Source organism: Nocardia sp. NPDC056100, from assembly GCF_042266325.1.
Taxonomy (GTDB): Bacteria; Actinomycetota; Actinomycetes; order Mycobacteriales; family Mycobacteriaceae; genus Nocardia.
Genome location: NZ_JBHJVY010000002.1, coordinates 1,696,037 through 1,750,582, shown reverse-complemented (window position 1 = coordinate 1,750,582; position 54,546 = coordinate 1,696,037). Strand labels below are relative to the sequence as shown.

The 54,546-nt window shown below is 65.6% G+C and carries 62 protein-coding genes (2 of these 62 only partly in view); 34 read left to right on the top strand and 28 right to left on the bottom strand.

Features of this window, described 5'->3' with window-relative positions:
• Both ACFC0O_RS20485 and ACFC0O_RS20480 read left to right on the top strand, forming a co-directional pair.
• Nucleotides 1-219 carry the end of a PP2C family protein-serine/threonine phosphatase gene (locus ACFC0O_RS20485; RefSeq protein ID WP_375960042.1) on the top strand. 1,047 nt of this gene lie to the left of the window's left edge, so the window shows 219 of its 1,266 coding nt (coding positions 1,048-1,266); the start codon falls outside the window, past its left edge; it ends in the stop codon at nt 217-219.
• On the top strand, nt 216-575 hold the full coding sequence (locus ACFC0O_RS20480; protein ID WP_375960040.1) for an STAS domain-containing protein: 360 nt from the start codon (nt 216-218) through the stop codon (nt 573-575). The genes ACFC0O_RS20485 and ACFC0O_RS20480 overlap by 4 nt, the downstream gene beginning before the upstream one ends.
• Before the next feature lies 1 nt (nt 576).
• Here ACFC0O_RS20480 and ACFC0O_RS20475 read toward each other — a convergent pair whose 3' ends face one another.
• Entirely contained in the window at nt 577-1,083 is a 507-nt protein-coding gene (locus ACFC0O_RS20475; protein WP_375960038.1) for a MarR family winged helix-turn-helix transcriptional regulator, read from the bottom strand.
• Between the two features lie 97 nt (nt 1,084-1,180).
• Between ACFC0O_RS20475 and ACFC0O_RS20470 the strand changes: the two genes are divergently transcribed.
• A complete protein-coding gene (locus ACFC0O_RS20470; RefSeq protein ID WP_375960036.1) occupies nt 1,181-2,818 on the top strand; it encodes a DHA2 family efflux MFS transporter permease subunit in 1,638 nt (545 codons plus the stop codon).
• A gap of 78 nt (nt 2,819-2,896) precedes the next feature.
• On the opposite strand, the gene ACFC0O_RS20465 is transcribed toward ACFC0O_RS20470, so the two are convergent.
• Nucleotides 2,897-3,325: an SRPBCC domain-containing protein gene (locus tag ACFC0O_RS20465; RefSeq protein WP_375960034.1), complete on the bottom strand. Its 429-nt coding sequence runs from the start codon at nt 3,323-3,325 to the stop codon at nt 2,897-2,899.
• Nucleotides 3,326-3,488: 163 nt separating this feature from the next.
• On the opposite strand from ACFC0O_RS20465, the gene ACFC0O_RS20460 reads away from it, so the two are divergent.
• Complete coding sequence (locus ACFC0O_RS20460) at nt 3,489-4,292, top strand: aminotransferase class IV family protein (RefSeq protein ID WP_375960032.1); 804 nt, start codon at nt 3,489-3,491, stop codon at nt 4,290-4,292.
• A gap of 41 nt (nt 4,293-4,333) precedes the next feature.
• Here ACFC0O_RS20460 and ACFC0O_RS20455 read toward each other — a convergent pair whose 3' ends face one another.
• Genes ACFC0O_RS20455 through ACFC0O_RS20445 form a run of 3 tightly spaced genes read right to left on the bottom strand, consistent with a single transcriptional unit; the run spans nt 4,334 to nt 5,321 of the window.
• Complete coding sequence (locus ACFC0O_RS20455; protein ID WP_375960030.1) at nt 4,334-4,660, bottom strand: DUF1048 domain-containing protein; 327 nt, start codon at nt 4,658-4,660, stop codon at nt 4,334-4,336.
• A gap of 2 nt (nt 4,661-4,662) precedes the next feature.
• Nucleotides 4,663-5,019, bottom strand: a complete 357-nt coding sequence (locus ACFC0O_RS20450; RefSeq protein WP_375960028.1) for a DUF1048 domain-containing protein — start codon at nt 5,017-5,019, stop codon at nt 4,663-4,665.
• The gene (locus ACFC0O_RS20445) at nt 5,016-5,321 is read right to left on the bottom strand and encodes a PadR family transcriptional regulator (RefSeq protein ID WP_375960774.1); all 306 of its coding nucleotides are present in this window, start codon (nt 5,319-5,321) and stop codon (nt 5,016-5,018) included. Before ACFC0O_RS20445 ends, ACFC0O_RS20450 begins: the two co-directional genes overlap by 4 nt.
• Nucleotides 5,322-5,548: 227 nt before the next feature.
• Between ACFC0O_RS20445 and ACFC0O_RS20440 the strand changes: the two genes are divergently transcribed.
• Entirely contained in the window at nt 5,549-5,755 is a 207-nt protein-coding gene (locus tag ACFC0O_RS20440) for a hypothetical protein (RefSeq protein WP_375960026.1), read from the top strand.
• Here ACFC0O_RS20440 and ACFC0O_RS20435 read toward each other — a convergent pair.
• Complete coding sequence (locus ACFC0O_RS20435; RefSeq protein WP_375960025.1) at nt 5,703-6,191, bottom strand: DUF4383 domain-containing protein; 489 nt, start codon at nt 6,189-6,191, stop codon at nt 5,703-5,705. The two genes, ACFC0O_RS20440 and ACFC0O_RS20435, sit on opposite strands and share 53 nt — an antisense overlap.
• A gap of 101 nt (nt 6,192-6,292) precedes the next feature.
• Here ACFC0O_RS20435 and ACFC0O_RS20430 point away from each other — a divergent pair, with 101 nt between their 5' ends.
• Nucleotides 6,293-6,853: a TetR/AcrR family transcriptional regulator gene (locus tag ACFC0O_RS20430; RefSeq protein ID WP_375960023.1), complete on the top strand. Its 561-nt coding sequence runs from the start codon at nt 6,293-6,295 to the stop codon at nt 6,851-6,853.
• Between the two features lie 95 nt (nt 6,854-6,948).
• The gene (locus tag ACFC0O_RS20425) at nt 6,949-7,416 is read left to right on the top strand and encodes a hypothetical protein (protein WP_375960021.1); all 468 of its coding nucleotides are present in this window, start codon (nt 6,949-6,951) and stop codon (nt 7,414-7,416) included.
• A gap of 23 nt (nt 7,417-7,439) precedes the next feature.
• On the opposite strand, the gene ACFC0O_RS20420 is transcribed toward ACFC0O_RS20425, so the two are convergent.
• The gene (locus ACFC0O_RS20420; RefSeq protein WP_375960019.1) at nt 7,440-7,892 is read right to left on the bottom strand and encodes a MarR family winged helix-turn-helix transcriptional regulator; all 453 of its coding nucleotides are present in this window, start codon (nt 7,890-7,892) and stop codon (nt 7,440-7,442) included.
• Nucleotides 7,893-7,936: 44 nt separating this feature from the next.
• Here ACFC0O_RS20420 and ACFC0O_RS20415 point away from each other — a divergent pair, with 44 nt between their 5' ends.
• Both ACFC0O_RS20415 and ACFC0O_RS20410 read left to right on the top strand, forming a co-directional pair.
• Nucleotides 7,937-9,469 carry an FAD-dependent monooxygenase gene (locus tag ACFC0O_RS20415; RefSeq protein WP_375960017.1) on the top strand — a complete coding sequence of 511 codons (1,533 nt, stop codon included), beginning with the start codon at nt 7,937-7,939 and terminating at the stop codon, nt 9,467-9,469.
• Between the two features lie 13 nt (nt 9,470-9,482).
• Nucleotides 9,483-10,025: a GNAT family N-acetyltransferase gene (locus tag ACFC0O_RS20410; protein WP_375960015.1), complete on the top strand. Its 543-nt coding sequence runs from the start codon at nt 9,483-9,485 to the stop codon at nt 10,023-10,025.
• 21 nt (nt 10,026-10,046) lie between these two features.
• Here ACFC0O_RS20410 and ACFC0O_RS20405 read toward each other — a convergent pair whose 3' ends face one another.
• Nucleotides 10,047-10,691: a TetR/AcrR family transcriptional regulator gene (locus ACFC0O_RS20405; RefSeq protein ID WP_375960013.1), complete on the bottom strand. Its 645-nt coding sequence runs from the start codon at nt 10,689-10,691 to the stop codon at nt 10,047-10,049.
• Between the two features lie 154 nt (nt 10,692-10,845).
• Here ACFC0O_RS20405 and ACFC0O_RS20400 point away from each other — a divergent pair, with 154 nt between their 5' ends.
• The 4 genes from ACFC0O_RS20400 (at nt 10,846) to ACFC0O_RS20385 (ending at nt 14,793) form a co-directional block, all read left to right on the top strand.
• Nucleotides 10,846-11,676 (top strand): SDR family oxidoreductase, encoded by an 831-nt coding sequence (locus tag ACFC0O_RS20400; RefSeq protein WP_375960011.1) that lies wholly within the window; start codon nt 10,846-10,848, stop codon nt 11,674-11,676.
• A gap of 1 nt (nt 11,677) precedes the next feature.
• Nucleotides 11,678-12,358 carry a TetR/AcrR family transcriptional regulator gene (locus tag ACFC0O_RS20395; RefSeq protein WP_375960009.1) on the top strand — a complete coding sequence of 227 codons (681 nt, stop codon included), beginning with the start codon at nt 11,678-11,680 and terminating at the stop codon, nt 12,356-12,358.
• A gap of 137 nt (nt 12,359-12,495) precedes the next feature.
• Complete coding sequence (locus ACFC0O_RS20390; RefSeq protein WP_375960007.1) at nt 12,496-13,497, top strand: zinc-binding alcohol dehydrogenase family protein; 1,002 nt, start codon at nt 12,496-12,498, stop codon at nt 13,495-13,497.
• Nucleotides 13,498-13,866: 369 nt separating this feature from the next.
• Nucleotides 13,867-14,793: a LysR family transcriptional regulator gene (locus ACFC0O_RS20385; protein ID WP_375960005.1), complete on the top strand. Its 927-nt coding sequence runs from the start codon at nt 13,867-13,869 to the stop codon at nt 14,791-14,793.
• A gap of 11 nt (nt 14,794-14,804) precedes the next feature.
• Here the strand turns inward: ACFC0O_RS20385 and ACFC0O_RS20380 are convergent, their stop codons facing one another.
• From ACFC0O_RS20380 to ACFC0O_RS20365, 4 genes are all read right to left on the bottom strand, one after another.
• Entirely contained in the window at nt 14,805-15,485 is a 681-nt protein-coding gene (locus ACFC0O_RS20380; RefSeq protein WP_375960003.1) for a hypothetical protein, read from the bottom strand.
• A 111-nt stretch (nt 15,486-15,596) separates the two neighbouring features.
• The gene (locus tag ACFC0O_RS20375) at nt 15,597-16,385 is read right to left on the bottom strand and encodes an oxygenase MpaB family protein (protein ID WP_375960772.1); all 789 of its coding nucleotides are present in this window, start codon (nt 16,383-16,385) and stop codon (nt 15,597-15,599) included.
• Nucleotides 16,386-16,477: 92 nt separating this feature from the next.
• The gene (locus tag ACFC0O_RS20370) at nt 16,478-18,391 is read right to left on the bottom strand and encodes a 1-deoxy-D-xylulose-5-phosphate synthase (protein ID WP_375960001.1); all 1,914 of its coding nucleotides are present in this window, start codon (nt 18,389-18,391) and stop codon (nt 16,478-16,480) included.
• Between the two features lie 4 nt (nt 18,392-18,395).
• Nucleotides 18,396-19,454 carry a polyprenyl synthetase family protein gene (locus tag ACFC0O_RS20365; RefSeq protein ID WP_375959999.1) on the bottom strand — a complete coding sequence of 353 codons (1,059 nt, stop codon included), beginning with the start codon at nt 19,452-19,454 and terminating at the stop codon, nt 18,396-18,398.
• Nucleotides 19,455-19,774: 320 nt separating this feature from the next.
• Between ACFC0O_RS20365 and crtI the strand changes: the two genes are divergently transcribed.
• Genes crtI through ACFC0O_RS20335 form a run of 6 tightly spaced genes read left to right on the top strand, consistent with a single transcriptional unit; the run spans nt 19,775 to nt 27,128 of the window.
• Nucleotides 19,775-21,295, top strand: coding sequence for a phytoene desaturase family protein (gene crtI, locus ACFC0O_RS20360; RefSeq protein ID WP_375959997.1), 1,521 nt, complete (start codon nt 19,775-19,777; stop codon nt 21,293-21,295).
• Nucleotides 21,292-22,230, top strand: a complete 939-nt coding sequence (locus tag ACFC0O_RS20355) for a phytoene/squalene synthase family protein (RefSeq protein ID WP_375959995.1) — start codon at nt 21,292-21,294, stop codon at nt 22,228-22,230. Before crtI ends, ACFC0O_RS20355 begins: the two co-directional genes overlap by 4 nt.
• Nucleotides 22,227-22,997, top strand: coding sequence for a lycopene cyclase domain-containing protein (locus ACFC0O_RS20350; protein ID WP_375959993.1), 771 nt, complete (start codon nt 22,227-22,229; stop codon nt 22,995-22,997). Before ACFC0O_RS20355 ends, ACFC0O_RS20350 begins: the two co-directional genes overlap by 4 nt.
• Nucleotides 22,994-24,367, top strand: a complete 1,374-nt coding sequence (locus ACFC0O_RS20345; RefSeq protein WP_375959991.1) for a carotenoid oxygenase family protein — start codon at nt 22,994-22,996, stop codon at nt 24,365-24,367. Before ACFC0O_RS20350 ends, ACFC0O_RS20345 begins: the two co-directional genes overlap by 4 nt.
• Nucleotides 24,364-26,310, top strand: coding sequence for a nitroreductase/quinone reductase family protein (locus ACFC0O_RS20340; RefSeq protein ID WP_375959989.1), 1,947 nt, complete (start codon nt 24,364-24,366; stop codon nt 26,308-26,310). The genes ACFC0O_RS20345 and ACFC0O_RS20340 overlap by 4 nt, the downstream gene beginning before the upstream one ends.
• A 14-nt stretch (nt 26,311-26,324) precedes the next feature.
• Nucleotides 26,325-27,128, top strand: a complete 804-nt coding sequence (locus tag ACFC0O_RS20335; RefSeq protein WP_375959987.1) for an alpha/beta fold hydrolase — start codon at nt 26,325-26,327, stop codon at nt 27,126-27,128.
• A 79-nt stretch (nt 27,129-27,207) separates the two neighbouring features.
• Here the strand turns inward: ACFC0O_RS20335 and ACFC0O_RS20330 are convergent, their stop codons facing one another.
• Nucleotides 27,208-27,648 (bottom strand): YdeI/OmpD-associated family protein, encoded by a 441-nt coding sequence (locus ACFC0O_RS20330; RefSeq protein WP_375959985.1) that lies wholly within the window; start codon nt 27,646-27,648, stop codon nt 27,208-27,210.
• A gap of 140 nt (nt 27,649-27,788) precedes the next feature.
• On the opposite strand from ACFC0O_RS20330, the gene ACFC0O_RS20325 reads away from it, so the two are divergent.
• The 4 genes from ACFC0O_RS20325 to ACFC0O_RS20310 all read left to right on the top strand — a co-directional run bounded on the left by ACFC0O_RS20325 (nt 27,789) and on the right by ACFC0O_RS20310 (nt 33,116).
• Nucleotides 27,789-28,811, top strand: a complete 1,023-nt coding sequence (locus ACFC0O_RS20325) for an AraC family transcriptional regulator (protein ID WP_375959983.1) — start codon at nt 27,789-27,791, stop codon at nt 28,809-28,811.
• 162 nt (nt 28,812-28,973) lie between these two features.
• Nucleotides 28,974-30,371, top strand: coding sequence for a lipase family protein (locus ACFC0O_RS20320; RefSeq protein WP_375959981.1), 1,398 nt, complete (start codon nt 28,974-28,976; stop codon nt 30,369-30,371).
• 63 nt (nt 30,372-30,434) lie between these two features.
• Nucleotides 30,435-32,453, top strand: a complete 2,019-nt coding sequence (locus ACFC0O_RS20315; protein ID WP_375960770.1) for a CocE/NonD family hydrolase — start codon at nt 30,435-30,437, stop codon at nt 32,451-32,453.
• Between the two features lie 204 nt (nt 32,454-32,657).
• Nucleotides 32,658-33,116, top strand: a complete 459-nt coding sequence (locus ACFC0O_RS20310; RefSeq protein ID WP_375959979.1) for an ATP-binding protein — start codon at nt 32,658-32,660, stop codon at nt 33,114-33,116.
• Nucleotides 33,117-33,129: 13 nt separating this feature from the next.
• Here ACFC0O_RS20310 and ACFC0O_RS20305 read toward each other — a convergent pair whose 3' ends face one another.
• Both ACFC0O_RS20305 and ACFC0O_RS20300 read right to left on the bottom strand, forming a co-directional pair.
• On the bottom strand, nt 33,130-33,516 hold the full coding sequence (locus tag ACFC0O_RS20305; protein WP_375959977.1) for an STAS domain-containing protein: 387 nt from the start codon (nt 33,514-33,516) through the stop codon (nt 33,130-33,132).
• Nucleotides 33,517-33,588: 72 nt separating this feature from the next.
• Entirely contained in the window at nt 33,589-34,335 is a 747-nt protein-coding gene (locus ACFC0O_RS20300; protein WP_375959975.1) for a pirin family protein, read from the bottom strand.
• A gap of 179 nt (nt 34,336-34,514) precedes the next feature.
• On the opposite strand from ACFC0O_RS20300, the gene ACFC0O_RS20295 reads away from it, so the two are divergent.
• Together ACFC0O_RS20295 and ACFC0O_RS20290 are read left to right on the top strand one after the other, a co-directional pair.
• A complete protein-coding gene (locus ACFC0O_RS20295) occupies nt 34,515-34,931 on the top strand; it encodes a lipopolysaccharide assembly LapA domain-containing protein (RefSeq protein WP_375959973.1) in 417 nt (138 codons plus the stop codon).
• Nucleotides 34,932-35,041: 110 nt separating this feature from the next.
• Complete coding sequence (locus tag ACFC0O_RS20290; protein ID WP_375960768.1) at nt 35,042-35,746, top strand: PAS and ANTAR domain-containing protein; 705 nt, start codon at nt 35,042-35,044, stop codon at nt 35,744-35,746.
• Nucleotides 35,747-35,751: 5 nt separating this feature from the next.
• Here the strand turns inward: ACFC0O_RS20290 and ACFC0O_RS20285 are convergent, their stop codons facing one another.
• The 4 genes from ACFC0O_RS20285 to ACFC0O_RS20270 all read right to left on the bottom strand — a co-directional run bounded on the left by ACFC0O_RS20285 (nt 35,752) and on the right by ACFC0O_RS20270 (nt 38,199).
• Nucleotides 35,752-36,333: a DUF6968 family protein gene (locus ACFC0O_RS20285; RefSeq protein ID WP_375959971.1), complete on the bottom strand. Its 582-nt coding sequence runs from the start codon at nt 36,331-36,333 to the stop codon at nt 35,752-35,754.
• 50 nt (nt 36,334-36,383) lie between these two features.
• Nucleotides 36,384-37,220: a PP2C family protein-serine/threonine phosphatase gene (locus ACFC0O_RS20280; RefSeq protein ID WP_375959969.1), complete on the bottom strand. Its 837-nt coding sequence runs from the start codon at nt 37,218-37,220 to the stop codon at nt 36,384-36,386.
• Between the two features lie 256 nt (nt 37,221-37,476).
• On the bottom strand, nt 37,477-37,746 hold the full coding sequence (locus ACFC0O_RS20275) for a hypothetical protein (RefSeq protein ID WP_375959967.1): 270 nt from the start codon (nt 37,744-37,746) through the stop codon (nt 37,477-37,479).
• An 84-nt stretch (nt 37,747-37,830) separates the two neighbouring features.
• Entirely contained in the window at nt 37,831-38,199 is a 369-nt protein-coding gene (locus tag ACFC0O_RS20270; protein ID WP_375959965.1) for a VOC family protein, read from the bottom strand.
• A gap of 64 nt (nt 38,200-38,263) precedes the next feature.
• On the opposite strand from ACFC0O_RS20270, the gene ACFC0O_RS20265 reads away from it, so the two are divergent.
• Nucleotides 38,264-38,716: a MarR family winged helix-turn-helix transcriptional regulator gene (locus ACFC0O_RS20265; RefSeq protein ID WP_375959963.1), complete on the top strand. Its 453-nt coding sequence runs from the start codon at nt 38,264-38,266 to the stop codon at nt 38,714-38,716.
• A gap of 62 nt (nt 38,717-38,778) precedes the next feature.
• The gene (locus ACFC0O_RS20260; protein WP_375959961.1) at nt 38,779-40,050 is read left to right on the top strand and encodes an MFS transporter; all 1,272 of its coding nucleotides are present in this window, start codon (nt 38,779-38,781) and stop codon (nt 40,048-40,050) included.
• Nucleotides 40,051-40,069: 19 nt separating this feature from the next.
• On the opposite strand, the gene ACFC0O_RS20255 is transcribed toward ACFC0O_RS20260, so the two are convergent.
• Both ACFC0O_RS20255 and ACFC0O_RS20250 read right to left on the bottom strand, forming a co-directional pair.
• Nucleotides 40,070-40,282 (bottom strand): hypothetical protein, encoded by a 213-nt coding sequence (locus ACFC0O_RS20255; RefSeq protein WP_375959959.1) that lies wholly within the window; start codon nt 40,280-40,282, stop codon nt 40,070-40,072.
• A 97-nt stretch (nt 40,283-40,379) separates the two neighbouring features.
• Nucleotides 40,380-40,781 (bottom strand): winged helix-turn-helix transcriptional regulator, encoded by a 402-nt coding sequence (locus ACFC0O_RS20250; protein ID WP_375959957.1) that lies wholly within the window; start codon nt 40,779-40,781, stop codon nt 40,380-40,382.
• Nucleotides 40,782-40,880: 99 nt separating this feature from the next.
• Between ACFC0O_RS20250 and ACFC0O_RS20245 the strand changes: the two genes are divergently transcribed.
• Nucleotides 40,881-41,288: a RidA family protein gene (locus ACFC0O_RS20245; RefSeq protein WP_375959955.1), complete on the top strand. Its 408-nt coding sequence runs from the start codon at nt 40,881-40,883 to the stop codon at nt 41,286-41,288.
• Nucleotides 41,289-41,291: 3 nt separating this feature from the next.
• Here the strand turns inward: ACFC0O_RS20245 and ACFC0O_RS20240 are convergent, their stop codons facing one another.
• Nucleotides 41,292-41,864 carry a TetR/AcrR family transcriptional regulator gene (locus tag ACFC0O_RS20240; RefSeq protein WP_375959953.1) on the bottom strand — a complete coding sequence of 191 codons (573 nt, stop codon included), beginning with the start codon at nt 41,862-41,864 and terminating at the stop codon, nt 41,292-41,294.
• A gap of 164 nt (nt 41,865-42,028) precedes the next feature.
• Here ACFC0O_RS20240 and ACFC0O_RS20235 point away from each other — a divergent pair, with 164 nt between their 5' ends.
• The 6 genes from ACFC0O_RS20235 (at nt 42,029) to ACFC0O_RS20210 (ending at nt 47,607) form a co-directional block, all read left to right on the top strand.
• Entirely contained in the window at nt 42,029-43,552 is a 1,524-nt protein-coding gene (locus tag ACFC0O_RS20235) for an ABC transporter substrate-binding protein (RefSeq protein WP_375959951.1), read from the top strand.
• A gap of 55 nt (nt 43,553-43,607) precedes the next feature.
• Nucleotides 43,608-44,534 (top strand): ABC transporter permease, encoded by a 927-nt coding sequence (locus ACFC0O_RS20230; protein ID WP_375959949.1) that lies wholly within the window; start codon nt 43,608-43,610, stop codon nt 44,532-44,534.
• Entirely contained in the window at nt 44,531-45,343 is an 813-nt protein-coding gene (locus ACFC0O_RS20225) for an ABC transporter permease subunit (RefSeq protein WP_375959947.1), read from the top strand. The genes ACFC0O_RS20230 and ACFC0O_RS20225 overlap by 4 nt, the downstream gene beginning before the upstream one ends.
• Nucleotides 45,340-46,785: an ABC transporter ATP-binding protein gene (locus ACFC0O_RS20220; RefSeq protein ID WP_375959946.1), complete on the top strand. Its 1,446-nt coding sequence runs from the start codon at nt 45,340-45,342 to the stop codon at nt 46,783-46,785. The genes ACFC0O_RS20225 and ACFC0O_RS20220 overlap by 4 nt, the downstream gene beginning before the upstream one ends.
• A gap of 70 nt (nt 46,786-46,855) precedes the next feature.
• Nucleotides 46,856-47,293 carry a hypothetical protein gene (locus tag ACFC0O_RS20215; protein ID WP_375959944.1) on the top strand — a complete coding sequence of 146 codons (438 nt, stop codon included), beginning with the start codon at nt 46,856-46,858 and terminating at the stop codon, nt 47,291-47,293.
• On the top strand, nt 47,281-47,607 hold the full coding sequence (locus ACFC0O_RS20210; protein ID WP_375959942.1) for a transcriptional regulator: 327 nt from the start codon (nt 47,281-47,283) through the stop codon (nt 47,605-47,607). The genes ACFC0O_RS20215 and ACFC0O_RS20210 overlap by 13 nt, the downstream gene beginning before the upstream one ends.
• A 74-nt stretch (nt 47,608-47,681) precedes the next feature.
• On the opposite strand, the gene ACFC0O_RS20205 is transcribed toward ACFC0O_RS20210, so the two are convergent.
• The 6 genes from ACFC0O_RS20205 to ACFC0O_RS20180 all read right to left on the bottom strand — a co-directional run.
• Nucleotides 47,682-49,238: an alpha/beta hydrolase gene (locus ACFC0O_RS20205; protein ID WP_375959940.1), complete on the bottom strand. Its 1,557-nt coding sequence runs from the start codon at nt 49,236-49,238 to the stop codon at nt 47,682-47,684.
• A 134-nt stretch (nt 49,239-49,372) separates the two neighbouring features.
• Entirely contained in the window at nt 49,373-50,206 is an 834-nt protein-coding gene (locus ACFC0O_RS20200) for an alpha/beta fold hydrolase (protein WP_375959938.1), read from the bottom strand.
• Nucleotides 50,187-51,662 (bottom strand): AMP-binding protein, encoded by a 1,476-nt coding sequence (locus ACFC0O_RS20195; RefSeq protein ID WP_375959936.1) that lies wholly within the window; start codon nt 51,660-51,662, stop codon nt 50,187-50,189. The genes ACFC0O_RS20200 and ACFC0O_RS20195 overlap by 20 nt, the downstream gene beginning before the upstream one ends.
• Nucleotides 51,659-52,336: a TetR/AcrR family transcriptional regulator gene (locus ACFC0O_RS20190; RefSeq protein WP_375959934.1), complete on the bottom strand. Its 678-nt coding sequence runs from the start codon at nt 52,334-52,336 to the stop codon at nt 51,659-51,661. The genes ACFC0O_RS20195 and ACFC0O_RS20190 overlap by 4 nt, the downstream gene beginning before the upstream one ends.
• On the bottom strand, nt 52,333-53,370 hold the full coding sequence (locus tag ACFC0O_RS20185) for an alpha/beta hydrolase family esterase (RefSeq protein WP_375959932.1): 1,038 nt from the start codon (nt 53,368-53,370) through the stop codon (nt 52,333-52,335). Before ACFC0O_RS20185 ends, ACFC0O_RS20190 begins: the two co-directional genes overlap by 4 nt.
• Nucleotides 53,367-54,546, bottom strand: partial view of a spinster family MFS transporter gene (locus tag ACFC0O_RS20180; RefSeq protein WP_375959930.1) — the 3' portion only. 188 nt of this gene lie beyond the right edge of the window; only the last 1,180 of its 1,368 coding nucleotides appear in the window; the start codon falls outside the window, past its right edge; the stop codon is at nt 53,367-53,369. Before ACFC0O_RS20180 ends, ACFC0O_RS20185 begins: the two co-directional genes overlap by 4 nt.

Here is a 54,546-nt window from a genome sequence, read left to right as displayed (position 1 = left end):
CTGTTCTACACCGATGGGCTCACCGAGGCCCGCACCCGCGGACGCGAACGCTTCAGCGAGGAACAACTACGCGACCTCGTCGCCGACCTCGGACCGACCACCGCGCCCGCATTGATCGAGGCGATCACCGCGGTGCTCGCCGGATTCGGTGACGGGGTCGACGATGACACTGCCCTACTCGCCATGAGCATTCCACCGGCCGGAGGCCAGCAAGCGTGAGCACCGATTTCACCGTCACCCAGCACACCGGTCCGGCGGGTCCGGTTCTCACCTTCACCGGTGAGCTCGACGCCGCGAGCTCACCGACCGCGTTCGAGGCCATTCGCGGGCTGGAACTCGTTGCCGCCCAACTGCTTCTGCTGGATTTGACCGAGCTAGGGTTCTGCGATTCGAGCGGGATCACCGCACTCCTGGCCGCCCACAACTGCGCCGAAGACGCCGATGCGGCAATGGCTTTGGTCGGCGTTCCGGACCAACTCGCGCGCATCTTCTCTCTGATCGGCCTGGACGGTATCTTCACCGTCTACCCGACCGTCGAGGACGCGCACAACGCTTGGACCGCCGACAGGTCGTGAGTCAGCTCTTGCGCGGAATCCGCTGTGCCTGTGGGGCACTGGGGGATTCGGCGAGCTGGGCGTTCATCGCTGCGGTCAGTTCGGTGAGGAAGCCGTCGAACTGACGCAGCTGCTCGGGGGAGTAGTGGGCCATCACCGCGTCCACGCGCTCGCCCAGGGGGCGGAAGAACTCATCGGCGAGATTCTGCACGTCGGCGCTGCTGCGTAGCGTCACCACGCGCCTATCGCTGCTGTCGCGCGTGCGCAGCACATGCCCGGCCTGTTCGAGCCGATTCAGCAGTGCGGTGGTCGCGGGCTGGGACAGTGCGATGCGCTCGCTCAGGCGCGCCGGGGACAGAAACACGCCGCGTTCCTCGGCGGCCAGGATCTCGATGAGGGCGTCGGCGTCGGTGGAATGCAGGCCGAGCCAGGCCGCGAATTGGCGGCTGAACTCGCGAAAGTTGGCGCCGTAGGCGCGCAGACCCTCGATGACCTGCTCCTGCTGCGCCCGGGTAGCCGGGTGGTTCATCGGCCCTGTCCACCTTTCTCCGGCCGGATCGGCACCGGCGACACCGTTTGACAACCTACCTCCATTGTAGATACTTTCACCATGGAATGATTCCACCATGGAAGTAGGGGATATGGACGAGACGACGGCGTCATCCCGTCGATGGCTCGGGTTGATCGCCATCGCCCTCGGCGTGGCCTTGATCGTGGTCGACACCACGATCGTGAACGTGATCATCCCGTCGATCATCGAGGGCTTGCATACGGGATCGACTCAGGCGCAATGGATTCAGGAGTCCTACGCGATCGTGTTCGCGGCGCTGCTGCTGGTGGTCGGGCGGATCGCGGACATCATCGGCGCGCGGCGGGTATTCGTCGCGGGCGTGGTCGTGTTCGGCGCGACCAGCATTCTGGCCGGACTCGCACCCGGTGGCGGGCTGCTGGTCATCGCACGATTCCTGCAGGGTGCCGGTGCGGCGATGATCCTGCCGACCTCACTGGCGCTGCTCAATGCCAACTTCACCGGCAAGGCGCGGGGCCAGGCGTTCGCGATCTGGGGTTCGACCATCGGCGCGGCCGCCGCACTGGGCCCGCTACTCGGTGGCTGGTTGGCTGAAAACGTTTCGTGGCGTTGGGCTTTCGGCATCAATGTGCCGCTGGCGGTGCTGATCGTGGTCGGCGTGCTGACCTGTGTCGCACCGTCGCCTCGGGTTCCGGGGCGTATGGATATCCTCGGATCGATCCTGTCGGTATTGGGCCTGGGCTTGTTGGCCTTCGGTCTGGTCGAGGGCCGCACCTATGGCTGGATCTCCACCACCCAGCCGCTGGATCTCGGCGGATTCTCTTGGGGCAGTGGACCTTCGCCGGTTCTGGTCGCGCTCGTACTGAGTGCCGCCGCACTGGGCGGATTCCTGTGGCGGCAAGCACAATTGCGTCGTGCCGGAGCCACCGACAAGGCGCTGATGGATCTGGGGCTGTTCTCGCTGGCCTCGTTCCGCAATGGCAACATCGCCACGCTGATCATCGGCCTGGGTGAATTCGGCATTGTCGCCGTGCTGCCGCTGTGGCTGCAATTCACCCTCGGCTACAGCGCTGTGCAAGCCGGTTTGGCGTTGGTGCCCATCGCGATCGGCAGTTTCATCGCCAGTGGTGCGAGCTTCGGTATGGCGGGCAAGGCCTCGCCGCTGAACCTGGTCCGGCTGGGATTGGCGCTCGAGGTGCTCGGGCTGGCCGGGCTCGCCCTGGTCGCCTCGACCGACAGCTCCTGGTGGTCACTCGCCCTGGTGCTGTGCCTGTACGGCGTCGGTGTCGGCTTCGCCACCGCGCAGGTCACCAATGTGGTGCTCGCCGACATCCCGGAGAACGACAACGGCCAGGCTTCGGGAATTCAGAGCGCGTTCCGCCAACTCGGATCCGCGCTCGGAATCGCCATCCTGACCACGGTGTTCTTCACGACGCTGAGTTCACAGGTCACCGACCATCTCGAGGCGGACGGTGTGCCCGCAGCGCAAGCCGAGCAGCATGCGCACGCGATCACCAATAGCGCGGGCGCGGCGATCGAAGGTTTCGCGGCTCAGCCGCAAACCCAGTCGATCGCCGATGCCGGACGGACCGCCATGACCGATGGCATCCATCTCGGTGGTTATCTCGCGGCAGGTTTCGTACTCCTGGGCTTGATCGCCACGGCTCTGATCCCGAAATCGGAAGTGAGCGAAGAGGGATCGAACAAGACTGCGGCCCCACCGGCGCACGTCTGACCGAGACAGACCCCGGCCCGCCATAGAGCGGGCCGGGGTTTCGCATTGCCAGGCACGCGCGGTGCCTTGCCCGTGACGCTATGAGCTCTCGGCAGCCTTCTTGATGCCACCGACCTGGGTCTCCCACATTCCGCGAGCGTGCGCGGCCTCATCCTCGCTGGCATTGTTGTCCTGGCTCAGCGTGAGATGGGTGCTTGACCCGTCGCCGGTCAGCTCGTAGGTGAGCGTGTGATAGTTCTCGGGCACATCCGGCTGGCCGGTGAGCGGGCTGTAGTGGGTCATCTTCAACAGACGACCGGGCTCGAACGATACGATCTCGCCCTTGTCCTCATACTGTTTGCCCTGGTACTCGCCCTTCCAGACGATCGGGCTGCCCACCTGCCAGTCGGTGCGCACCTGCGCCCCGAACCAGAGCTCGGTGAGCTGCTCGGGGTCGGTCAGGACGGTCCACACCTGCTCCGGCGAGGCGGTGATATCGGTTTCTGCGGTGGCGACATATCCGGTCATGATGCAACTCCCTTGGGTGGATTGCTTAGCTTCACCCTAGGAGCATGGTGCTCGGTGTTCTTGGACAAACGCGTCACGCGCATGGCGACCGGAGGCTGGTGGTGCCACACCCCGGATCACCGCGCACTGGTTGGGTTCGGCGTCCGGCGGCAGAGTCGCAGGTATGAACTCCTTTGTTGCTCAGCGCAATGGCCACCCGGTGGATGCGCAGGATCTGACTCCGCTGGCATTCGCCGGATATGCCCACTTCACCGCGATGCAGGTGCGGGACGGCAGGATTCGCGGACTCGATCTGCATCTCGATCGGTTGCGGGGCGCCTCGGCGCGGATGTTCGGCCGTGCCCTGCCGGACGAGCAGGTGCGAGCATATCTGCGGACCGCATTGGCGGACGGTCCGGCCGATCAGTCATTGACCGCGACGGTGTACTCGCCGGCGGGCGAATTCACGGTCGCCGGAACAGATGTCGAGCCCGAGATGCTGATTCGGACCGGGCCGCCGTCGTCGGGGCCGGACGGCCCGCTCGCGCTCGCGGCGATCGAGCACGAACGGACGCTGCCGAGCGTGAAGCACGTCGGCGAGGTGGCCAAGACGTACTACTTGCGTGAGGCTGTCGCCAAGGGTTTCGATGACGCCGCGTTCCTCGACCGTCAGGGACGCCTGAGCGAGGCGTCGATCTGGAATCTGGCCTTCTGGGATGGGTCCGCGGTGGTCTGGCCCGTCGCGGATATGTTGCGCGGCACCACATTGGGCATCGTGCGCAGGCAATTGGAGCGACTCGGGGTTGCCCAGCATGAGCGGGAAATCACCCTGGCGGACCTGCCCGCCCTGTCCGGAGCGGTGGTCATGAACTCGTGGAATCCGGGCATCGCCGTGCACCGAATCGAGTCGGTGTCGTTCGCCGAGACGGCACCGTTGGTGGAGCTACTGCACCGGGCCTACGAGGCCGAGCCACTTCTCGCGCCGTGAGTTGCCAGGTCCGAAGCTGTCCGCAGGGTCTCGGGCGTCGGTCACCGCACCTTCTTGGCGACCTCTTTGGCGACCGACTCCTGGTAGAGGTCGGCGTAGGTGGGGGAGTCCTTGATCAGGTCATCGCAGAAGGCGGCAACGTCTTCGCCGACGACCTGGCGGACTCCCTTGCCCGCCGCGACGCCTTCCTCGAAGAAATCGACGAGGCCCGAGAGCAGGTTCCCCTCGACCAGATCGACCGGGCCGACCTTGAACAGGTACTTCTGGATCTCGTTGTAGACGATCTGATAATCGGGCGGGAGCGCCTTGACCCGTGCCACGTGCGCCCGCCATTCGCGCTTGCCTTCGATGATGTCGCGGATTCCCATGGCTATTCTCCCAACCGGCCGAGTTTGGTCGCGACGTTCTTGTTCAACTGCTTTCGCCATTTGTCGCGGTAGGTCTTGGCTCCTTCTTCGCCCGCGATCGCGGCACAGAAGCCCTGGATGTCGTTGCCCAGAGCGTCCTGGACACTCTGCCCCTCGGCCGCTGATTCCTCGAGCAGTCCCAGGGCGCCGTCGAGGATCGGCATCAGATTGCGACCCGAGAAGTCCGAGTACACAGCCAGATTGGCCTTGATCTCGTCCCACGCCGCTCGATACTCGGCCGGCAGAACCTCCGCTCGCGCGTCGAAGGCCCCGTATTCCCTGGTGAGGTCGCTACCGGTGACTTTCTCCCAGAAGTTCATTTGCTGTCCTTGAGGTCATTGATGCGAGATGAGACGAATTCCCATTTCGCCCAGAAGGTTGCGAGTTCCGCGCGTCCGGAGTCATTGAGCGCGTAGAACTTTCGCGGCGGGCCGACCTCGGAGGGTCGCTTCGACACGTCGACCAGCTTGTTCTTCTCCAGTCGCAGCAGGATGGCATACACCGTCCCCTCGATCACATCGGTGAAACCGAGGTCATTCAATCGGCGGGTAATGGCGTAGCCGTATGTCTCCTCGGCCCCGATGATCTGCAGCACACAGCCTTCGAGCGTGCCCTTCAACATCTCCGTCAAGTTGTCCGTGGCAATCCTCCTTCGATCCCGAGCGCACTATACTGTGTCACTGACTACCACTAGACTGTAACACAGAGTAGCTGGGTGGGGATGCGTCAAGGAGTCGGAAAAATGCGCTCGCTCGATGGTTGTGGAAGCGTCAGGAGCCGCAACGCATTCGAGTTCGGTTGCCAGAATCTAGGATTCGGAGTCTGGATTCATAAGAAGAGGCAGCGGTCATGGGTATCGTCGGCGGAAAGATCTGCCTGTCGTCAGTCCACGTGTTCTGGTCGTCGGACGACGAAGTGTTCGTCGCCCGATCCGATCGTCATCCGGATCTGATCGCTCGCGACGAATGGTCCTCGCTCGCGGCAATGGAAGCCTTGATCGATCTCATCGAACAGCAACGGCCGCAGGACTATTCGGCCGATCGCCCTGCCGCGTGAGGCATACGCCGATGGCAATGACGATGCTGCCTTCGATGGTGTGCACGATATTGCCGAAGGTGTCCACCGCCATCATGTGCACGACATGGTCGCCACCGGCGAATCCCAATGCGGCGATGAGTAGATAGAACGGGCCGCACACCCAGGTGTAGCGCTGGGCGCGGGCGCGCACAGGTGCCAGGGCGAGTCCCGCTATGCCCGTGATCAGGTGGAACAGGGCGTGCCAGCCGTTGACGGTGACGGGGATGAAGCCGAGGAATTGGATCGTGCAGGCATGCATGTCCCCGCCGAAAGCCATATCGGGGTAGATCCCGAAGGCGATGACGCCGTTGAGGGTGAACCACGCGCCGATCAGGAAAACGGCGAACTGCCAAGGCGTTTCGAGGACTGCGGTGACGTAGCGCAGTGCCAGGGCGCGGAAGGTGGCGAAAGACATGGGGGTCCTGTTCGTCGGGCAGCGAGTTCGCTAAGTCGATCGTCTTATTTTGCGAGTGGAGTATGTTCTAGGTCGATCGACTTAGTCAAGATGATGGAGGGATGCAGGTGGCGCGCGATACCCGCAGGCAGATGATCGAGCAGGCCGCGCTGCTGTTCCGGGGCCGCGGGTACGGCGCGACCGGCATCCGGGAGATCGCCACTTCGGCCGGGGCCCATCGCGGGGTGATCTATCACCACTTCCCGCGCGGCAAAACCGAAGTGGCGGAGGAAGTCCTGGCCGCCACTGATGCCACCGTCGGTGCCTATATCGAATCCTGGTGCACCGCACAGCAACCGCTCTCGGCGATGCGGGCGATTATCGCCGGTGCCAAGATGATCATGGCCAGTGGCGAACACCCGCCGGGCTGTCCCGTCGCCGCGATCACGATCGGCGCGGGACCCGATGATGAGGCGCTACGTGAGGCCGCACGTGCCATCTTCGAGCGCTGGCAGCATGCGTTCCGAGACTGCCTGCGGCGCAATGGAACACCCGATCACGAGGCGGCGAATATCGCGACACTGCTGATCGCGGGTATAGAAGGCGCATTGGTCCTGTGCCGAGCCGAAGGAAGCAATGCACCCCTTGATCGCGTCGCCGCGGCTCTCGAGCCCCTGCTCTGAACCTTCGTTCGATGGGCCTTTCGAAAGGGCCTGTAGTGCAATGTGATTCGGAGTATCGTTTGCCGAGTTCAGATTCCACGAGGGTGAGGTGGCTGATGGCCGGCAGTCCGCGGAGTTTCCGCAACGTCACTCAGTACTGTGTATTCGTCGACTCCGACGCCCTCAAATTTGCTGTGGTGCTGGACATTCTGTCGCGCAACGAGGTGCAGCGCACTGTGCTGTATGTCAATGACTCGGCGCGCGCGAAGCTTGTTGTGAACAGGTTTGCGGAGAAGGGCTATACGGTGCGATGCCGGTCCGACGATTCGAGCGTCGACCAGGCGGCGATCGCCGAGTTCAACTCGGGCCTGATTCGATTCCTGGCCGCCCCGCACTCGATGGTCTTCGACGGTTCGGTCCCGTTCGTGGTGAATTTCGATCTGCCACCCGACGTGGATACGTACGCCGCGTGCGTGGCCGACGATTCCGGGCGCCGCAAGACTGTCATCAGTTTTGTTCTCCCATCGGACAAAGACCGCCTCGACGCCATGAACCTCGATATCAGCACGCTGGCTCTGGGCTGAATTCGACGCCCGCACGACGAGGACTATCCCGTCGAGTCGATGTCCTTCCGGCGGTCGAGATTGTCGCCGATTCGCGTCAGCAACTGCTTCAAGGTGTCGATCTCCGCGGCGGTGAATCCCGTGACGGCGCGATCGTTGAGCGCGCTCAGGCTCTCGGTCGCCGCGGTCAGTTGGGCATCGGTTCCGGGGGTCAGTGAGATGGCCTGACTACGTGCATCGCGCGGATGCGGTGTGCGTCGGATGAGACCGTCGCGGTCCATGCGGGTGAGCAGCTGGGCCATGGAGGGCTGTTCGATCCCGGCCGCGTCGGCCAACTCCTTCTGGGTCAGCTCGGGGCCCTCGTGCAATAGGGCGAGCACTGGAACCTGGGCGTAGCGCAGGCCCAGGGGTTTGAGCGCGCTATCGGCATCGCGAGCGAAGGCGCGGGCGGCGCGATTGATCAGCTGGGCCAGGCTCGGTGTGGTGATCGGAGTCATATCTTCCTTTACATAGGGTCCTATGTGGAGTTACATAGGATCCTATGAACACTAACTCTTCGGCTTCGAAAGCCCAAGTTGTCATCGCCGGTGCCGGGCCGACCGGTCTGATGCTCGCCGCCGAACTACGCCTCGGCGGTGTGGATGTGGTCGTGGTGGAGCGGCGCGCCTCCGGCACGGTCGGCGAGTCCCGTGCGCCCGGCATCAACGCCCGCAGCGTCGAAATCCTTACCCAGCGTGGTCTCGGCGAAGAATTCCAGCGCCTCGGCAAGACCCTGCCCGGCGTGCTGTTCTCCGGAATCCCCATGGCCCCACAGGATCTCGACCCCGGCTGGCCAGCCGCGATGATCCTGCCGCAACACCAGACCGAACGGATCCTAACCACGCGCGCCGTGGAACTCGGCGCGCGATTCGAATGGTCCACCAGTGTCGTGGACCTGCGCCAGGACGAGCACGGGGTCGAGGTTTCCGTCGATGGACCATCCGGACCCGGCACGATTCGCGCGGACTATCTCGTCGGTGCGGACGGCGGACACAGTGCCGTGCGCCGCCTCTGTGATATCGCATTTCCCGGCGACGACCCCGTGTCCTGGTGGGTTGTCGGGGATGTGCAACTCGATTCCCCGCCCGACGGCCGCGGTGTGTTCGGCCGCAACGAACATATCGGCACGTACCAGATCTCCCGCGCCGAACCCGGCTGGTTCCGCCTGAGCATGATGCGCGCCACCCCACCCGCCGACCGCGCAGCACCAGTCACCCTGGACGAGCTGCGCGAGGTCATGCGCGACGGCCTGGGCACGGACTACGGCCTGAGTGGAGCACGGTGGATGTCCCGATTCTCCGACGGATTCCGTCAGATCACCGACTACCGGCACGGCCGCGTGTTCCTCGCGGGCGACGCCGGGCACACCCATTCCCCGATCGGCGGACAGGGATTGAACCTCGGCATCCAGGACGCGGTGAACCTGGGCTGGAAACTCGCCGCCGTACTCAATCACGGTGCACCCGAGGCGCTTTTGGACACCTATCACCAGGAACGGCACCCGATCGCCGCCGCCGTCCTGCAACTGACCAAGGCCCAAACTGCGCTCATCAAGCCCGGTGCCCAGAACGACGCCTTGCGCACTGTGGTCACCGATATGCTCGCCGTCCCCGAAACCTGCCTCCACCTGAGCGGAATCCTCAGTGGTCTCGACCTGCGCTACCCCCTCGGCGACACCCACCCGCTCCTGGGCCGCCGCATGCCCAACCTGACCCTTCCCCTGAAGGAAAGCGCCACAACGATTTTCGACCTCCTGCGTCCGGCCCGCCCACTACTGATCAACCTCGGCACCGAGGCCCTGACCGCCGTCCCCGCCGCATGGTCCGACCGCGTCGACTACATCGAAACCCACATCCCCGCGAGCGACTGGAATATGCCTGTCTTCGGCGAGATCCCGCCCTGCGAAGCAATTTTCATCCGCCCCGACGGCTACGTCGCCTGGGTCAACCCCGCCGGCACCCCGCTGTCCCCCGACGCTCTGACCGCGACCTTGGAACAGTGGGTCGGCACATCCGCCGATGCCATCACCGTCTGACTAGGTTGGAATCGTGGCGTACACGGCGTTCCCCTCGAGTCTGATAGCCGAACGACTCCGATTGCGCCCCTGGCTACCCACCGACGCGCAAGCCCATCGCGCACTGTGGGCCGAGCGGGATCCACGCGCCCGCAACAGAATCGACGCCGCCGGGCACCCAACGGTCCAGGAGATGCGCGACTGGGCGATAGCCAATCCCCTCGGCAGCGCCCGCGGCCTCAGCTTGCTTCCCGTCGAGCGCCGAGACACCGGCGAGTTCATCGGCTACTGCGGCCTGATCATCGGTCAGGGAACCTACGACGAACCAGAGATCGCCTACGAACTCGCCCAACGCTTCCACGGGTTCGGCTACGCCACCGAGGCGGCACGCGCTGTCGTCGAGGCAGCGGCACACACTGGCCGACAACGGTTATGGGCAACGGTCCGCGAATGGAACGCCCCGTCATTGCGTGTTCTGGCAAAGCTCGACTTCTACAACAGTGGCCGCATCGATCCCGACCCCGACCGCGGCGATTCGATCTGGATGACACGCGTACTCGAACCACCGCACACGTAATACGTACTCGGGGAATGTCTTTCAGGGATTTGTCGAGGGCATATCGATTCCGGCTCCGAGCCCCCGGACGATGAGTTCGCGGATGGTCCGGGCGAGGCTCTCCATGGCTTGCGGGCTCGGATCGCGTAATTGGTACATCACCGCGGCGAAGAGCATGCCGTTGACCGCGCGGGCGGCACTTTCGACATCGAGGTCGGCGCGGAAGTAGCCGGCGTCGACGCCGTGCTGGAGGTAGGTCGCCTGGATGGCGGCGGCGAGGTCGTAGAAGGTCAGGACTCGCTCGGCCATTTCGTCGTCCACGGCGGCGGCCTGCAAGAGCAGCAGGCGCGTGGCGCGTGGGTCGGCGGTGAAGACTCCGGTCAGGGACTCGCCGATGTGGTCGGCCTGGCGGCGATAGTCGCCCAGGGTGGTGGGGGAGTCCGGCGGTTGTGCGGCCAGGGCGATCGTCAGGCGTTCGACCAGATCGTCGATGACCTGGTCGATGATGTCGCGTTTGCTCTGGAAGTACAGGTAGAAGGTGCCCTGGGCGATGCCCACCCGCTTGGCGATATGCGTGATGGACGTGCCGTGGTAGCCGCGTTCGGCGAAGCATTCGAAGGCGGCGTCGAGGATATCGCGCCGGGTTTCCTGCTTACGACGTTCCACGCGGGATAGGGGCTGGGCCATGCGGCGATGGTAGACGAGTCAGTAAATGAATCAATCGTCAGTTGTTGACTGCTGAGTCATTTTCGCGTTTTATACCCGTTATGACACACACCATCGCGCTCACGGTCGGCGACCGCGCTCAGTCGGCCGGCTCGGCTCACCGGGGAGGTCCGAGATGATTCCCGTGCGCTTGCGTGGTGCCTGCGTCGTGATTACCGGCGGTGCCCGCGGAATTGGTCTCGCCACCGCGAAGGCCTGTGCCGCACAAGGGGCTCGGGTGTTCATCGGCGATATCGACGAGGCCGCGGCCCAGGAGGCCGCGACCGAGGTGGGCGGTAAGGGGTACCGATTGGATGTGCGCTCGCGCGAATCGTTCGCCGAGTTCCTTGCCGCGGTGGACGGCCCGCCCGATGTGCTGGTCAACAATGCCGGAATCATGCCGATGGGTCGTTTCGCTGATGAGGACGACCTGGTCACCGACGCCATTCTCGATATCAATGTCAAGGGCGTGCTCACCGGCACCAAACTGGTTCTGCCCGGCATGCTCGAGCGTGGATACGGCCATATCGTCAATGTCGCTTCATATTTGGGTGAAGTGCCAGGTGCCGGTCTGGCGTCCTATTGCGCGTCCAAACATGCGGTGATCGGATTCAGTGAGTCCCTGCGCGACGAATTACACGGCACCGGAGTCAGCGTGACCGCTGTGCTGCCCTCGGCGGTCCGCACCGATCTGGTCGCGGGTGTGCAGCTCGGCGGCGTGCTGCCCACGGTTGACCCCGAACGCATCGCCGATGCCGTTGTCGCCTCGTGTAACCATCGCCGCACGATTGTGGCGGTTCCGGGCTGGATGCGTGCCTACGAAATCGCCGCGGCACTGCTGCCCGATCAGCTGATCGCCGCCGTGCGCGGACATCTCACCCGAGATCGGGTGCTACATCGGCTCGACACGCCCGCGCGTGGTGAGTACGACGCCCGCGTGCGGCGCGATGCGGACAGGCTTTCCTGAGATGGGATCGGGCCGGTACACGATCGTCGAACGATCTCGGTTGCCACGCGGACCGCATCGACTGACCCGCGCGGCCGTATCCGCGGTGCAGCGGAACCAGTTGTCCTGGGCGGCAATCGAAGTGGTGGCCCAGATCGGGTACCGGCCATTGACCGTCGCCGACATCATCGGGCGTGCACGGATACCCCGCACGAGGTTCTATGAACTGTTCGACAGCGAGGAGGACTGTTTCGCGGCCGGATTCGGGCAGGCGATGCGCATGGCGGAATCGCGACTGGATTGGGCGGTCGAGAACGCACCCACGCGCGAGCTACCCGATGTGCTGTACGCCTCGCTGCGAGGCTATCTCTCCTTCCTCGCCGACGAGCCCTCGATGACGAAGGCGTTGCATGTGGAAACCCTGTCCGCGGGAGAGCGTTTGACCGAGCAGCGCTCGCACGTCGAGCGGGTATTCGCCCGACGCATCCGCACCGCGTACCTGCGAGCGCGTGCACAGGGCGAGCCGTATCCACATGTCCCGGACCCCGTCTTCGACCTCCTGGTAGGCGGCATCGACCATAGAGTCAGGGCTTGCCTCCGGATGCGCGGTGCTTCGGCCCTGCCTGCCCTGGCACCGACACTGCATCAGGCGACAATGGCGCTGCTCAGCCGCCCGGACTACCGCTCGAATGTGGTGGCCTGAGCCGCCTTTCGGAGACGTTCGCTCGGGCTCACGTACCTCGCGCCGTCACCGACGACGTGGAGGGCGCCTGGCAATCGGATCGGGGTGGCGAATGCGGCCTCTCGTACATGCGAGGTGCGTTGATCTAGGCTCGAGCAATGCGCGCTTGGCAGGTGGAGCGACCGGGGGCGATCGATGACGGGCCGCTGCGGTTCGTTGATCTCGAGGTGCCGGAACCGGGGGCGGGTGAACTGCTGGTTCGGGTGCTGGCCTGTGGGGTGTGCCGGACGGATCTGCATGTGGCGGAAGGGGATCTGCCCGTGCATCGGCCCGGGGTCGTGCCGGGGCATGAGGTGGTGGGGGAGGTTGTGGGGCTGGGCTCCGGTGATACCGGGGGATTCGCGGTCGGGGAGCGGGTCGGGATCGCGTGGCTGCGCCACACCTGCGGGCAGTGTCGTTACTGTGTGCGCGGCGCGGAGAATCTCTGCCCGAATTCGCGCTACACCGGGTGGGATGCGGACGGCGGCTACGCCGAATATGCTACGGTACCAGCGGATTTCGCTCATCGACTGCCGACCGGATACAGCGATGCCGAGCTCGCGCCGCTGCTGTGCGCCGGGATCATCGGCTACCGGGCCCTCGAACGCGCCGCGCTTCCGGCAGGCGGGCGACTCGGCATCTACGGGTTCGGCGGCAGTGCCCACCTCGCCGCGCAGGTCGCTCTTGCCCGCGGCGCGGAGGTCCATGTGATGACCCGAGATGTCGCGGCACAGCAGCTCGCACTGGAACTGGGTGTGAGTTCGGCGCAGGGGGCCGCGGACCCGCCGCCGGTCGCGCTCGACGGCGCGATTCTCTTCGCACCGGTGGGTGAGCTGGTGCTGCCCGCGCTCGAAGCCCTGGACCGGGGCGGGATCTTGTCCATCGCGGGAATCCACCTCAGCGATATCCCGGTTCTGAACTACCAGCGGCACCTGTTCCAGGAGCGAGAGATTCGCTCGGTCACCGCCAACACCCGCGACGATGCCCGGGCGTTCCTGGAATTCGCCGGGAAGCACCGGCTCGAAGTGACCGTCCACCCGTACCCGCTCGATCACGCCGACCGTGCGCTCACCGACCTGGCGCACGGACGCTTCACTGGCGCGGCAGTGCTGGTGCCTTAGATCCGCCCTAAGCGCTGAGGAAAGCAGGGGCCGGGCTTGGGCTGCGGGCGGCTGCACTGGGCCTGGCCCCTGCCGATCAAGCTTCCGTCAGGGGCGACTCGCAGTTCAACAACGATGGCGGGCAGTTCGATCGGCGTCTTCGATCAATCGAAGCTCTTCCGATGACCGGCCGCCGACAGGAGTGAGTTATGCGTCGTTGGCCGCGCCGGCGGCGAGCGGCGCGCGGTATGCAGTCGGCCCGTTGCACAGGTATCCGATGCGGATTTCGCGACGATCGGGGAGATCTATCAGTGATCGGAGAGTGGTCCCCGCATCGAGGTGGCACGCGTTGTCGGTTCGAGATCGACTGGGGCATGGTCGAATAGCGGGATGTTGTTTCGCCAGCTCGAATACTTCGTCGCGCTCGCTCGGGAGCGGCATTTCGCGCGGGCCGCGGCGGCCTGCTACGTGTCCCAGCCCGCGCTGTCCGAGGCCATCCGAAAGTTGGAGCAGGAGTTGAAGGTTCCGCTGGTACAGCGCGGTCGGACCTTCGAGGGACTCACTCCCGAAGGTGAGCGACTGGTGCTGTGGGCGCGCCGGATTCTGGCCGATCACGATGCGCTCAAACAAGAGGTCGTGGCGCTGCAGAACGGGTTGACCGGTGATTTGCGGATCGGTGTCATTCCCGCCGCGGCGGCTACGGTCGCCCTGCTCACCGACCCGTTCTGCGCCGAGCATCCCCTGGTGCGAGTGCGGCTGCATGGCAGTCTGGGATCGGCGCAGATCGTGGATCGATTGCGGCGCTGCGAACTCGACGCCGGGGTCATCTACCCCGATGGGCAGGACACCTCCGGGTTGACCGTCACCCCACTGTATTTCGAACAGCAGGTGCTGATGGCGGGAAACGAACTGCTCACCGGCCAATCCGGCACTCTCAGCTGGAACGAGGTCGTGGAACTGCCACTGTGCCTGCTCAATTCGGAGATGCGTGCCCGCCAACTCGTCGATGACGCGTTGGCCACCCAGAACCTTGTTGCCAGCCCCCAGCTCGAAACCGACTCGGTGGCAACACTGTTCGGGCATGTGGCGACCGGCCGCTGGGCAACGGTGATTCCCTCGACCTGGCTGCGCACCATGCGCCCACCTGCGGGCGCGCGTGTGCTCCGGCTCGAGAATCCCTCGATCAGTGCGATGATCGCGCTGATCACCCCGTCCGTCGAGCCGGTGTCCATGGTGGCGCGGGCGCTGAACGAAACCGCCCGCAGCACTCGCCTCGATGCCGCGGTGCAGCGCTCAGCGGATTCGCTCGAACTCTGAGGCGGCCCGCGTCACCGGGTGAGTGCGAAACAGTCTGCGATGCACGCTATTTCGCCGTATACGAAGTCGATGATGTCGGCGACGGACGAGCCGGATTCGGTGTACGCCCACGCGTTGGTCAGGGCGAAGGCCGCACCGGTGGTCTCATCGGCGGTGCCGTTCCAGGTGCGGAACGCGCCATCGAGGTGTTCGACAATTGCCTGGAGATGGTCCAGGGAATCGTGGACGGTGACCGACTGGGCGAGACCGACCAGGGCCGTGAGGTATCCGCGATAGAAACCGGAGGGGCAGGTCGGGTCGTATCTGTTGGTCATGAGGGCGCGGTCGTAGGCTGCGTAGCCGCGCATGGGCTGGATTTCCCGGTCCACCAGCCAGTGATCGACGGTGAGACTGAAAACCGGTTCGGCCGTGGGTGATTCGATATCGGTCGGGAACGCGGGCGGGTGCGCAGCCGACCCGGTTCCAGCAGGTTCGTACACGGTGGTCGATTCCATACCCTGGCGACCGACCTCACGCCGAATCTCGAGGTCGATGCCCGGGCTGCCGGTGAAGTCCGTTCCGAGGTACCCGACCGCCGCGTTGACGATGTCCTGCTCGGACATATATCCGCTCAGCGCACCCTGCCGGGCTCTGCGCACCGCCTCCTGAATCTCCTCCTGAGCGCGGGGATCCCGGGGATCAGCATCGGACATGCAGACCCTCCTCACATGCACGAGCAGCCGATAGTCTGCACCGTATATCGCGGCACATCGGAACGGCATTACCGAGGCGGTGGGCGAGGTGTCATCGGCGCGCTGTGCGGCTCACGACCTGAGGGCCGCGCTGGCGATGCGGTCCAGGCGCACCCGTGCGGGTACCGCGGAATTGACGGTCCGGATGGTGGTCCCGAACCTGTTGAGGCGTCGTTGGTCCCGCGCGTTCCACGCCATGTCGAACTGCGCGCGGGCGGTGGGGCGCAATAGACCGACCGCGAACAACCGCACGAACGAGCCTGCCGACGGGCGGAGCTGATTCCATACGAGGTTGGGCAGGTACGGCACTGGTGAGGCCATAGCAGAGTCCATGACCAGAGTTTTGAACATCCGGTGGAATACGCGGCCGGTCTGCAATCGCTCGGCGATCATCGTTTCGTAGTACTCGTCGAACTCTGTGACGTTCGGCGGGAGATGCCAGGGTTGCAGCCCCAATACCGCGCCGACCTGACGCCAATCCTGATACAGCAGTTCGCGATCGGGTTCGGACACCGGTGCGTTTATCGCCCTGCGATAGCGAACCAGGCCGTCGAACAGCGTCGCGAGCACCCACGCGTAGGCTTCGGGGTGCAACGCGTGATATCGATTGCCCTCTGCGTCAATGCCTTTCATCGATTTATGCAACTCGAACAGTCGTTGTGATTCGTCGAGCGCACCCTGCCCGCCATAAATGAGCCGCCGGATCGAATCGATGGTTCGAATCAACCGCCCGGTCGGATCGGCGTCATACGCCGAATGGTCGAAGACCGCCGCGGCGATGGACGGATGCGCGGTCTGCATCAGCAGACACGACGCACCCTGCAAGCTCACGGTTCGATCCCCTGCCAAACGCCAGATCACACTGTCCGGTCCGAGGGGTTCCGCCGGGGCGGCGCCCCGCCTCGCGATCGCGTCCACGTTCGTCTCCCTCTGATTGTCGGTGGTGTGTCGATTCAGCTATGCCGATGCGGCGTCGTACCGGATGTGGATGGGGTGGCAAGGAACGCATCGCCCGCCAAACCCGGTTCGGAGTTCGCGGGGATGACGGAATCCACTGGCGCAGAGCGTGATATACCCAGGCCGAGATGCACCTCGGCGACAATGCCCGCCGCGGTGAGCCCGTATTGGTCGAGCAGATCCGCGCGCGCCCCATGCTCGATGAACTCGCGGGGTAACCCGAGCGAGCGGATTCGCGTGTGGTGACCGCCGTCCGCGCACGCCTGGGCGAGCAGTGCGCCGGTGCCGCCGGTGCGGGCGGCGTCTTCGATCGTGACGGTGAGCCGATGGCGCTGGGCCAGCGTCACCAGGGCCGGAGTGATCGGTGAGATCCAGCGCGGGTCGACGACCGTCACCCCGATTCCGTCGGCGCTCAACGCTTTCGCGGCCGCCACCGCGGGGGTTGCCATTACGCCGACCGATACGAGTAGGACATCCAACGGCATGCGGGGACTTCGATGCAGGATGTCCAGGCCGTCCGTTCGGGAGGCTGCCGGAATATCCTCCCCCACAGCAGCTTTGGGAAAGCGCAGCACAGTGGGGCCGGATTCGTCGGTCACCGCCTCGGCCAGCAACTCGCGCAACGAGGCCGGGTCCCGTGGTGCGGCGACCCGTAGCCCGGGCACGACATTGAGAATGCTCGAATCCCACAGTCCGTGATGGGAAGGTCCGTCCGGCCCGGTGATTCCGGCGCGGTCCAGCACGAAGGTGACCGGTTGCCGGTGCAGTGCGACGTCCAGCAGGACCTGATCGAAGGCGCGATTGAGGAATGTCGCGTACAGGCATACCACCGGATGCAGGCCACTCATGGCGAGCGCGGCGGCGGAGCAGACCGCGTGCTGCTCGGCGATACCGCTGTCGAAGACGCGGTCGGGATAGTGATCGGCGAACCGGGTCAGGCCGACGGGCCGCAACATCGCGGCCGTCACACAGACCAGATTCGCATGCCGTGCACCGAGTTCGGCTATCTCCCAGCCGAACACGCCGGTCCATGAGGGCGCCGCGGAGGACACCGAGGCACCGGTCGCGGGATCGATGACCCCGACGGCATGCATCCTATCGGCGAGGTCCTGTTCGGCCGGAGCGTAGCCGCGTCCCTTCTCTGTGACGCAGTGCACCACGACGGTTCGTCCCAGCCGATCCGCGTGGCGCAGTGCGTTCTCCACCGCCACCACGTCATGACCGTCGACGGGTCCCAGGTACACCAGGCCGAGGGCCTCGAACAGATTCCGGCCCGGGGTTCGTGAGTCCGGGTCGGCGCGCAGTTCCCGCAGATGGTGGGCGAGCCCGCCGACGGTAGGATCGTAGGAGCGCCCATTGTCGTTGAGCAGCACAGTAACCGGCTGCTCGGGTGTGGCGGACAGATTGTTCAAGCCTTCCCAGGCCAGCCCTCCGGTCAGTGCCCCGTCGCCGATCAGCGCAAGTACGCGCCGGTCCGACCCGCGCATGCGGGCGGCTTTGGCCAGGCCGTCCGCATATGCCAGAGCGGTTGAGGCGTGGGAGTTCTCGATCCAGTCGTGTGCGGATTCCGCTCGCGTCGGATAGCCCGCGAGCTTGCCCTGCGCGCGCAGGCCGTCGAAGTCGCCGAGGCGTCCGGTGAGCATTTTGTGCACATACGTTTGATGGCCGGTGTCGTAGACGATCGCGTCGGCCGGGGAATCGAATACTCGGTGCGCGGCGACGGTCAACTCCACCACGCCCAGGTTGGCTCCGAGGTGTCCGCCTGTGGCACAGACTTTTTCGATGAGGTGCTGTCGAATCTCAGCGCACAGCGACAGTAATTCGGGCTCGTTCAGATCCCGCAAATCGGCGGGACTCGCGATGGTGCGCAGTACGGATCCGCCGGCCGGTCGACCCTTCGAGGAGGCCATCGGATCAGTGGTTCCGGTGTGTGATCAGGTCAGCCAGTAGTCGCAGATCGTGCGTGTCGGCCGGGCTCGCGCCCAAGCGCGCCAAACAGGTCATGGCGGAGGCGATTTCGCGTTCGGCCTCGGTGCTCGCCCACCGGCGCGCACCCGCGCGCTCGATCAGTTCGGTGAAGTGCGCGACCGCTGGATCATCGACCGGCTCGTCGCGGTGGTACAGCCGCCCGAGCTGGTCACCGGCGGCGGTCCCGGAACTGAGCGCGGCCATCACCGGCAGGGACTTCTTATGGCTGCGCAGATCCGAGCCGACGGGTTTACCGGTCGCGCGCGGATCGCCCCAGATGCCCAGCAGGTCGTCCACGAGTTGGAACGCGGTGCCGAGATGCCTGCCGAACGCTCGCAGCTGTGCGGCCTGTTGCGGTGTCGCCCCGGCCGCGAGCGCGCCGAGTTCGCATGCGCAGCCCAACAGCGCGGCGGTCTTTCCTGCCGCCATGGTCATGCATTCATCGAGGGTGACGTCGGTGCGGTTCTCGAATCCGATATCCGCCGATTGGCCGGCGCACAGCTCCAGCATCGTCGAGATGAGCACGCGCACAGGTGGATTCGGGCACGGGAGTTCGCTCAATACCTCGATCGACAGTGCTTGCAGGGCGTCACCGGTCAGAATCGCCTGACCGACACCGAATACCGCCCAGGCCGAGGGGCGATGCCTACGCGTGAGGTCGTGGTCCATGACGTCGTCGTGCAGCAGCGAAAAGTCATGCACCAGTTCGACAGCCACCGCCGCGGGAATCGCGGCGCGGGTGCGCATATCGCCGTGCCGGCCGCTGATGGCGCGTGCGGCGGCCAGTGCCAGGGCGGGGCGTACCGACTTGCCTGATTCGGCGCACGGCGCGCCGTCGGCGTCCCACCAGCCCGCGTGATATCCGGCGATATGGCGCATCGATCCCGATAGTCGGTCTACTGCGGCCCGGTGTGCCGGTTCCACCAGCGCCCGGGTCTGCGCGAGTACCTCTGCGACCGTCCTGTTTTCGATCTTCGTCTTCGGCTCGAGCGGACCGGCAGTCATACGGCCTCCAGGCTCAAATGGGGGAAGAGGAGAAATAGCCTGAGATGCAATCCAATTGGATACCCTACCGAAGCATTGTCCGAATAAAGGTAACTAGCAAATAGGTCGCAACTTTTCTGCCTTCGACCTTGATGAAGTACAAAATGGCTGGCAGGTCGCGGTAACAACTCACCAAGCGCCCGCTTCGGTCCGTATTAGAAGCCCGCAATTATTCTGCGGCTATGACTTGGCAAATTTCGTGCTAGCGTTTCGGTCGATACGAGCGAAACCGGTTCCGATTCTTAACAATTCCCGCACGACACCGACTGTGAGGCAGACCCATGCGTCAAGTGAGGGGATCGACCGACCATGTGGTCATCGTCGGTGCCGGATTGGGCGGGCTCGCCGCCGCGCTGCACCTGGTCGCCGCCGGTCGTCGTGTCACCATTTGTGAGGCCGAGGCCATCCCGGGCGGGCGGGCCGGGCAGTGGAAACGCGCCGGATATCGAATCGATACCGGACCCGCGGTACTCACCATGCCCGAATTGCTGAGTGACGCACTCGCGGGAGTCGGTGAGCGCCTGGAGGATTGGCTCCCGCTCCAGCGATTGGATCCCGCCTACCGGGCGTTCTTCGCCGACGGTTCACGCCTGGATATCCGCGACACCTCCGAAGGCACCGAAGAGGAGATCCGGCGGGTGTGCGGCGCGCGCGAAGCGGCCGGATACCGCAGGTTCGAACGCTTCAGCACGCGAATGTACAAGTACCAGTTCAACTCCTTCATCGACCGCAACTACGACTCGCCGCTCGGCGCGCTCGCGCCCGATCTCGCACGACTGATCGCGGCCGGTGGTCTGCGCAAGCTCGCACCCAAAACGGCCTCGTACTTCCGGGATTCGCGCACCCGCAAGATCTTCACCTTCCAGGCCATGTACGCCGGGCTCGCTCCGACCGAGGCGCTGGCTCTCTACAGCGTGATCAGCTATATGGATTGTGTTGCGGGCGTGTGGTTTCCGACCGGCGGCATGCATGCGGTACCGCAGGCGCTGGCCGCGGTCGCCGAGAAGCACGGCGTGCGAATCGAATACAACACCCGGATATCGCGGGTGGAGATGGCAGGACAGCGAGCCACGGCGGTGATCACCGAGGCGGGCGAGCGCATCGCGGCCGATGTCGTGGTGCTCAATCCCGATCTGCCCCTGGCGTATCGCGATCTGCTCGGCCACGAACCCGCCCGTCTGCGACGGCTGCGCTACTCCCCGTCCTGCGTGCTATTGCTGAACGGATCCACCCGCGCCTATCCCGAACTGGCCCATCACAACATCCATTTCGGCACCGAATGGGAGCGGACCTTTCACGAGCTGATGGTCCAGGGCAAGGTGCCCACGGACCCGTCCTTCTTCGTGGCGCGCCCGACCGCGAGTGATCCAGCACTGGCCCCGGACGGGAAATCGATCTACTACGTGCTGTTTCCGGTGCCGAACGATACCTCCGGCATCGACTGGCAACGTCGTACCGCGTCCTATCGCGAGGAGATCGGCCGCGTGCTCGATGCCCGCGGGTACCCGGGATTCGACGCCGCGGTCGAGGTGGAGGACGTCGTCACCCCGCAACAGTGGCGTGAACGCGGATTCGCAGCGGGCACACCGTTTTCCGCCGCGCACACCTTCGGGCAGACCGGCCCGTTCCGTCCCGGGAATCTGTACGGGGAGAACGTCGTATTCACCGGCTGCGGCACCCATCCGGGTGTGGGTGTGCCGATGGTGCTGATCAGCGGACGACTGGCGGCCGACCGCATTGTGGGCAGAACCGCCGCCCGCGCCCGGCGCGTCGTCATGCAGGCCGAGGGGAGCCGGGCATGAGCGCGGCCGAACGGGCGCTCGACGCCGCGGGCATCGACGATCCCGAGCTGCGCAGGTCCTACCTGCTGTGCCGGGGAATGCACGCCGAGTACGGCAAGACCTACTATCTGGCGACGCTGCTGCTGCCGCCGGCGAAGCGCCCATTCGTGCACGCGCTCTACGGTTTCGCGCGCTATGCCGACGAAATCGTCGACAACGGTGAGGAATCCGGGCGCGCCGAACGGCTGACCGCCTGGTCCGCGCGAGTGCTCGACGATCTCGCGGCGGGCAGCACCATCGATCCGGTATGCCGGGCGCTTCAGCACACGGTGCGCACCTGGGATATTCCGCACGAGCATCTGATCGCCTTCCTCGAGTCGATGGCGATGGACCTGACCGTCACCGAATACCCGGCCTACGCCGATCTCGAGCGGTACATGTACGGATCGGCGGCGGTCATCGGATTGCAGATGGTGCCCATCCTCGAACCCATCAGCGCCGAGGCGTACACCCACGCGCATCAGCTCGGGGTGGCGTTCCAGCTCACCAATTTCATTCGTGATGTGGCCGAGGATCTGGCGCGCGGGCGCGTCTATCTGCCGCTCGAGGATCTCGCCGCCTTCGGCCTGACGCGCGCCGATCTGGGGGCCGGGGTGGCGACACCGGCGGTGCGGGAGTTGATTCGCTTCGAGATCGACCGCACCCGGGGCATCTACGAATCCTCCAGGCACGGAGTGGATCTGCTGCATCCGACCAGTCGGCCGTGCATCGAGACCGCGTTCATTCTGTACGGCGAGATCCTGGACGAGATCGAACGGCAGGACTGCGACGTATTCGCCAGGCGCGCCCGGGTCGGCAACTCTCGCCGTCTGGCGGTGGCCGTGCCGCGGTATCTGCGCGCCCGCAAGGCCCGCCTGCCGCAACCGGTCGGCGCGGGACGGGCGGACCGGTCGTGACCTACTGGCAGTTCCTGGCCGTATTCATTGCCCCCGCGCTGGTTCTGGTCGCGATATTGGCACTGCGGCAACCGATTTCGCCCGCATCCCCGTGGCGCATCGGCTTGCTGACCATCGCGGTGCTCGCGCCGGTCGCGGTCATCACGACCACACCGTGGGACAACTACCTGATCACGCATGACATCTGGACGTATCCGCCGGATCGGGTACTGGCCACGATCTTCGCGGTGCCGGTCGAGGAATACGTCTTCATGATCACCCAGACGCTCGCGACCGGGCTGTGGACGCTGTACCTGCTGCGTCGCAACGATATTGAGCCCGAGCCAGAGGACTATCTCGGCGGTCAGACCCGCTGGGTGCCGGTCGCGGGATGGGCGACTCTATTCGTGGCCACCGTGACCTGGGCACGATCGGACTCGCTGATGTACTTCACCGCGATCATCGTCTGGTTCGTGCCGCTGCTCATGTTGCAGAGCGCGGTGGGCTCGGATGTCCTGCACGCACGCAGGCAACTCCGGTTCCTCGCGGTAGGGGTGCCAACCGTATTGCTGTGGTGCGCTGACCGATTCGCGATCTGGCAGCACATCTGGATTATCAATCCCGACCTCACCGTCGCCGTGCGGCCGCTGGGACTGCCGATCGAGGAGATGATCTTCTTCCTCGCCACCAATCTGCTGGTCGCCAACTCCGTCATCCTGACCACGGATCCGGTACTGCTGCGTCGCCTGCGGATGAATTCGCGCCTCGTCGCGGTGGGGCAGCGGTGACCGCGACGTCGAATCCCTTCCTGCGCGGTGCTTTCGAGCCGGTCTACGGTGAACACACCGAACATGACCTGCCCGTCTCCGGCCGCATTCCCGAGGAACTCGATGGGCTGTTCACCCAGATCGGCCCCAGCCCGGTGCGGCAGCCCGGCCGGTTGCGCCGCAGCCGCTACATCTGGTTCACCCAGGACGGGCTGGTGCACGGCATCCGGATCGAGGGCGGACGCGCGAAGTGGTACCGCAACAGGTGGATTCGCTCCCGGCGGGTCAGCCGGGCACTGCGCGAATCGCGTCCGCCCGGGCCGCGGCACTTCTTCAACGATGTGGTCAACACCAATGTCATCTGCCACGGCAATATGCTGCTGGCCCTCGTGGAAGCCGGTTGCGTACCCGCGCGGTTGAGCCCCACCCTGGACACCGTCGAGTATACCGATCTGGGTGGTTCACTGCCGCGCGGATTCAGCGCGCACCCGAAGCTGGATCCGCATACCGGCGAGCTGTTCGCGGTGGCGTACACCCCGCGCAGCACGCGGGTCGACTATCTCGTCGTCGGCGTCGATGGGCGAGTGCGCAAGCTCGAGCGGCTCTCGCTCGGCGGCCGCCCGATGATGCACGATATCGGGCTCACCCGCAATTACGCGCTGCTGTACGACCTTTCGGTGCGTTTTCATATTCCGACCGCGATCAGCGGACGGTTCCCGTTTGTCTGGGATCCCGGACATCAGGCGCGCATCGGGGTGCTCCCGCGCGACGGGGACCGAAACAGCCTGCGCTGGTTCGACATTCCGTCCTGCTATGTCCTGCACACCATCAACGCCCACGACGACGGCGAGCGGGTGACGATCGATGCCATCCGTTATCCGCGCATGTTCGAACCCGGGCGCGACCCGCTCTCGTACGAGGGCGTGCCATGGCGCTGGATCATCGACCTGCGCACCGGCGGGGTCACCGAACATCAACTCGACGATCGCCCACAGGAGCTGCCGCGCATCGATCCGCGCCTGGTGGGGCGTGAATATCGCTACAGCTACGCGATCGCCGGGGACAGCACATCGGTCATCGACCATGAGCCGACCACGCTGGTATGCCGCGATTCGGCGACCGGTACGACGCTGACGCGCGGCTCCGCGGATCAGGTGCCGAGTGAGATGGCCTACATACCAGGCGATTCCGACGGCGGTTGGCTGGTCTACCTGGCGCTCGACCGAGTTCGGCAGGCCAGCGATCTCATCATCGTCGACGCGGCGGACTTCAGCGGACCGCCCGTGGCCGTCGTGCACCTGCCCAGGCGGGTTCCCTATGGCGCGCACAGTAATTGGATCCCCGCGACAGATCTGATCCGCGAGCAGCACAGGGAGGACACACGGATATGAAGGACGCGATGATCGGGGCGGCGCAGCGGGTCATGTCCACCACGGGGTTTCGGAAGATCGCGCCGTCGGTCATCCCCGGTCTGGACCGCGCGGTGCATCGGCTGACCGGTGGGCGCAAGATGCTGCTGACCCTGCCGCAGCCCGAAGTCGGTTTGATACTGACCACCGTCGGTGCGAAAACCGGTCTGCTGCGCCGCACTCCGCTGGTCTGCCTGCCGGACCGTGAGCGCGACACCTGGCTGCTGGTGGGGAGCAATTTCGGCAAACCCGGCCATCCCGCGTGGACGGCGAACCTGCGCGGGCGACCCGACGCGACCATCAGCTGGATGGGCCGGGATATCGCGGTGTGCGCAACGGAATTGGATGGTGAGGAGCATGCGCGGGCCTGGGACGAGGTGGTGGCGTTCTGGCCGCCGTACGCCACCTATCAGGCCGGCACCGAGCGGCGGATCCGCCTGTTCCGGCTCGACCGGCGCACCCCGCACACTCGTCCGCCACGCATCGCTATCGTCGGTGCGGGCATCTCCGGACTCGGTATGGCGGCCAAGCTCAAACAGGCCGGAATGGACGACTTCGTCATCTACGAGAAGGCTTCCGAGGTCGGCGGGGTGTGGCGGGACAACACCTATCCCGGGCTGTGCTGCGATATCCCGGCGCGCAACTACTCGTTCTCGTTCGCGCCGAATTCCGAATGGAGCCGGTACTTTTCGGACGGCCCGGAGATCCAGGGCTACCTGAGGCGCGTCGCCGACGAGCAGGGCCTGCGCCCGCATCTGCGCCTGGGGCAGGAAGTGGTCGAAGGCCACTACAGCGACGGTGGCTGGCAGTTGACGTTGGCAGGCGGCGAGACCGATACCGTGGACCTGCTGCTGTGTGCGACCGGGCTGCTCGTGCATCCCAAACAACCTGACATTCCCGGAATCGAGCAATTCACCGGGCGCACTTTCCATTCCGCGCGCTGGGAGCATGACGCCGAACTCGTCGGTAAGCGAATCGCCGTGGTGGGCAACGGTTCCACCGGTGTGCAGCTGACCAGCTCGATCGCGCCCGGGGCGGCACACTTCCTGCTGTTCCAGCGAACCCCGCAGTGGGTGTTCCCGAAACCCAACAAACGCTATTCCGCGCTCACCAAGGCCATGCACCGGCGCTCAACACGTCTCTCCCACATCGCACTGCACGGCTGGCGCACCCTGTTCGACGCCACCGTCGGAACGGCCGCCATCCGGCCCGGCTGGCAGCGCACCGTGCTGACCTGGGGTTGCAAACTCGCTCTGCTGCAAGTGCGTTCACCACAGCTGCGCCGCACGCTCACACCCACCGATCAGCCGATGTGCAAACGCCTGATCGTCGCCACCGGGTTCTACTCCGCCATTCAGCAACCACACGTGGAAGTCATCAGCGACCCTATCGAGCGCGTCACCGCGACCGGGGTCATCACCCGCGACGGTCGCGAGCACGAGATCGATGTGCTGGTGTTCGCCACCGGATTTCACGCCGAGAACTACATGCGGCCGATGTATCTGGTAGGCGAGAACGGGATGACCCTGGACAAGGCATGGAATCAAGGCCCGCGCTCCTACCGCACCGTCGCGGTGCCAGGGTTCCCCAATATGTTCATGCTCGTCGGACCGAACAGCCCGTTCGCCAATGAATCGGTGATCCGCACCGCCGAAACTCACGCCGACTACATTCTGCGCTGGGTGCGACTCTTCGCCGCCGGTCAGGTCACCGAGGTCGTACCCACCGCCGAAGCCACCGATGCCTTCAACGATCAGGTCACCGCCGCGCTACCCGCCACCACGTTCGCATCCGGATGCGACAGCTGGTACCTGGACTCCACCGGCACCCCGGTCATCTGGCCCTGGTCCGCGCGCGCCCACCGGCAGATGCTTGCCACCGTGAATCTCGACGAATTCCACACCCGCACAAAGGAATCCCACTGAGCGCCCGCCCCGCGGTGCTTTTCCTGCACGGCATCGCGGCCACCTGCGACTCCTGGTCAACGGTTCGCGCGGAACTCGAGCACGACCATGACACCGACGCCTACGACCATCGCGGCCACGGCGCCAGCCCCCACCATGGTCCCGCGGATCTAACAGTCACCCAGCTCGCCGCCGATCTGAACGCAACGCTGGACGCCTTGAATTCCGCCGAACCCGTTGTCCTGGTCGGCCATTCGCTCGGCGGTATGACGATCATGGCCTATGCCGCGAACCACCCCGAGCATTTCCGCTCCCGGGTGGCCGCTGTGGTCCTGGTCAGTACAACCGCCGGGAACTTCGATCTGGGATGCGGACTGCCCGGCCCGCTCGGTTCGCTCGTGGCCCGGTCATTCCGCACCGTCGCCGCGGTCATCGCGGCTCCGCCGAGTGGACCGCTGGGCCCAATCGTCTCGCGCACAGCCAAATTCGTACTTCGAACACTGACGACCAGCCGATGGCCGCTCTATAGCTGGTCCACCCCCGCCTCGATCCGTCGCGACTGCTCCGCCGGCATCGCTGCCACCCCACCGCAGTCGCTCCACACCCTGCTGCCCCAACTCGCCGCCCACCGAGCACGCGACCTCACCCCACTGCATGAGGTCCCCGTCCTGATCCTGGTCGGCACCGAGGACCGCCTGAGCCCACCCGCACACAGCCGGGACCTGCGAAAGCTTCTGCCGCAGGCCGACCTGCACCTCATTCCCCGCGCGGGCCACGTTCTCCCACTCGAGCAACCACACGCCGTCGCCGCACACATCCGCCGCCTCCTCAGCGCCTGACACGCTCGCTGACCGCCTTCCCGGTGTGCCCGGCTCGGTTTTTGGGGGTCGAAGCGTCCAGGACGTCGGGTGGCTGGAGCTAGTCGGCCGAGAGGGTGGCGATGGACTTGGCTATGCGGCGTTCACGGGTCGCGGCGGTTTTCGCGCCCTCGATCGACAGGACGTGGGCGCGGCGGTTGCTGTACGACAGTCGATCGAAGGCGGCGGCCGCGCGTGGTTCACGGTTCAGCGCCGCGGCGAAGTCGTCGGGGACCTCGACCAGGCGGGGCTCGGTATCGAGTTGGAGATCGATCTCGACTACGTCGTCCGCGGCGATGCCGGTCTGCTGCCGGACGTCGGCGTTCAGGCCGAGCATGTATACCCCGTTCATCGGGGCCACCGAGTTGCGGAACACGGTGTCCCCGATGGTGACCCGGACTTTCGGCCGCTTACCGCCGCCCAGGGCTTCGACGACCTCGGGCGGCACCACGACGCCGGTCGCTGTCTTGCCCGCGAGCAAGACGGTCGCTGTGAACTTCATGGCGGGCTCCTTCTGTGATGTGTGCAGCTTTCGAGTGGGTAGACGGCGGGATTGCGTGGAACTCATCGGCGGCTGTTGGCGATTTATGGCCAGTTTGCCCTGGTACGGTCGCGTTCGACGGGCATGGGCAGGAGGGGTGCGTGGCGGGGAGGATGGCGTCGGGGGATATCGCGCGGACCGTGCCGATCGATTTCGTACGCGCGGCGGTCGCGCTGGCGGCCGCTCGCGGTGTCGATACCGAGGGGTTGCTGCGGTCGGTGGGGGTGGCGCCGGATTTGATCGGGCAGGATCGGGCGCGGGTCACCGTCGAGCAGATGACTCGCACGGTGCGGGAGCTGTGGCGGATCTCCGATGATGAGATGTTCGGGTTGGGGGCGCGGCCGGTGCCGCGGGGGACATTGCGGTTGATTTGTTTCGGGGTGATCGGGTGTCCGGATTTGGGGGCGGCGTTGGCGCGGTTTGCCGAGTATCACCGGCTCGCACCCGGGTTGCCGATAATGACGACCACGACCGAGCGGGCGCGGGCTCGGTTCACCATCGATGTGTCGGGGCTCAATGATCCTGCGCACCTGATGACTTCGTTTCTACTGGCTTCGGCGCATCGGATGATGGCGTGGGGGATCGGGCGGCGAATTGCGTTGCGGCAGGTCGAGTTTCCGTTTCCGAGGCCGGTGAACGCCGCCGATTTCGATCTGGTGTTCGCCGCACCGCTGGTCTTCGGATGCGACTCCGCCACACTGGTTTTCGACAGTTCGGTGCTGTCATCGCCGATCACTCAGACCGAAGAGACACTGATCGAGTGGATTCGCAACGCACCGGCAGACCTGCTCACTCGACGTGAGTACGGAACGACGTTGTCCGAGCAGGTGCGGCGGATCCTGAGTCGCGGCTTGACCGGTGCGTGGCCGACCGGTGAGGAGATCGCACAGTGCCTGGCGTTGAGCCCGCAGACCGTGCGCCGCAGGCTGGGGGAGGAGCACACCTCCATCACCCGGATTCGCGAGGACATTCTGCGGGACGCGGCGATCGCGGCACTGGCGCGCGGTGAGGAGACCGTGGAGGAACTCTCGGGTCGGCTCGGGTTCTCCGAACCCAGTGCCTTCCGGAGGGCGTTTCGCCGCTGGACGGGTAGCCCGCCGGGGTCCTACCGCGCGGGAGTCTGACCAGAGGAGCCGATCGCACGCTCATTGGGAATGACCGCGATTCTCGGAATATATGACCGCAGCGCTCAATTCGCGCATATCGCGCTTTCGGCCTGGTCAATGCGCCGATGCTGTGTCTACGCTCGCCGAATTCCACTCGTCGTTCGGGAAAGGCAATTCGGGATGAACGTGCGCAGCGCAGGGCGCGTACTTATCCTCGGTGTCGCGGTGCTGCTGACGCCTTGGGTCTCAACGGTTTCGGCGCAGGCGGCACCGGATGATCCGAGCACGCTGCCGATCGAGTCGGCCCCGGCGTTGACCCTGCCGCCGGAACTGGACGATTTCTATCGACCGGCCGCCGGTGCGGTCACGGCGACCGAGCCGGGTGAGATCTTGCGCGTGCGCCGCGTCAACCCAGCGTTCTTCGGTCTGGTGCAGCTCAATATCGATGCGTGGCAACTGCTTTACCGCACGAATAACTCGCACGGTGAGGCCATCGCTACCGTCACGACCGTGCTCAAACCGCGCGGTGAGGCACCGGCGGGCGGGCGCAAACTGCTCTCGTACCAGATCGCCGAGGACAGTGTCGCGCAATACTGCGCACCGTCCTATGTCATCCAATCCGGTGCCATTCCGGCGGATTATGTCAATGCCGCCGAAACGCTCATTCCGATTGCCGCGGGCATCGGGCAGGGGTGGACCGTCGTGCTGCCGGATTATCAGGGACCGAATTCGGCGTACGGAGCCGCGCGTATGAACGCACAGGCGACCATGGACGGTATCCGTGCCGCCGAACGGTTCGAGCCTGCACAGCTGAGCGGGGCGCAGACTCCCGTCGCGCTGTGGGGCGATTCGGGCGGCACCATTCCGAGCTCGTTCGTCCCGGAAATCAAGGAAAGCTATGCGCCGGAACTGAATATCGTCGGCGCGGCCGCCGGTGGTGTCGCCCCGGGGGACTACGCCGCCGTGGTACGGCACAACAACAATGGCGTCTACGCCGGACTGATCTCGGCCTCGTTCGCGGGTCTGGCGACCGAGTATCCGGAGATGGCGCGGGTCATGCGCGAGCGGGTGGATCTGCTCGGCCAGTTCGTGCTCGCCTCGAAGAAGGTGCTGTGCCATCCCCAGGGCGCGCTGCTGTTCCCGGGATTCAACTATCTGGGCACCTTCGGCGGTTCGGATCCCTTGGGACTGCCCGAGATTCGCGATGCCATCGCGGACAACCCCCTCGGCCAGCAGCGACCCACGGTGCCGATCTACTTCTATCACGCGCAGAACGACGAACTCATTCCCATCGCGGGAACCGATGCGGCAGTGGACAAGTACTGCCGTGAAGGCGCGCCGAGCGTCACCTATGTGCGCGAGTTCGCCGCCGAACACATCTCCGGTGTCGCCACCCATCTGCCCGGAGCCTTCCATTGGCTGCGTGATCGGCTCAATGGCGTGCCCGCGCCGATCGGCTGCGATATCAGCAGCCCGGTCAGCACGCTGACCGAACCGCAGTTCGGGCAGGCACTGGCGGAGATTCTGCCGCCGCTGGCACAGGCGCTTGTCGGTCAGGCCATCGGACAGCAGAACTGAGGTCGGTCAATGAATCGCACGACTACTCGAATCCTTCGTAGCGCCAGCATTATTGGTGCCTTGATGCTCACCATGGCGTTCTCGGTCGTACTGCCTGCCAGTGCGGCTCCCGCGCCGGACAACGCTTTCCCGAAAGCCAACGCCCGCACCGGATTACCCGAGGGCTGGAATCCCGGCCCGGAGCTCTACGGCGTCGGCGAACACAAGAACGTCGAGATCCCGATGGCGGACGGGGTGATCCTGCGCGCCGACGTCCGATACCCGACCGATTCCTCGGGAGCCCCTGCGGCCGGGCCGTTTCCGATCGTCATGACCCAGACCGCCTACGGCAAGGACAGCGCCGGATTCCTGCGCCTGCTCTCCTATGACGGGATCGGACCCGCACTCCAGAACGCACTGCCCTCGGTCATTGATGTCGCCAAACAGCTCACCGACGCCGCTGGATACGGCGACTACTTCGTCAGGCGCGGCTACATCAGCGTCATCGTCGATATCCGCGGTACCGGCTCCTCGAACGGGAACTGGAGCATCCTGCAGCCGCAGGAACGCGAGGATTTCAAGCGAGTCGTGCAATGGGCTACGGCACTGCCGAATTCGACCGGCGAGATCGGCCTGTGGGGCTTGTCCTATCTGGGCATGAGCGAGTTGCTCACCGCGGGTGTCATGGAACCGGGGTCCCCGATCAAGGCGCTGTTCCCGCTCATGCCGGGCAATCACATGTTCCAGGACCTGCTCGATCACGACGGATTCCTCAATATCGCCTTCCTGACCTCGATCCTGGCGTTCCCGATCACCGCGCTGCCGCAGATCGACCCGATTCTGGGCCTGTACCGAGAGCCTGGCAAGGCGCTGAGCGTGTTCGTCGACCATTTGCTCACCCACCTGCGCGATGACGGCACCTGGCCCTCGATCATCAACGCGCTGCTGGACGGCGACAAGCTCTACGACAGCCCGTACTGGGAATCGCGCGCCATCGACAACGTGCTGGAACAGATTGCCGCCAACGACATTCCGACCTATCTGATCAGCGGTCAATACGATCTGCTCCAGGACGGCACTCCGCGCACCTTCGCCGGATTGCAGAACGCCTACGCCGGACGGCCCCACGACGGCCCCATGCCGCCGGACGCATCACCGAGCGGACGATTCCAAATGCTCACCGGCCCTTGGTTTCACATCCAACCCGGCAGTCAGCGCAACACCGACGATATCGACATGCACGCCATTCAGCTGGCCTGGTTCGATCGCTGGCTCAAGAACGATCACAACGGTATCGACGAAACACAGACTCCGTTGCATGCCATCGACGTCAACGGCAATGTCATCGAGAGCGCGACCTATCCGGTCCGCCAAGCACCGACCCAACGCCTGTATCTGCAAGCGGGCAAACGGCTTTCACCCGACAAGCCCACCGACGTGACCGCCTCGGACCGCGTCGACTTCACCCCGATCAACGCGGGAACCATCTGCAACGCAAGCTACTCCCGGAACTTCTCCGGCGTATTCCAGCTGCTGACCTCCATGATCGGCATCGATGATCCCTGCGCCCAATTCCCCGCGAATCCCAGCGTGCCCGGCCTGCTGACGAACCCGACCTACACCACCGACACCTTCACCGAGTCGACCCTGCTCGCGGGGCCGATCGGAGCCACCCTGTTCGCCGTCTCGAACAAACCGGCTTCGGCCTTCAACGTGACGGTCCAAGACATCGCCCCCGACGGCACTGTCACCGCGCTGACCGACGGCCAACTGGCAGGCAACTACCGTGCCCTGGACGGCAATCGGACCTGGCGCGCACCCGACGGCAGCGTGCAGGGCCCATTCCATCCCGGCACCCGCGACTCCCTGCTCCCGGTCATCCCCGGCGAGAGCACCGAATACACCATCAAGATCCGCCCCGCCTTCCACGTTTTCGCCCCGGGCCACCGCCTCCAAATCACGATCGGCACAGGTGATTTCCCCACCCACATCCTCAATCCCAAGGATTATCCGGCCCTGCTCGGCAGCTCCTACGACATCCATCGCGACGACACCGCCGCGTCGTTCCTGACAATCCCACTTGCACCGGCTGCTTCGCGGTAGCCAGCAGTTCACGAGAACCGGGCCACAGCAGCCGAAATACCTCTCGGATCGCTGACCGGACGGTCGTCTTCGCAACCTCGCAGACCGTTGTTTTCTTGGGAGAGCGGTCAACGCGTTCTACAGTGTGTTGGGCTGGCGGGTTTCCTCGCCATGCACTCGGGTAGCCGAGGGCTGTCTTGATCTGGCGAGCGGAGGGTGAACGCGATGACCGAACCCCTACCCGTGATTGTCGGTGACGGCGGGCAGGTGGCCCAATTCGATCTCGAGGAAATGCAGGGTTGGCAGGTCCGCGAGGCAGTGCGCGAACTGCTGGCCCCCGGCACCGGCGTCACCGTGGAAGACGCGGTACTGGTGATCGAGGAGATGGTCGCCAACGCGCGTGAGCACGGCCGATCACCGCGTCGCTGCCGCCTACAGCTACTGGCCGGGCGATTGCGCGTCGAGGTCGACGACAGCGGCTCCGGTGACCCGCGCGTGCGCACCCCGGATCTGGCCGGTGGGCGGGGCATGATCGTCATCGACCGCCTCGCCACCGACTGGGGAGTGCTGCACTACGAGGGCTTCAAGACGGTCTGGGCCGAACTTCCCCTCGATCGTCCGCGGTTCTCTCCGCTGGCCACCGCGTTCGAACCCGAGCAGAGCGACACCCGCAACGATTCCTAGGGTCGCCGACCCGTCACAGCGACCCGCCTTGACCGGCCAGCGCTTCCTCGACGGTGTGATAGAGCTCCAGGACGTGTTCGAGACCGGAGATCTCCAGCGGCCGGATGACCGGACGGTTGGCATCGACCACGATGCGCAGCGGTTCGTGACGTATCTCGGCCACCAGATTGGTCGCCGCGAGGGTCTTCAAACCCGCGCCACCGAGGAATTCGACATCGGTCAGATCCAAGATGCAGTACGCCGCGCGGGTCCGGTCCAGGCCGGACTGGACCGCAGTCGCCAGTTGCCCGGCCGTGCTGCTGTCGACTTCGCCCTGGATCGCCACCACGGCGACCTCGCCGATCATTCGATGCTCGACACGAAGGTCGGGCGTACGCGATTCCTGCTCCTGATCCGTCACAGTGCGCACTATATGGGCTGCCACCGACGAGCAAATCCGGTTCGCGCTTGAATCGGCTGATCGGCGTGCGCGTCAGGCGAACTCGCCGTGCATCTCCCAGACCAGGACCTCACTGGGTTCGACGGCGGTGATGGACTGGCCGCCAATTCGCGTGAGGCGCACCGCATCACCCTGTTCCAGTCGGCCCGATCCCTCGAATTCGACCTGTCCGCGCGCGATGAATACGTGGCCGAACGGAGCGTCCGGAACAGTCACGGTCGAGCCCGGCTCCAGGCGTGCGACGTGAAGTGCGGCATATTTGTTGTGCAATGTGATGGCGGTTTCATTGCGATGGCGGCGTATGCCCGACGCGACGGTAACCAGTGAATTGCGTGCCAACTCTCCCGCGATGTCCATCTCCTGATAGCCGGGCGTGAGCCCGGATTCGTCCGGGGGGAGCCACATTTGGACCACATGCAGAGTCGGCTTCTCGTAACGGCCCGCACCGTTCTTCTCCGAGTGCAGGATTCCGGTTCCCGCCGTCATGCGCTGCGCCAGGCCCGGATTGATGATGCCGGAGTTCCCCGCCGAATCCTGGTGCACCACACTGCCTTCCAGCACCCAGGTGATGATTTCGGTATCGCGGTGCTGATGGGTGTCGAAACCTTCGCCGGGATCGACGAAATCCTCGTTGTGCACCATCAGCAAACCGTGCGCGTTGGCGGCGAGATCGAAATTGCCGGTGGCCGGAAACGATTGCCGCGAGTCCAGCCATTCATTGCGCCAGTGGTGGCGATCCGCGCTGCGAATCACCTTGACCACGGCCGTTTGTGCCGACATCGAGAACCGCCTTCCATGGGTCGCTGATCGTCAAGCGTGCGGCGGCCGGTGGATATTCCCCGAATATCCCGGGCCGATTCGGGGATACCTGGCAAAAGCCGGGTATCCGGGTGATAGGGGTTCGGCCCGAAACGGTGAGCCGGATGACACGCGAGCGTCGATGTTGATGGAGGTCAATCATGTATCCCGCCGGTGAGAACGAGCCGTATCCGACCAAGGGGCTCGAGCGTGAGCCGGTCACTCCGCCGACCCATGACGCACCGCCGCCTCCTGCCCCGCCCGCAGCGCCCCCGGCGGTCGAACCCGCGCCCAAGCCCGCACGAATCAAGCGAACCAGGGCCGGCAGCGTCTGGGTGGGCTTGACCGCAGGCGGGGTATTCCTGGTGGTCCTGCTGATCTTCGTGGTGCAGAACACCGAGAGCTTCCGCTTCGGCTTCCTCGGCTGGCATTTCGATATGCCGGTCGGAGTCGCGATTCTGGTCGCCGCCTGTGCCGGACTGCTGGTGATGGCCGTGGCGGGTGGAGTGCGAATCCTCCAGCTGCGCCAGGCGTTCACACGCGCCGCGCGTGCGAACCAACCGGTGCCGCCCGCGTGAGGTGCTTGATCTCGCCTACGCCGAACGCCGCCACCGTGTGCGCATCGACCTGAAATAGCGAGAGTTTTCCGCTTGTCGGCCGGTGCGTGCACACTGGTGCGGTGACGGAGATGGAGTCGGCGGTCGCTCAGGACGCGACCGAGGTGGAACAGCCGGTCAGCGCGGCCGCCGCCGAAGAGGTCGCCGAAGTGGAATCGGTGGTCGGTGTGGGAACGCCGCAGCCCATCGGCAGTTTTCGCTTCTGGTTCGCCGAGCAGCGGTGGGAATGGTCCGACGAGGTCGCGGCGATGCACGGCTACGCGCCCGGTGAGGTCGAGCCGACCACCGAACTTCTACTCGCCCATAAGCATCCCGAGGATCGCGACCGTGTGGCCGGTGCGATCACCAAGATGATCGAGGACGGTGAGCCGTTCTCCAGCAGGCACCGGATCATCGACACCTCCGGGTATGAGCATGAAGTGATCGCGGTCGCGGACCTGATGGCCGACGACGAGGGCGCGATCGTCGGGACCCTCGGCTACTACATCGAGATCACCGACATCGTGCAGGAAAGTCCTGAAGAGCCGCTCCCGGAAATGTACGAGGGCCGGGAAACGATCGAGCAGGCCAAGGGTGCGCTCATGCTGATCTACGGGTTGACCCCCGATCAAGCGTTCCGGCTGCTCAAATGGCGATCACAGGAGACCAACGTCAAGCTGCGCGTCCTGGCCGCCCGGTTGGTGACCGAGCTGCGTCCGCTCACCAACGAGATACCGCAGTTCCGGACCCGGTTCGATCATCGCCTGCTGACCCTGCACGAACGCGTCTCCGACTGAGGCGATTACGAGGCCCGGGTCAGCGGCCAGTCGGCGGGCAGCATCAGGCGCGCCCCGATCATGCGTAGTGCGGTGAGCAGCGCCTGGATTTCATCGAGGCCGGACGCGACCGCGTGCGGTTTTCCGTCGATGCGGAACCTGCAGAGGTAGTAGCGCTGTCCGGGCGCGCGGGTGGGCCTGTGGATCTCCACCGCACACGGACCCACCCGGGTGATCAGGATGCGCAGCGCGATCACTTCGTTCCCGCGCGCACCGGTCGTCGGCGCCGAATCCATTTCGGTGCGCGGTGCTGCGGGAAATCCCTGCTCGGAGGAGTCGAGCACGGTGAATCGATGACCATTGCCGTTGGCCCGCGCCAGGACCGCGCCGATGTCCAGTAGGGCGTTGTACAGCGCGGCCACCCCGTCGCTGCCCGTGGCTGTGAATTCGCCCAGGCCCTCGATGCGGAAGCCCGCCGTGCCGCCGCCGTCAAGGGTGGTGTGCGCGGGCCTGCCCATTTCGATCAGCACCGGTCGATCGCCATCGGTCACGGCCCGGGTCGCGATGACTTCCCCCACCTGATCATCCACCTGCCCAGTCGCCTCCACGTTGTGGCGATACCCACTGGCCGATGACGCAATCACAGCGCGGGCGATTCTCACGCCCAGCGCAGGTACACCACCGCGACATCGTCGTCGAGGCCACCGGACGTACTCGCCAAAGCTTCGACACGCCTGATCAATTCGTCCACGAACCCGACAGGGCGCACAGCTGTCACGGTGCGTGCGAGCGCGAGCAGACCCGCTTCGCCCAACCGCTCGCGTCCTTTGCCGGTATATCCCTCGTACAGGCCGTCGGTGAGCAGCACCAATCCGGCACCCTCGGGGACCGTCAGCTCGGATACCGGCCATGTGGCGCGTCCGGGCATTACTCCCAGTGCGGGGCCGCCCGCGGCCTCCAGCCAATTGGTGTCCGTTCGCGAGTGCAGCAACATACCCGGGTGGCCCGCGCGGATTACCTGCACCGTGCGATCGCGCGATGATGCGCGCACCGCGGTGAGCGTGGCGAATGTGCGATGGTCGACGCGCTCGGCAACCAGCACCCGCTCCATCATCCGCACCTGCTGTGGTCCGGTGATACCGCTGAGAATCAGTGTGCGCCAAGCCAATCGAAGCGCGACCCCGATGGCGGCGGCATCGGGACCATGACCGGCGACATCTCCGATCACCGCGTGCACGGTACCGTCGGGCTCCTGCACGATGTCATAGAAGTCGCCACCCAGCAGTGAATGTGTGCGTCCGGGCCGATAGTGCGATTCGACTTCTACGCCACCGTCACCCAGTAGCAAGGGCCTGGGCAACAACCCGCGTTCGAGCCGTGTGGTTTCCCGTGTCCTGTCGACCAGGCACTCGACGGCCCTCGTCAGCGTCCGAGCCCATTCGTGGCGCGGGCGCGGATTCCCATCGGCGGCAGCGTCCGGCATCTTGTCCGTCACTCGGCCTGCCGATGAAAATCGCCGACGGGGAGGGTTTTTCGGGCACGCGCAAGCATCGCGGGCCTCCGATCAAACGACAGGGCGCCTTCGACTGCACACCAGCTCCCTCGAACGGCCGTTTGTTGGACCGCGAGGCACGATGAGCTTAACCGACCGAGTTGCCAGGTTCGCGCAACCGGTCGAGAGGCACCGTGCGCGATCTATCCCGTTCGGCCACCGACGTATTCGAGCAGACTGAGCGGCAGTACCGTCGCCCTCAGCGGGCCAACCACCCGGCGAAGCGGCTCGTCAACAAGGGCATGATGCCCCACACCATGGCTGCGACTGCCACCGGCACGATGCAGGCCAGGCGCAGCGGTGTCGGCAGGTGCTCGAGCAGGGGGCCGGTGACTGTCACCAGCACCGTCAGCATGGGGTAGAGGCCCACGACGGTCAGCAGCCAGAACTTCCATTTGGGCGGGTGCGCAACGCTTTCGGCGGCTGCCGCATCATTCCGCTGATCTTCGATAACCTGTGTCGCCGACATGGCCTGTGCCTTTCGTTCGCTTACAACGTCATTGGATAGACGACGCAGCGTCCGTAGGTGTGACACGTGCCCAGGCAACCGCTTTCAAGCCCGGTCGTGGAGGGTGATCTGGTAGCCGTCGGGGTCGGCGAAGGTGAAGGTGCGCCCGAAGGGGCCGTCGATCGGGGCGGCGACGATGGTGTGGCCGTCGGCGGCGAGGGCATCGTGGATCGCCTGAACGTCGTTGGCGTGCAACCAGATCGCCGCGCCTATGCCGGGCTGGGCGACCGATGACAGGTCGGTGCCGGGGACGAGATCACGCAGGGCGAACGCGACCGGCTTGGTTTCGAAGACGACGGCGTGCGGCGGTCCGGCGGGGGAGCGGACCAGGCCGAGGTACCGCTCGTAGAACGCCTGGGAAGCATCGAGGTCTCGCGCTTGCAGGGAGATGAAGTCGGGGCCGGTGACAGACATGATGATTGATCCTCTCGTTCGTGTCAGTTAGCTGACACGAATCAATGTATGTCAGAATACTGACATGAGTCAAGATGGCGTCGACCTGGAGACTTCGCTCGGATACCTACTGAAAGAGGCTTCGAGTGCCCTGCGGGTGGCGATGGAAGAGGTGCTGCGCCCACTCGGAATGAGCGTGACGCACTACTCCTGCCTCGAACTGTTGGCGCAACGGCCGGGCCTGTCGAACTCCGAACTCGCGCGCGGCGCGTTCGTCACCCGTCAGACGATGAACGTGCTGCTCCAGACCCTGGAACGTGAGGGCGAGGTGACCAGGCCCGCAGCCGCCCCGGTCGGCAAGGTCCTTCCCACGCGGCTCACCCCGCGCGGTCGCCGGAACCTCGAGAAGGCGACCGTTGCGGTGCGGTCGGTCGAGGTCAGAATGCTGGCCGGTATGACCGAGGCCGAGCGATCGGACGCATCACGGATCCTGCGCAGCATGATCCATGCCCTGCGCGACGGCAACGATGGCGCATAGTTCGCTCGTGGGTTCATGATCAGAACGTGTTGCGGGCGAACGCGCCGGGGATATTGTGTCGTGTGGATCGTGAAGCATTGACGGTGGTGCCCGAAGCAGCGGCGGCACAGGGTATTCGGAGAACCGGCCGGGCGAATGCGTTCCGAGCGTTGCGGTCGCAGCCGTTCCGGTGGTATTTCGCGGGTCAGATCGCCTCCGCCAGTGGCACATTCGTGCAGGCGACGGCGATCGGATGGCTGGTGTTGCAGTTGACCGGCTCGCCCGCCTCGCTGGGTGTGGTACTCGCGGCGGGTGGAATACCGCCGCTGCTGTTCGGGCCGTGGGGCGGGGTGGTCGCGGATCGGGTGGATCTGCGGCGACTGCTGATCTGTACTCAGATCGTGTTCGGGCTGCTGGCGGGGCTGCTATGGCTGCTCGCGGCGACCGGGCGCGCGGATGTGCCGTTGCTCATCGCGGTGACCGTCGCGGGCGGGCTGGTGCAGATCGTGGACTCGCCCGCTCGGCAAGCCTTTGTCGCGCAACTGGTTCCATCCGGGGATCTGGCCAGCGCCGCCAGCGTCAACGGCATCGTGATGAACAGTGCCCGCGTCGTCGGTCCCGCGTTGGCGGGAGTGTTGATCGCATCGGTCGGGACCACGCCGTGTTTCGCGGTCAACGCCATCTCCTATGTGGCGGTGGTTGTTGCCCTGCTGGCGATTCGGCCGCTCACGGTACGCACGGCCGGAACCGGAAAACCCGGTGGTGTGGCGTCGGCGCTGCGTTATGCCCGTACCCGGCAACAGCTTTGGCTGCCGCTGACGATGATGGCCCTGGTCGGTCTGCTGGCCTTCAATTTCCCGGTCATCCTCCCGGTGTTCGCGGAGAACACATTTCACGGCACCGGAGGTACCTACGGGTTGCTGTCGACCATGCTCAGCATCGGATCGGTCGCGGGCTCGCTCGCGGTCGGCCTGCTGCCGCATCCGCGCCGAACGTACCTGGTGGCGGCGGCGACAGCCTTCGCCGTCGGGCTCGCCGTCACCGCCGTCGCGCCGAATCTGATCGCGGCCTGCGCGGCCCTGGCACTCACCGGGTTCGCCGCATTCAGCTTCGTGACGTTGGCATCGACTGCGCTGCAACTACATTCGGACCCGAGCTATCGAGGCCGGATAATGGCGCTGTGGGTGTTCGTCTTCATGGGGACCACGCCCATCGGCAGTATCGTCACCGGTTGGATCACCGATGCCGCGGGTCCGCGCGCGGCGTTGGCGGTCGGGGCCGTCGCCTGCCTGGCCGCGGCCATCATCGCATCCCGGGTGCACACTCCACCCCACCCGGACGATATCGAGGTCTGACAATGTCCGGGTCCCGGGCTCAGGTCCTCGGCGTGGGCGGTCGCAGTGCGGGAAATCGGTTCAGGATCTTGTCGATCTGTTGCCGGACGGCGGTGAGCTCGGCATCGAACGGTGTGGCGGACGCGGCAGCGCCCGCTGATGCGAGCTCGCGGCGGCGCATCAACGTCTGCGCGTGGCCGCGCAGCTCGACCAGGAAGTTCCGGGCCTGGGCGAGTTCAGGGTCTTCATGCATCGGTTCTCACATCGACGGGGGTGCACGCGTCGGCATCGGCGGCATCCGGGGTGCGGGAAGTATGTCATGGAATGTCCACTTGCTCGTTTCCTGCGGTTCAGTCCGATGCCTCAGGTGCGGCAGCGTCGAAGCGAGTGCGGGCGTCGTCGATGTGGCCGAGGTACTCGTGGGTCCAGTCGCACATTCCGTGTACGAGTTCGCGTAGCACGTGGCCGGGCTGGGTGAGGGTGTAGTCCACGCGGGGCGGGACGGTGGGGAAGACGGTGCGTTCGATGAGGCCGTTGCGTTCCATCATGCGCAGGTTCTGGGTGAGCATCTTGTGGCTGATGCCCTCGATCGCATTGCGCAGCTCGCTGAATCGCATGGTGCGCTCGCCGAGCAGATCGACGATCAGGAACGCCCATTTATTGGCGATCTCGGTGAATATCTCGCGTGCGAGTGAGTCCGCGCGCGTCACATCGGCCACATCGAGCGGGCTCTCGAACTGCTGGGTTCCCATGAGGTTCCTCGGTTACCTGAAGGTGCGTTCTTCCATGTCCGCGCTCACTCTCCTACGGTGACCGAGTATCCGCAAGTGACAACGTGAGAGGACGGCGCTGTGGCCATCGAACTGACGAACGTGGACGGACTGCCGAAAATCGATCTGTACCAACAGGTTTCGGTCGCGACCGGATCTCGGCTGGTGCACATCGCCGGCCAGGTGTCCTGGGACGCCGAGGGAACCACCATCGGTGCCGGGGACCTGGCCGCTCAGGTGGAGCGGTGCTACCTCAATATCGGCGCTGCCCTGGCCCAGCTCGGCGGCAGCTTCGACGACGTCGCCAATCTCACTGCCTACGTAGTGGATTGGACTCCGGACAAGATGCCCCAGCTCACCGAGGGCATTGCACGCGCGGCAGCGAAACTCGGCACCACCGCCACCCCACCTGCCACCCTGCTCGGCGTCGCCGCGCTCGACATCCCGGATCATCTGATCGAGATCACCGCCACCGCGGTCCTGGAGTAGTCGTCAGGTGAGCGATTGGCTCGCTGCCCGCAAATCCCGCAGGGCCGCAAGGGTATACGGCGCGAGTTCGGCGTCCTGGCTGGCTTCGAGCCAGTTGGCGTAGCCGCATTTGAACGCGAGGATGCCCAGTTCGGCGGCGAGGTGCGCGGTGGGGTTCGGCACGTCGCGGGCGAGCAGTGCCTCGGTCATCGCCGCTGCCATCCCGACGCTTTTGAGGGCGTCACGCTCCTGCAGTTCGGTATTGGCGGCGATGGCCGCGGCCAGTCGGGGCGCGAGTTCGCGATTCATCGGACCCATTGCGCCGGAAGCGCGTTCGAGGCCCGCCGCGACCGCCTCGAGTGGAGTCGCATCGATGGGCGCTTCGGCGATGCCCTCGGTCAGCAGTTGGCTCAGCGTCTGCTGACCCGCGCTCAGCAGTTCGCGCTTATCCGAGAAGTGGCGGAAGAACGTACTCTTGGTGACCCCGGCTCGCTCGGCGATCTGGGTGACTGTCGTGGCGTCGTACCCCTGCTCGGTGAACAGGTCCACGGCGGCCAGCACAAGCCGCTCACGTGCCCCGGGTTCCCATCGCGCCATGTCAGCCATGATAGGTGACGGGACAAAGGTGCTGTCACATGGAAGAACGACCTCGATAACGTCTGAAGCACCCACCGATGTCAATGGAAATCGGGTAGTTGCCGCCGCCAACCGCCTAAGTTAGGTTATGCATTCCAAACTTTGTCCGAGGCGAAGGTGTGTTCGTGGAGTTCTCTCGTCGGCAATTCCTGGCAGCAACCGGACTCGGGACCGCCGGACTGCTCGCGGTTACCGCGTGCGGCACGTCGAGCTCGGACGGCGGAAGTCCGCGCAATGGGGGAACCCTGCGGGTCGGCGCGCTCGGGAAGGCGTCCAAGATCGAACGTGATCCGCACAAGACCTTGAGCAATGACAGTGATTTCCTCATCGCTTCGCTGGTGTTCGATCCACTGACGGTTCCCGCCGCGAATCCGAATGTCGCGCCGCGATTGGCTTCCTCATGGAAGCAGCTCGATGATCCGCGCAGTTGGCGGTTCACCATCGCGCAGGGCGCGGCTTTCCACGACGGTGCCGCGGTGCGTCCGGAAGACGTGGTGTGGTCGCTGCGGCGGCTGCGGGAAATCGCGGGGGAGACCAAGGTTCCGGTCGCCTCCGGTGATGCCATCACCGCAGACGGCGCCGATGGCGTGATCATCACGACCATGGCGCCCAATCGCGATCTGCCGATGCTGTTGCGGCTCATGACATTTGTGGTCAAGGCTGGCACAACCGACTTCACCGCCGCGGTGGGCAGTGGGCCATTCCGGCTGGAGTCCTACAACGACGGCAATGCCCGGCTGGTGCGCAACGAGACCTGGCACGGCGGGGCACCCCGGGTGGACGCGATCGAAGTTCGCCGTTTCGAAAGCAATACCGCGCTGGCCAACGCCGTCATGGCCGGGCAGATAGACCTGGCCTCCAATGTTGGTGCGGTCGCGGGCCGAACAGCTGCCGGGCGTGGTGACCTGTCGGTCGTGCGCCGCGCGAACGATATCGTCATCCCGATTGTCATGCGCACCGCGGACGGCCCGTTCGCGGATGCGCGAGTGCGAAACGCGTTGCGGTTGGCCGTCGATCGCGACGTCATGGTCAAACAGATCACCTCGGGCTACGGATCGGCCGCCAATGATGTACTCGGCACAGCCGATCCGACATACGACACCACACTGCCCAAGCGTGGTCGAGATATCGTGCGCGCCAAGGCATTGCTGGCCGAGGCGAAGTTCGACACCGGCCGCACCTATCCGCTGGTGACCAAGGATGAAGCGGTCGGCGAGGTCGATTCTGCGCGACTGTTCGCGACCCAGGCCGCTGAGATCGGAGTCAAACTCGATGTCGTCGTGCAGGACGCGAATGTGTTCTACGACGAAACCTGGCTGAAGGCACCGCTGTACACCGCGAACTGGGGAACCAATGATTCGGTGATCTTCTTCGCCAGCAAGACCATGATCTCCACGACGAAGTGGAATGAGGCGGGCACCCACGATCCCGATCTCGATGCCGCCTATCTACGCGCATTGTCGGCAACCGATGATGCCGGGTATTCGTCCGCGAGCCGTGAGATCCAGCGTATTGAATACGATCGCGGCGGATACCTGGTGTGGGGCACCGCCGATGGCGTCGATGTCGCCTCCAGGAAAGTGCGCGATTTGCCGACACTGGCTGGATATGGCCGAGTACAACTCGAACGGACCTGGCTGGCCGGTTGATATCACCGAACGGAGCACCGCTGATCCCATGTCGCACATAGGGTTTCCGAGTACCGTGACCCGCTGGGCGCGGCTGATTGTGCTACGCGTGGGATGCCTGCTGGGTGTTCTGGTCGTCGTGTTCGCCACGGTGGCACTGCTTCCCGGTGGGGGAGCCGGGGCGGTGCTCGGTCGTGACGCCAGCCCCGCGCAGGTTGCCGCCTACGAGTCCGCGATGGGTATCGACCGGCCGCTGCCGATTCGGTTCTGGTCCTGGCTGTCCGGGTTATCGCATGGAGACCTCGGAGCCAGCGTGCGCGGAGGCTCGATCAACGACATGTTGTCGGCGAAATTCCCGAATACGTTCTTGCTGGGTGGAATCGCGCTGATCGTCACCGCTGCGGCGGCGACGATCGTCGGCTCCTGGTGGTTTCTGCATCCGCGTGGTCCCGCCCGGCTGCTCGGTCCTGGCACGACCGCCGCCGTGGCGGTACCGGAGTTCGTGGTCGCTACCGTGCTGGTCTTTGTCTTCGCTCTGGGTTTGGGATGGTTACCCGCGGTGACAGTCGTCGGTGCCGGCGGTGTAGTCGTGGACGGTAGGTCGTTGGTGCTACCGGTACTGGCGCTGGCAATCCCGCAGGCGGCGTGGAACATTCGGGTCACCCGCGCCGCCCTCGAGGAAGCTGCGCAGTTGCCGCATGTGCATGCCGCCGAACTCGACGGTCTGACACCCCGTCATATTCTGGTGCGGCATGTGCTGCCCATCGCCGCTCCGACCATCGCGTCCTCGCTGGCGACATCGGTGGGCATGCTGCTTGGCGGTGCGATCGTGGTGGAAGCGGTGTTCAACTATCCGGGCATAGGTTCCGTACTGGCCGGGTCGGTCAATGACCGCGATCCCGCGGTAGTGGCTGCCGTCGTTGCGATTGCCGGGATCGCGATCACCGTGGTGCTGATCCTGGCGGATCTGGTGCGCAGTTGGTCTGTGCGAGGGCGCTCATGACGACGCGGCCGGTATCGATTCCGCCGCGGACGGTGCTCACCGTACTTCCGGCGATCATGATCGCGACGGTTGCGATGTGCGGTCCATTCCTCGCGCCGCACGGGATTCGTGACAGCGTGGATATCCCGTTCGCCGGCCCCTCGGGCGACGCCTGGCTGGGCACAGACCATCTCGGGCAGGATGTCACGAGCAATCTGCTCGCGGGCGGCTGGGGGCTGATCACCATCGCCGCTGTGATCGCGGTTGGTGTGACCGCGTGTGCGGCACTATTGGGAGCCGCTGCGGCGCTGCGGCCCGGCATAGGGGCCGTGGTGGAGCGAATCGCCGACTCGGTGATGCTCGTGCCGCCGATTCTGGCGATGCTGCTGGTCATGCTGTCCTGGCCGAGCTCGGGAACATTCGGCCTGGTGCTGGTCGCGACCCTCATCGGAACCCCGTATTCCGCACGTGTGTTCGCGGCGGCCGCAAGCTCCATCGCGGCGAGCGGATACGTCGAAGTCGCAGTCGCCAGCGGTGAATCGCTGCCGTACCTGCTGGTGCGCGAAGTGCTGCCGAATCTGCGCCCGACGATTGCCGCGCAACTCGGGCTGCGGTTCGTGGAAGCGATCTATCTGGTCAGCACGGCAGCCTTCTTGCAGCTGCCCGCATCGCTGGGCCAGACGAATTGGGCAATCATGGTGCGCGAGAACAGCTCCGGAATCATGCTGAACCCGTGGGCGGTCATCGCCCCCGCTGTCGCGATCGCCGCCGTCTCGATCGGGGTGGCGTTCACGGTTCGGAGATTCGATACCGCTGGGCGGATCCGATGACCAAGCGCACGGTGGTCGTCGAGGACCTCGGCCTGATCGATTCACGCAGCGGCACAACGATTCTGGATACAGTCTCGGTGGGTCTGGACTCCGGCACCGTCACCGGCCTCACCGGTGAATCCGGATCCGGTAAGACAATGTTGATGAAAGCCCTGTTGGGTTGGCTGCCCCGCACTGTTCACCGCACCAGCGGCACCATTCACATCGCCGGGCAATCGGTACTTGACCTCGACCCCGGCGCACTGCGCGCGCTCCGCCGCACCCAGGTATCGTTCGTCGGTCAGGATGCCGGGTCGGCGCTCAATCCGGTGATGCGAGTGCGTGCGCTCTTGGCTGAAACCGCCTCTGACGCAACGGCCGTCGAGCATACGCTGGCCAGGGTCGGGCTTCCGCAGTCCCTCGTCGAACGGCGCGCGGGCGAGCTGTCCGGTGGCCAGCAACGCCGGCTCGCGCTCGCACGCGCGGTATTGCGAGACACACCCATTCTGATCATCGACGAACCCTTCGGTGGCCTCGATGCCCAGGCCCGGCGGACCGTCGCCGACCTCCTTCGCTCCCTGGCACACGATTGCGGTAAAACGATTCTCGTCTCGGGACATGACGTCCCGACCCTGGACGCTCTGGTCGATGCGCATATCCACCTCGGCAAGGACTTCGAATCCACGCCTGCGGAAAGCCGCGCGACGGTTGCGCCGATACGTCCGAATCGACTCTCCGCCAGCGGAATTGGCCTCGCGCGCGGCGGACGGACGATTCTGTCGAACATCGAACTCACGGCCCGTACGGGTTGTGTTACCGCCGTCCTCGGCGAATCCGGCGCCGGCAAAACGACTTTGGCGCGAATCCTGGCCGGGCTCGAACCCTCCGCCGTCGGACAGTTGACCCTGGAGTCGCGTCCGATGCCGCTATCGGGGCGCCGCCGCGGCAAGCAGATCACCCGCATCCAACTGGTCCCGCAGGATCCGCTGTCCACGCTCAATCCGCAGCGCACCATCGGCCAGATCCTCGAACGACCGCTGACCCGCCGCGGCATTCGCGACCGCGCGCGACGTGCCGAAACCGTGGCGCAGGTACTCGGAGCGGTGGGTTTGAACCCTGAGCTGGTGACCCGTCGTCCCAGCGAGCTGTCCGGTGGCCAACGCCAACGGGTCTCGATCGCGCGCGCACTGTCCTACAACCCGGAAGTCCTCATCTGCGATGAAGTGACTTCGGCCCTGGATCCGGACACCGCGAACACGATCATGGCGCTGCTGGCGAGCGTGGCTCACGAGTCCGACATGGTGGTAATCGTCATCGGCCACGATCTCGACCTGCTTGCCCGTCATTGCGCGGAAGGCATCGTGGTCCACGAAGGAGTTCGTCTAGCCGCCGGTCCGGTCGCGGACCTGCTCCCGCATTTCCGATATCAGCCCACAGGCTCCGATAACACCGGTTCCCCGTAGGCGTTTCGGATCGTAGAGGCGAACGGGATACTAGTTGGCGATTGGAAACTAGTTGATTATGGTGGCAGCTGTGAGCGATGAATTGACACCACAGGCCGCGCTGGACATTGCCTCGGCTTCCAACCATCGGGCCCGCACCGCGACGGCTCGGCGCGGCTGGGTGGCGCCGGTGGGAGCGCTGCTGTGTTTCGGTGCTTTCTTTCTGATCGGCGACACGATCGGCATGCTCGTCGATCGGACGATCACCGCCCGCGGAGTTGCCGGAGTCGTGGCGACGCTGGCGCTCGGGCTGTTCATCGCGTGGGTGATTCGGAGCTGGAGGAACGGCGGTGTCGTCCCCAGATCTCTGGCCGAGGAACCGGTGCGGGGATGGAAGCGGACGGCCTCGGGTGAGTTGGTGCCGTCCGTCGCCTTCGTCTTTCTCAGTGACGGTGCATTCGCGCTGGTCATGGGTGTGTGGACCTGGTTGCGGCTGGCGCGGCGGCGGGTCACGGCGTGGCGGAACTGAGTGCGGTACTCGCCTCGCTGCCGCGTCTGACCGTGGTCGCGTTCCTGGACGGGTGCCAGGAGGCGGAGTTCGGGACGATCGTCGAGCTGTGTGAGATGAACAAGTCAACGTTGTCCAAGGCGATGACCGCGCTCGAGAGCGCCGAATACATCACGGTCACAAAGGGATACATCGGGCGCAGGCCCAGGACGTGGCTCGCCCTGACCAATGGCGGCCGCAGGGCGTACCACGAACACCTGAACGCGCTCACCGCGCTCGCACAGCAGGCGCGCAGCGCGGCCGGTGATGCGGATTCACCATCTCGCGAACCCTGATCTAGGCGGGTAGCACACCGAGACAGGCACTCCTGCCCGGAAGGCTAAGCGGCAGAAAGCGTCTCGATCACCGCTTACAGCTTGCAGCGCGTGTCGGCGGTTGGGCTTCGGAGTTCGACGAGATAGTCCTCAACGGCCTTGTTGACGCAGGCGCTGGTGGCGGCGAATGCGACGGTGTGCTGGTTGCCCTCGACTGTGAGCGCGGTACCTCCGAGGGCTGCGGCCAGCTTCAAACCACCTTCGTACGGTGTGGCGGGGTCGCCGGTGATCGAGATGGTCAGCGTCGGGGGCAGACCCTTGATGCCGGTGGCGTAGGGATAGCCGAGAGTCGGTGTGGCGGGCCAGAATTCACAGCCGTCGCGGGCTCCGTCCGCGCCACGGCCGGGGTCCAGGAACGGAGCGACGCGATAGATGTCCCTGCGCAGGTCCGTTTCTTGTTCGGGGGAATGACGCTGCTCGTCCATGCAGTTGATCGCGTAGTTGGCGTCGGCGATATTGGGCCAGCGGCCGTCGGCGCCGCGGCCGCCGAAGGCATCGCCGATCTTGCGGAGGGTATCGCCGTGCCCGGTGCGGATCTGGGCGAGGCCGGCGGTGATGACGGGCCAGACAGCCGAGTCATAAAGCCCGGCGATCACGGACCCCACCGCGAGTGGATAGTCCGCAATTCGGTTGTCTCCCGCGGGAATCGGATGATCCAGCAGCGGCCGCACAATGCCCTGAAATTCCGTGACGGCCTGGCTAGCGTCGGTGCCCAGGGGACAGTCGGGGCGGGTAACGCAGTCGGCGGCCATGGCGTCGAAGGCTCGCTGGAAGCTCGTGAACTGCGAGATTCGACGCTCGGAAGTGCCTGTGGTGGGATCGATTCCACCGTCGAGCACCATCGCGCGTACTCGATCGGGAAAGAGCTCGGCGTACACTGCGCCCAGTCGTGTGCCGTAGCTCTGCCCGAAATAGGACAGCTTGGTGTCGCCGACGGCGGCGCGCAGGATGTCCATATCCCGTGCCGCGTCGCGGGTTCCCAAGTGGGCGAGCGCCTCTCGGCCACCGGAGCCCTTCGCGCAGCGGTCGACCACTGCGCGGGTGTCCGACTCGGTGAACCGGCCCACGGTGGCGGCGGTGGGGAAAACGGCTGCGCCACTGTCATCCTCGGCATCGCTATAACAGCGCACCGACGGGCTGGAAGCACCAACGCCGCGCGGATCGAAGCCGACCAGATCGAATCGCTCGCTGAGCCTGCTCTGCGCCCACGTGGTCGCCGCCGCCGCGGCCATACCCATCCCCGGCCCGCCCGGCCCACCGGGATTGAGCAGCAGCGACCCGATGCGCTCGCCCCGCGCGGGCACCTTCAGCACCGCTATCCGCATCGTGGCCCCGCCCGGGTCGGCGTAATCACGCGGTACCTCCAGCCGACCGCACTCGAATCGGGGGTCGGCGAAAGCCTTCTCGTCCGATGCGGTGGTCGCGTACCCGTCGCATGAGGCGAATACCAGTTTCTGGTCGTAGAACCGTTGCAGGCGCTCGGAATCCGACTGTGTGCCGGAGCAGGCGCCGAGCGCCATGGTCAGCGCCACGACCGAAGCGGTCGTGGCGAAAACCTTCCTTCCCGTGGCCACGCGAATATCCCACGCCATTGCGCTCCTTCTCACTGATCTTCGCCAGGTAATTCCGCCTCTGTGGCTGTGCCCCATCGGCGAATACACAAACACGCGAAGTCCGTTCGCGGCCGTCGCAACGCCGGGCGGCGAGAACAGGACGGGGCGGATTCTCAGATCGGCTCGGCCCGTTGCTCTTTCGAGCTCCGGTGCTCGGCCAGGAATGCCAGCACATCGGTGTTGGCGCGGTCGCCGACGTCGACGGGATAGTTGTGTCCGGCTCCTTCGTAGGTGACGAGGCGGGCGTCGGGCAGCGTCTCGGCCAGCCGCACCCCCGCCGCGTACGGCACCGCCTCGTCCGCGGTGCCGTGCAGCACGAGTGCGGGTGCGGTCAGAGCGGCGACCTTGTCGGGGGTCATGTCGTACCCCGCGATGGCGAGGTCCTGGGCGTAGACACCGCGCGCGGAGAAACGCATGCGGCAGAGTACGTCGAGGTCGCGTTCGACCGCCTCCGGCGACGCCATCGGCCCGTAGAGTCGCTTGCGCAGTAGAGGTTTCAGCAGGCGGGCCGGGACGCGATACCTCAGCTGGCGGGCCAGGAAACCCGGCGGCGGCGGTAGCGGGTGTTCGGGACTGCGCATCGCGGTGCAGCCCAACACCATCGATCGCACCCGCTCGGGCGCGTCGTGGGCGAGCTGCAGGACTATCCCACCGCCCATGCTCACGCCGTAGAGGTGCGCGTCCGCGACACCGGCGGCGTCCATCACCGCGCGTACGTCGGCGGCGAGATCGGCGACGGTCGCGGAGCCGGTGGCATCGCTGGTGCCGGTGCCACGGTTGTCGAAGTAGATCACGCGATACTGCTCGGCCAGCGCCGGAAGCGCCGGATACCACATGTCACTGGAGAACAGGTGGCCCATGACAAGCACCACCGGCTCGCCCGAACCCTGTTCTTCCCAGTGCAGGCGCACGCGCCCGCTGGGGGTGTCACTGATCGTGTACGGCATTGTCCGCCCTTTCGAGTCGTTGAGCGCGCAGCGCCGAGCGGCGCACCTTGCCGGCGTCATCCCGCAGCGGGTGGCCGACGATTTCCAGGCTCCGCGGCAGTTTGTAGGGCGAGAGCCGCTCCCGCAGAAACGTCAGGACGGAATCGAATTCGAGCTCGGCGGACGACTGCACGATGGCATGCGGCACCGCCCCGAGATCCTCGTGCGGCAGCCCGACCACGCACGCGTCGTCGATATGGGGGTGCTCGGCGAGAGCGGCTTCCACCTCGGCGGGGTAGACATTGGATCCGCCCACGAGGATGACATCGGTATCGCGATCGGTGAGGTAGAGATAGCCCTGCTCGTCGAGACTGCCGAGGTCGCCGAGCGACTCCCAGCCGCCCTCACGGGTGCGGGCCGAGCCGCCGAGATAGGTGTACGCGGCCGGGGCGTTCGCGCCGCGGCGCACCCACACCTCGCCCACCTCACCGGGCCGAAGTGCGGTGCCATCGGGACCGAGCACGGTGATCTCACCGACCACCGCCGGCCCGACCGATCCGGGATGCTCGAGCCAGTCGTCCCCGGTGATCGCGGTGGCCGCCTGTGCCTCGGTACCGGCGTAGACCTCGAGGATCCGCTCGCCGCCGAGCCAGTCGATCCAGGCGCGCTTGAGCCAGGGCGGACAGGGTGCGGCCATGTGCACCACCAGGTCCAGCGATGAGAGATCATGCGCGGCAAGCACTTCGGGCTCGAGACGCCAAATGCGTTGCATCATCGTGGGAACGGCGTACAGCCATTGAACTCGATGGGCGGCGATATCGGCCAGCAGCGTGCGGGCGTCGAAGCGCCCCTGCAACACCACGTGCGAGCCCCGCAGCAGCGCCAGTGCCGCGAACATGAAGGGCGCGTTGTGATGGAGCGGGCCGGGCACGGCCACGGTGCCCCCGGCGGGAATGCCCAGCACATCGGCGAATCCGATGACCTCGTCGAGCAGTGCGGCATTACCGGCGACGACCACTTTGGGGCGACCGGTGCTGCCTCCCGAGGCGGGTGCTTTCCACGCGGGCGAGATGCGCCGGGGCAGCGGGTCCGCGGACTCGTCCGGCTCGGCGACCGCAGGCAATCGCAGTCGATCCGTACCGTCTGGCAGCCCGACCACCCCTGCCGGGTCCACCACCTCGAGAATGCCCTGCAACTCGGCTGGTGTGAGTCGCGAAGACAGGGGCTGCGGCACCGCGCCGAGCTTCCATGCCGCGAACGCCGCGGTCATGAATGCCGGGGAGTTGTCGAGCATGATCGAGACGTACGAGCCGGAGGTGACGCCCAGCCGAATCCATTGGCGGGCCAGTCGATTGCTGTCGCGATCCAACTCGGCCCAGGTGAGAGTGTCCGCGCCGCGGGTGACGGCGGGCGAATCCGGCCGCGCTGCCGCGTAATCGGCGAGCACCTCACCGAATGTTCTTGTCGCAGTGTTCATTTCCCGCTCCTTTCGGCACCGAGCCGGGTGGCCAGACCGCCGGTGATGAAGTCGCGGTAGAGCGCGACGACGTGATCCTTGGGAATGTCGGGGTTCGCCAGCCACCAGCGCCCGAGCTGTTCGCCGACGCCGCTGATGGCGTAGGCGAAGGGGGTATCGATCGCGTCGCCGCCCGAGAAATGCGCGACCATCTCGGCGATGCGATCGATCGTGTGCTTGCGCAGTCCGGCCAGTTGCTCGGCGAACTCGGGTGTGAGTGCGGTGCTGGGGTTGAACAGCACCATCCAGCGGCGTGGGTCGCGCTCGAGCAGGTCGAAGAAGATCTCGCCCGCGCGCTGCATCACGACCTCGATACTGGCTCCGGCCTCGATGAGCACCTCGGGCTCGCGGACCCGGTGTTCGAGTTCGGCGCGAGCTCGGCGCGCGCATTCGAGAAAGATCGCGTCCTTGCTTTGGAAGTGCGAGTAGACGATCGGCCGGGTCACCCCCGCTTCGCGCGCGACGTCTTCGATCGAGGTGGCCTCGAAGCCGCGGGTGGCGAACAGGCGCTCGGCGATGTCGAGTATCTGGGTGGCGCGTGCTTCACGAGACATGCGGGTGCGTCGCTGGGGTGCCGGAGTGTCCACGTCGGTCAGTCTGCCCGACGGCGGTGCGGGTTCGAGCCGCGTGATCACGGCATGCTCCGGGTTTTCGCCCAGTCCCACCACAGGGTGGCGAGATCGGGGCCCTGGTTGTCCACGAGCGGACCGGTGCCGGGGCCGGGCCAGCGGTGCGTCATGCCGTTCACCAGCACGTAGTCGATCAGTGAGGTGTCACCGCCGCGCGCGAAGTACTTCGAGTACGTGTATGAGTGCTTGTTCGGATCGTTCACCTGCACCACTGATTCCGGAACATCATCGACCGGGCCATCGAGGGTGCCGTTCATCGCGAGGTCGTCGATCGCGGCCCAGTGGGTGACCAGACGCGTCGCGAAATACGGTGGCACAGTGGTGTCTTGGTCACCCTGGACCACCATGACCGGCACCGGGCGCGCTCGCGGGCCCATCTCGGCGAAGGCTCGCTCGGCGGTGTCCACGGGTCCGAGATTGACCGGGTCGAGCCTGCCTGCCGCATCCCGGCCCGCCTCGTTGATCTTGTACTCGCCGCCCGCCATCGACATTACGGAGGCGTAGACATCGGGGTAGGTGACTCCCATGATCACCGCGATGCCCGCACCGGAGGACGCGCCGAGCACATGCACCCGGGAGCGATCCGCGCCGAATTCGGTGATGACCTGTTCGGTGAGACCGGCGATCAGTGCGGGCTCGCCTTCACCGCGCTGTTGATGGGCGGCGTCGTCACCGTTCCAGCAATTCAGGCGCAGGCCCCGCAGGGGATCCTGCGACGGATAGACCACCAGGAAACCCTCGCGGTCGGCTACCGCGTTGAGGTCGGTCATGTCCTTCATCGAGTTCAGGGTGTAGCCGGTCATCGCGCACCCGTGCACCGCGACCACCAAAGGCAAAGGGCGGCCGGAAGATTGAGCGGGCGGAACGTGCACCTGATAGCTCACCGCGCCCGCGTTCCCGACGAAGCTCGCGGTGCGGTCGTAGCCCTGCGAGCCGGGTTCGGCGTGCGCGGCGCTCACGCCGGTGAACATGACGGCGGCGAGTGCCGCGGTGAGGCTGGTCCGAGCCAGCACGGCTCGGACGGAGTGCGGGTTGTTCATCGGGTTACCTCCGGTTGTGCGGCCTTGCGGCGATCGCTCTCGATAGTGGTCATTGCGCCGGCTACGCCGAGCGCACATGTCAAGCAGGACAAGGGAAGTAGCCACGCCATGCTCGTGTGAAGGCCGAGCGCCGACGCGGTGATCTCGGCGGTGGCGGTGGCGTTGCCGGCGAAATGCTCCGACAGCGCGCCGGTCAGTACCGGGCCGAACGCGCCGCCGAGTAGATAGAAGGCCGCGAAATAGATCGCGACTGCGGAGGCGCGCCGACGCGCCTCGACAATTTCCGACACAGCGGGCAGCGCGACCGGCTGCACCATGTTGATCAGGACCGATGCGAGCGATAGCAGGACGATGAATCCGACCGCGCTGCTCGGCGACAGATCGAATGCCGCCCACGCGAGCGGGGCCGCGGCAGCCATGCCGACGGCGGCCACCGCGAGACGCGCGACCGATGAGCGGCGTCGTGCCCGGTCGGCGATCGGTCCCGCGATGAGCACGCCGACGAGTCCCGCGACACCCATCACCAGGCCCGCGCCCGTCCCGGCTTCGGACAGGCTCAGCCCGAAGTAGCGCTGCAACAGTGGCACCAGGAACGTCGCCACCGAATAGCTGCTGATCTGCAGGCCGATTCCGGCCACGATCAGCCACCACATCGTCGGGATGCGCAGCAGCGCCCAGAGTGCTCGGCCGCCACGCTCGCGCTCTTGCTGCTGGGCGGTCACCGCAGGTCGCTCGGGCATCGGTGCCACGAGCAGCAGTCCGGCGACCACGAGACCGGGGATCGCGGCGATAAAGAACGGCGTCCGCCAGGAGCCGAACGCTTCGACCAGCGGACCGGTGGTGAAGAAGGCCAGCAGCAGACCCAGCGGCAGGCCGAGTTGAAGCATCGCCGTTGCCCGCGAACGCTTTTCGACCGGGAACATGTCGAAGACGGTGGCGTTGGCGGCCGGGGCGTATGACGCCTCGCCGACACCGACGCCGAGCCGGAAGATCAGCAGCGCCGCGAAACTCCAAGCTCCACCGCTGGCCGCGGTGAGGAAGCTCCACAGCACCAGGCCGCCGACCATGATCATCCGGCGCGATCGCCGGTCCGCCATGCGCCCGAGCATGATCCCCGCGAGGGCGTAGATCACGGTGAAGCCGCTCATCAGCACGCCGAGCCGGGTGTCACTGAGG

Bases quoted from the DNA above. Each gene is read 5' to 3' on its own strand.
- ACFC0O_RS20405 (WP_375960013.1), bottom strand. From the start codon at position 10,691: ATGGCCCAGCCCCTATCCCGCGTGGAACGTCGTAAGCAGGAAACCCGG.
- ACFC0O_RS20330 (WP_375959985.1), bottom strand. From the start codon at position 27,648: ATGAAGTTCACAGCGACCGTCTTGCTCGCGGGCAAGACAGCGACCGGC.
- ACFC0O_RS20315 (WP_375960770.1), top strand. From the start codon at position 30,435: ATGCTCACCATGGCGTTCTCGGTCGTACTGCCTGCCAGTGCGGCTCCC.
- ACFC0O_RS20450 (WP_375960028.1), bottom strand. From the start codon at position 5,019: ATGAACTTCTGGGAGAAAGTCACCGGTAGCGACCTCACCAGGGAATAC.
- ACFC0O_RS20415 (WP_375960017.1), top strand. From the start codon at position 7,937: ATGAACACTAACTCTTCGGCTTCGAAAGCCCAAGTTGTCATCGCCGGT.
- ACFC0O_RS20220 (WP_375959946.1), top strand. From the start codon at position 45,340: ATGACCAAGCGCACGGTGGTCGTCGAGGACCTCGGCCTGATCGATTCA.
- ACFC0O_RS20205 (WP_375959940.1), bottom strand. From the start codon at position 49,238: ATGGCGTGGGATATTCGCGTGGCCACGGGAAGGAAGGTTTTCGCCACG.
- ACFC0O_RS20200 (WP_375959938.1), bottom strand. From the start codon at position 50,206: ATGCCGTACACGATCAGTGACACCCCCAGCGGGCGCGTGCGCCTGCAC.
- ACFC0O_RS20370 (WP_375960001.1), bottom strand. From the start codon at position 18,391: ATGGCCTCCTCGAAGGGTCGACCGGCCGGCGGATCCGTACTGCGCACC.
- ACFC0O_RS20250 (WP_375959957.1), bottom strand. From the start codon at position 40,781: ATGGGAACCCAGCAGTTCGAGAGCCCGCTCGATGTGGCCGATGTGACG.
- ACFC0O_RS20365 (WP_375959999.1), bottom strand. From the start codon at position 19,454: ATGACTGCCGGTCCGCTCGAGCCGAAGACGAAGATCGAAAACAGGACG.
- ACFC0O_RS20425 (WP_375960021.1), top strand. From the start codon at position 6,949: ATGGCCGGCAGTCCGCGGAGTTTCCGCAACGTCACTCAGTACTGTGTA.
- ACFC0O_RS20380 (WP_375960003.1), bottom strand. From the start codon at position 15,485: ATGTCCGATGCTGATCCCCGGGATCCCCGCGCTCAGGAGGAGATTCAG.
- ACFC0O_RS20265 (WP_375959963.1), top strand. From the start codon at position 38,264: ATGAGTCAAGATGGCGTCGACCTGGAGACTTCGCTCGGATACCTACTG.
- ACFC0O_RS20195 (WP_375959936.1), bottom strand. From the start codon at position 51,662: ATGAACACTGCGACAAGAACATTCGGTGAGGTGCTCGCCGATTACGCG.
- ACFC0O_RS20310 (WP_375959979.1), top strand. From the start codon at position 32,658: ATGACCGAACCCCTACCCGTGATTGTCGGTGACGGCGGGCAGGTGGCC.
- ACFC0O_RS20255 (WP_375959959.1), bottom strand. From the start codon at position 40,282: ATGCATGAAGACCCTGAACTCGCCCAGGCCCGGAACTTCCTGGTCGAG.
- ACFC0O_RS20475 (WP_375960038.1), bottom strand. From the start codon at position 1,083: ATGAACCACCCGGCTACCCGGGCGCAGCAGGAGCAGGTCATCGAGGGT.
- ACFC0O_RS20465 (WP_375960034.1), bottom strand. From the start codon at position 3,325: ATGACCGGATATGTCGCCACCGCAGAAACCGATATCACCGCCTCGCCG.
- ACFC0O_RS20355 (WP_375959995.1), top strand. From the start codon at position 21,292: ATGAGCGCGGCCGAACGGGCGCTCGACGCCGCGGGCATCGACGATCCC.
- ACFC0O_RS20445 (WP_375960774.1), bottom strand. From the start codon at position 5,321: ATGTTGAAGGGCACGCTCGAAGGCTGTGTGCTGCAGATCATCGGGGCC.
- ACFC0O_RS20430 (WP_375960023.1), top strand. From the start codon at position 6,293: ATGCAGGTGGCGCGCGATACCCGCAGGCAGATGATCGAGCAGGCCGCG.
- ACFC0O_RS20340 (WP_375959989.1), top strand. From the start codon at position 24,364: ATGAAGGACGCGATGATCGGGGCGGCGCAGCGGGTCATGTCCACCACG.
- ACFC0O_RS20295 (WP_375959973.1), top strand. From the start codon at position 34,515: ATGTATCCCGCCGGTGAGAACGAGCCGTATCCGACCAAGGGGCTCGAG.
- ACFC0O_RS20395 (WP_375960009.1), top strand. From the start codon at position 11,678: ATGGGATCGGGCCGGTACACGATCGTCGAACGATCTCGGTTGCCACGC.
- ACFC0O_RS20300 (WP_375959975.1), bottom strand. From the start codon at position 34,335: ATGTCGGCACAAACGGCCGTGGTCAAGGTGATTCGCAGCGCGGATCGC.
- ACFC0O_RS20320 (WP_375959981.1), top strand. From the start codon at position 28,974: ATGAACGTGCGCAGCGCAGGGCGCGTACTTATCCTCGGTGTCGCGGTG.
- ACFC0O_RS20290 (WP_375960768.1), top strand. From the start codon at position 35,042: ATGGAGTCGGCGGTCGCTCAGGACGCGACCGAGGTGGAACAGCCGGTC.
- ACFC0O_RS20385 (WP_375960005.1), top strand. From the start codon at position 13,867: ATGTTGTTTCGCCAGCTCGAATACTTCGTCGCGCTCGCTCGGGAGCGG.
- ACFC0O_RS20470 (WP_375960036.1), top strand. From the start codon at position 1,181: ATGGAAGTAGGGGATATGGACGAGACGACGGCGTCATCCCGTCGATGG.
- ACFC0O_RS20440 (WP_375960026.1), top strand. From the start codon at position 5,549: ATGGGTATCGTCGGCGGAAAGATCTGCCTGTCGTCAGTCCACGTGTTC.
- ACFC0O_RS20185 (WP_375959932.1), bottom strand. From the start codon at position 53,370: ATGAACAACCCGCACTCCGTCCGAGCCGTGCTGGCTCGGACCAGCCTC.
- ACFC0O_RS20270 (WP_375959965.1), bottom strand. From the start codon at position 38,199: ATGTCTGTCACCGGCCCCGACTTCATCTCCCTGCAAGCGCGAGACCTC.
- ACFC0O_RS20435 (WP_375960025.1), bottom strand. From the start codon at position 6,191: ATGTCTTTCGCCACCTTCCGCGCCCTGGCACTGCGCTACGTCACCGCA.
- ACFC0O_RS20420 (WP_375960019.1), bottom strand. From the start codon at position 7,892: ATGACTCCGATCACCACACCGAGCCTGGCCCAGCTGATCAATCGCGCC.
- ACFC0O_RS20225 (WP_375959947.1), top strand. From the start codon at position 44,531: ATGACGACGCGGCCGGTATCGATTCCGCCGCGGACGGTGCTCACCGTA.
- ACFC0O_RS20400 (WP_375960011.1), top strand. From the start codon at position 10,846: ATGATTCCCGTGCGCTTGCGTGGTGCCTGCGTCGTGATTACCGGCGGT.
- ACFC0O_RS20455 (WP_375960030.1), bottom strand. From the start codon at position 4,660: ATGGGAATCCGCGACATCATCGAAGGCAAGCGCGAATGGCGGGCGCAC.
- ACFC0O_RS20390 (WP_375960007.1), top strand. From the start codon at position 12,496: ATGCGCGCTTGGCAGGTGGAGCGACCGGGGGCGATCGATGACGGGCCG.
- crtI (WP_375959997.1), top strand. From the start codon at position 19,775: ATGCGTCAAGTGAGGGGATCGACCGACCATGTGGTCATCGTCGGTGCC.
- ACFC0O_RS20240 (WP_375959953.1), bottom strand. From the start codon at position 41,864: ATGGCGCGATGGGAACCCGGGGCACGTGAGCGGCTTGTGCTGGCCGCC.
- ACFC0O_RS20275 (WP_375959967.1), bottom strand. From the start codon at position 37,746: ATGTCGGCGACACAGGTTATCGAAGATCAGCGGAATGATGCGGCAGCC.
- ACFC0O_RS20460 (WP_375960032.1), top strand. From the start codon at position 3,489: ATGAACTCCTTTGTTGCTCAGCGCAATGGCCACCCGGTGGATGCGCAG.